This is a genomic window from Citrobacter sp. Cpa228 (assembly GCF_030333085.1).
Lineage (GTDB): Bacteria > Pseudomonadota > Gammaproteobacteria > Enterobacterales > Enterobacteriaceae > Citrobacter > Citrobacter pasteurii.
Window position 1 is genome coordinate 1 of sequence record NZ_JAOWGQ010000056.1, and the last position, 57,671, is coordinate 57,671.

Genomic DNA, 57,671 nt, shown 5'->3' on the forward strand with positions numbered 1-57,671 from the left:
TGAATCGCCACGGATAATCTAGACACTTCCGAGCCGTTGATAATACTGGTTTTCATATTCTGTCGGTGACATATCATCGCTGGAACCATGCCGACGCTTACTGTTATAAAACATTTCGATGTAATCAAAAATATCACTGCGGGCTTCTTCCCGCGTTCCGTAGATCTTTTTCTTTATCCGTTCGCGTTTCAACAACTGGAAAAAGCTTTCTGCAACCGCATTATCATGGCAGTTACCGCGACGGCTCATGCTGCCTTCCAGGCCGTGTGATTTCAGGAACGACTGCCACTCATGGCTTGTGTACTGACTGCCCTGATCCGAATGAACCAGCACCTGTTTTTGGGGATTACGCCGCCATACAGCCATCAGCAGTGCGTTCAGGACAATGTCCTTTGTCATCCGGGATTGCATGGACCAGCCGATAATTTTGCGTGAGAACAGATCAACAACCACGGCAAGATACAGCCAGCCTTCGTGGGTCCTGATGTAGGTTATGTCCGTTACCCAACGCTCATCCGGAGCATCCGGATTGAACTGTCTCTGGAGCCTGTTGGGTGACACGATACTGGCCTCGCCTTTACGTGCCCGCGGGCTCCGGTATCCGACCTGAGCCTTTATCCCGACACGTTTCATCAGTCGCCAGACCCTGTTCACTCCGCACGGTTGCCCGCTGTCACGCAGATCCAGATGGATTTTGCGATAACCATAGACGCATCCCGATTCCAGCCAGAACTGTTTAATCTGTCCTGTCAGTCTCAGGTCTGCCTGATGGCGTTGTGAATGCGGCTGCTGAAGCCAGGCGTAAAAACCACTGGGATGAACATCCAGCACCCGACAGAGCAGGCGAACAGGCCAGCAACAGGTGTTGTCACGGATAAAGGCGTACCTCAGTCGGACAGCTTTGCGAAGTACGCCGCGGCTTTTTTTAATATGTCCCGTTCGTCGGTAACCCGCTTCAGCTCTTTCTGGAGACGGCGGATCTCGGCCTGAGCATCTGACTGTTCTTTATTTGTGGAAGAATCCGGACCGTACTTCTTTATCCAGGCGTAAAGGCTGTGGGTGGTGATATCGAGACGTGTTGCAACGCTGGCAACAGAATAACCGCGATCAACAACCTGTTTGACTGCTTCAGTTTTAAACTCTTCGGGATAACGCTTACCGCTCATGGGCACCTCTCTTTAAGCCATCTTAAATGACTCTGAGGTGTCTGTTAAACCCGTGGCGATTCAGACAAAGAGAAGACACCATTTACTAAGAGTAACGCCTTACCGACGTTTAGGCTAGGTGGTAAAGTTTTTACTTTTATCTCAACTCTTTCGGACAAAACCAAAGTTGAAGATGTTGATGCACTGTGTATCAACAAGGAACAAGAAGGCTCTATTTCGGTTCATCATACGGAGCTTGCCAGACTCAAAACCAGCACCCCTGAGCAAATCCGCAAATCCTACAGTGACCGTTGCAAAGGTTTGCAACCACTACTAGACCACCTGACAAAGCTCAAGGCCAATCTTGAGCAGGAAAGAGTCAACGCAATTAAGAACGCTTTTGACGATTACAAGACCAAACAAGCTGCGGCAGAGCTTGCTCGATCCCAAGCATTAGATGGGCATAAACTTTTGGGAATTTGCTCACCAGAATGGATAGCAATGTGGAATCACGTTAAGTCCTTTATCCAGGCTCATAATGCTGGTTTAGCTTTTCCACCGACTGAAGGTGATCCATGTCCTACCTGTCTTCAATCAATTTCAGTTGAAGCAGCTCAAAAACTAAAATCGTTCAATGACTATCTTCAAAACCAAACTCAGATTGAAGCTAATAAAGCGAAGGGAATTTTCGATCTGGCTATTAGTAACCTTAAGTTACTAAGGTTTGATCTAACGCTATATGAATATGCCTTAGATTTAATCAAGGAACATAATCCAGAGTATGCGAATAGGATTACTGACCTAAACTCAAAGCTTAAAATCTTACATGGAAACTTATTAAAAACTGAGCCAGACTTTACCCCGATCAGTCTTGAATTTAATGCAGTTAGTTGGATAAGTGGTCAAATTGCTTCTTGGAAGAAAAAAGAGGCCGAAGTAGCCACTAACGAAGGACTGGTAAAACAGATTGCTGATCTAACACTTCTAATTCAAGATCTAGAGGATAAAAGACTATTTACGTCAGCCAAACAGAATATTCTTGCTGAAATAAAACGTCGTAAAATGCTTGCCCTATACAGCAATCTATCTAGCTCTTGCCAGTCCACATCAATTACTGCGTTAACCAGTACAATAGCTAAGAGTGGTGCAATAGGCAATTTGCAAGAAGCATTCAGGAACGAATTGAAAAAGTTCGGCTTTCAAAACCTAGATGTTAGCACTGAAACTCGTGGTTCACGCGGAAAACAAATGCTAAAGCTCCACCTAACAGGTAAGTCAAATAGCATCATGGAAGTAGCTAGCGAAGGTGAACAAAAATGTGTTGCGCTGGCCAGTTTCCTTGCAGAACTAACCGTAGATGATAGGAAATCAGCGATTATTTTTGATGACCCTATCAACTCACTTGACCATAAATGGCGCCGTAAGTTTGCAGATCGCATCGTAGAGGAATCATTAACTCGACAGGTCATTGTGTTTACTCATGACATGCCATTCCTGAAAATGTTGGAAGAAGCCAGTGAGGAGGCTAAGTCAAAACTGAATCTCATCTCTATTGCAAAGTATGGTGATACTGCCGGATTCCCGTTCCCAGAGCCTCCTTGGGATGCTAAGAACACTCAATCGAGAATTGGTTTCCTGAAAAACTCATTGCCGGATCTCAAAAAGATGGAGATATCTGGTGATCTCAAATATGAGTTTCAGGTCAAACATACTTATAACCTGATGCGTGAGACGTGGGAGCGTCTTGTTGAAGAATGGTTACTAAGGAAGGTGGTAGAGCGTTTCGCTCGAGGAGTCAAGACTCAGAGCCTTAAAGAAATCATGAACGACATCACTTCTGAGGACAATGATACCATCAGTGCAGCAATGTCCAAGTGCAGCACATTCATGTATGGTCATGATAATGCAACAGGGGTAGCCGTCGATTGCCCTCGTTACAATGAGGTTGAACAAGATGTAGCTAACCTAGATACATACTTTAAGGCACTTAAGAAACGCCGTAGCTAGTAACCCGAGTGTTTCAATATCGGTGAACAGGTACCTTAATAGCAAACTAAAGGCTATACCTGTAAATAGACCCGTTTTAGTTCCATGCATTTTTTGAGATCCCGGCCAAATGATTGTGTTGCCGATATTCCTCCGGCGTCATATTGTTCAGTGATTCATGAGGGCGTTCACAGTTATATTCTGACACCCATCTTTCCGTGATTTCCCGCACTTCATTCAGCGTTCTGAACAGATAAAAATCGAGTATTTCTGTACGGTATGTTCGGTTAAAGCGCTCAATAAAAGCGTTCTGCGTCGGCTTACCCGGCTGGATAAACTCCAGTTTTACTGCATGTTTCTCTGCCCATTCAGCCAGTGCCAGTGAGATAAATTCCGGACCGTTATCCATACGTAGCATGACCGGATAGCCGCGATTTGCCGCAATCCTGTCGAGTACACGGACCACGCGCAGAGCTGGCAGATTCAGATCGATTTCAATCGACAACGCCTCACGGTTAAAGTCATCAACGACATTGAACGTGCGAAAACGACGGCCACAGACCAGGGCATCATGCATAAAATCAACAGACCAGCTCTGGTTCAGTGCTTCCGGCGTGGCCAGTGGCGAAGGATTACGCACCGGCAACCGCTGTTTGCCCTTTCGGCGAAAATTCAGCTTCAGCAGACAATAAATACGATGGATCCTTTTGTGATTCCACGGGTGTCCCTGCCGCCGCAACACCTGGAAAAGTTTTGGAAAACCGTATCGTGGGTATCGCTCTGCCACTGCCTGTAACGCGACAATAACGGGTTCGTCACGCGTGGGATCCGGGCGGTAATGGTAAACCGTTCTGCTCAGGTTCAGACTCCGGCAGGCCTGACGGATACTGAGTCCGAATGTCGTTACCAGATGAGTGACCAGCTCACGCTTAAAGGCTGGTTTTAAAGCTTTTTTTCGATAACGTCTTTCAGCGCCCGGTTCTCAAGGCTCAGGTCGGCAAACATCTGTTTGAGACGTCGGTTCTCGTCCTCAAGATCTTTGATCTTTTTAATATCAGAAGCCTCCATGCCGCCGTATCTGGACTTCCAGTTGTAGTAGGTGGCTTCAGAAATACCGGCCTCCCGGCAGACATCTTTAACAGTTCGTCCGGTTTCAACCGACTTAATCACAGCGATAATCTGATGCTCAGTAAAACGGGCTTTACGCATAGCGATCTCCTTCGTTGGCAGATTGATTATGCCGGATGATCTCTAAATGTGAATGGCACGATTATGCGGGCTACTTACACAGCCACTTCTGAGAAAATCCGTTCTTTCCACTGGCAATCAACGTACTCCATGAAACCCCATTCGATTAACTTAGGGTGGATGACTACCTGCCTTGTAGCGTTCTCAGTTTTCCCCTGCCCGCCTTCAGCAATTAGGAAATAGAAAACGTAAAGCTCCCCTTTTTGCAACGATGGAGTAGATGTTCACATATTGCTGTGCTGAGTATCCTTATAATGAGCATGTATTTAGGATTCACCATATCCATTCGATGAACCAAGAACCAACAGTACCTCTAAGCTTTCGATTTTTTCTTGCAACTTTTGCTGTCATATAGCGTCACAGAAATAGGTTCCCCCTCTTTATTCTCAACGGATACTAAAACAACGGCATTTTTACTCATAATCAGAGGTCTAATCGCCAAGTTATTACAAACGAGTAGACCTTTTATACCGTAGTCATCCTTAGCCACTTCATTGATAAATTTTTCATCATTGGAATCCACTCGAACAGCGTAGGTCAAAGAATCAATGCTCTGTGGTGGAAGCTTCACAACCCCCTTACTGGTTTCCATAGATGGAATATACCCATTCAGGGTTGAAATTTTCACACTAGTAACAGTAAACACCCCCTTTAATAAATCAGGGGGGAGATCCAAGGACGGTTTATGGTTATCAGCATGATCACCAGCAAAAGCTACAGCCCCCACGAAGCAAGATAACAGTATTATTCGTTTCATTGTTTTGTCATTTTATTCGTCGATTGATGTAACACATTGAGTTATACACACTGAGGATATTCGGTGTCATACAAGAAGTACAACACCGACAACACCAAAAATCCAACTTATTGATTTAAAAAGAAAAAATAAAAGACTTGTGCGCCTTCACAGGCGTCGAACAGGAGAATCAACGGCGCCAGTCAGCGCCATTTTAAGGCCGCGTAGTATAGCGGTTCGCGCCCTTATAAGAAAGGTTTAACGTCACCAACACCTTCGCGCAATACCACCGGGGAATCGTCGGTTAAATCGATGACCGTGGTCGGCTGTTGGCCAAGATATCCACCATGGATAATCAAATCCACCTGTTTCTCCAGACGGTCTTTAATTTCTTCCGGATCTGACTCAGTAAATTCACTGCCCGGCAACATCAGTGATGTGGAGAGCATCGGCTCGCCCAGCGCTTCAAGCAGCGCCAGTGCAATCGGGTTCGAGGGTACACGCAGGCCGATGGTCTTACGTTTTTCCTGCAACAAGCGGCGCGGAACCTCTTTTGTCCCCTTCAGGATGAAGGTGTAGTTGCCCGGCGTGTTGTTTTTGATCAAACGGAAGGCCACGTTGTCGACAAACGAATAGGTCGACAATTCGGACAGGTCACGGCACATCAGCGTAAAGTTGTGCCCGTCCGGCAGGTGACGGATGCGGCAAATGCGCTCCATTGCACCTTTATCTTCAATTTTACAACCCAACGCATAGCCGGAATCGGTTGGATAGACGATCACCCCACCTTTCCGCACGATATCAACGGCCTGGTTGATCAGTCGCTGCTGCGGGTTTTCGGGATGAATATAAAAAAACTGGCTCATACTTTCCTCTCTGTGGTCTCGGGCTGTTCCCAAAGCTGCCAGACGCCTTCTACGCCTGCGGGCAGCCATAGTTTACGACCCAGTTCAATCCACGGGCAGGGTAGATGAAAATCCGACCCTTGCGATGCCCACAGTTGATGCTGACGCGCAAGCGTCGCCAGATGGGTTCGTTCATTGGGAGACTGCTGGCACTGTGCCACCTCCATCGCGTCACCGCGATGTTCAGCAAAATGCGCAACCAGTCTTTTCAGCCACTTAGCGCTAAGATCGTACCGCCCTGGATGAGCCAGAACTGCCTTACCGCCAGAATGATGAATGACATCAATAGCTTGTTCTATTGTACACCACTGTGGCGGAACGTAACCGGTTTTCCCACGGGCAAGATATTTTTTAAAGACATCCGCCATGGTTGTGGCTTTGCCACATTCCACCAGGAAACGCGCAAAATGCCCCCGTGTAACCACCCCGCCATCGGCCAGTCGCAGCGCCCCTTCCCATGCGCCGGGAATGTGCGCTTTGTCGAGTCGTTCAGCAATCAGACGCGCGCGCTGCTGGCGACGTTCCGTCTGTTGCGCCAGAAAGTCGCGCATCACTGGATGCGCGATATCAATGTTCAGACCCACTATATGGATCTCATGATTTTCCCAGACCGTTGATATCTCAACGCCAGAGATCAAATTTAACGCTAAACCTGAACGTGAAATTTCTTCTCTTGCCGCCGCAATACCCGCCGTGGTGTCATGATCGGTGATCGCCAGTGTACCGACTCGCATCTCTACCGCACGGTGTACTAAGGCTTCTGGCGTTAATCGCCCATCAGAAGCTGTCGTATGGCTGTGCAGGTCATAAATCACTGCGTAATTCGTGTCGCTCAAGGCGTCTCCCGTTTCAATAAATGTCGTAACACGCCCATCATAGCGGTTTCGACAAATATACTGAAATCAGGTGTTGACTTTACTCCATCGAACTAGTTAACTAGTACGCAAGTTCACATGAAGAAGGTATCTGAGATGAAAACAACATTTTTCCTGCACGGTTGGTGGCGCACTTCCTGATTTCGGGCAGTGTCTTACGTCTGCAATATGCAACCAGATACCCGGCCCGCCACATGAGCGGGCTTTTTTTTGAACAAAATTAATGAGAATAACGATGCAAACTCAAAAACCGACACTCGAACTGCTTGCCTGCGATGCCGCCTACCGTGAGAACCCGACGGCGTTGTTTCATCAGGTGTGTGGCGCACGTCCGGCAACGCTGCTGTTGGAATCTGCAGATATCGACAGCAAAGACGATCTGAAGAGCCTGCTGCTGGTCGACAGCGCGTTGCGCATTACCGCCATCAGTGACACTGTCACCATCCAGGCATTATCCGCAAACGGCGCATCGCTGCTGCCCCTGCTGGATGCGGCCCTGCCAGCTGGCGTTGAGAACGAACAACAGCCCAATGGCCGTCATCTGCGGTTCCCTGCCGTCAGCCCGCTGCTGGATGAAGACGCCCGTTTATGTTCCCTTTCCGTATTTGATGCGTTCCGTTTATTGCAGGAACTGGTTAATGTTCCGGCGCACGAACGTGAAGCAATGTTCTTCGGCGGTCTGTTTTCCTACGACCTGGTGGCCGGATTTGAAGATTTACCCCAGCTTGAGGCGGGTAACCGTTGCCCGGACTACTGCTTCTATCTGGCAGAAACGCTGATGGTTATCGACCACCAGAAAAAAAGCACCCGCATTCAGGCCAGCGTTTTTACCCCAAGCGTTGCAGAAAAACAGCGTCTAAACGCCCGTCTGACGCAACTGAGCCAACAGCTTACCGAACCTGCACCGCCGCTGCCCGTTACTGAAGTCCCGCAGATGCGCTGCGAATGCAATCAGAGCGATGAAGAGTTCGGTGCCGTGGTGCGCGGCCTGCAAAAAGCGATTCGCGCAGGTGAAATTTTCCAGGTGGTTCCATCTCGTCGTTTCTCGCTGCCCTGCCCGTCGCCGCTGGCTGCCTACTATGTACTGAAGAAAAGTAACCCCAGCCCGTACATGTTTTTCATGCAGGACAACGCGTTCACGCTGTTTGGCGCTTCACCGGAAAGCTCGTTGAAATACGATGCCACCAGCCGCCAGATTGAAATCTATCCCATTGCCGGGACTCGCCCACGCGGTCGTCGGGCGGATGGTTCGCTTGACCGCGATCTCGACAGTCGTATCGAGCTGGAGATGCGTACCGATCATAAAGAACTTTCCGAACACTTGATGCTGGTTGACCTGGCGCGTAACGATCTCGCACGCATCTGTACGCCGGGCAGCCGCTACGTTGCTGATCTCACCAAAGTGGATCGCTATTCCTTCGTGATGCACCTGGTTTCCCGCGTCGTCGGCGAGCTACGTAGCGATCTGGATGTACTGCATGCTTACCGCGCCTGTATGAACATGGGCACGCTGAGCGGCGCGCCGAAAGTTCGCGCTATGCAGCTTATCGCCGAGGCCGAAGGTCGCCGTCGTGGCAGCTATGGCGGCGCCGTAGGTTACTTCACCGCCCATGGCGACCTTGATACCTGCATTGTGATCCGTTCCGCCCTGGTAGAAGACGGTATCGCCACCGTGCAGGCCGGTGCCGGGATTGTTCTGGATTCTGTTCCGCAGTCTGAAGCCGATGAAACCCGTAATAAAGCGCGTGCCGTTTTGCGTGCGATCGCCACCGCGCACCATGCACAGGAGACTTTCTAATGGCTGACATTCTGCTGCTCGATAACATCGACTCATTTACCTACAACCTGGCAGATCAGCTGCGCACTAACGGTCACAACGTGGTGATTTACCGCAACCATATTCCGGCCCAGACGTTGATTGACCGTTTAGCGACGATGAAAAATCCGGTGCTGATGCTTTCTCCTGGTCCTGGCGCACCAAGTGAAGCAGGCTGCATGCCAGAGCTGTTAACCCGCCTGCGCGGCAAACTGCCCATTATCGGTATTTGTCTGGGGCATCAGGCGATTGTTGAGGCCTATGGTGGATATGTGGGTCAGGCAGGGGAAATCCTGCACGGCAAAGCCTCCAGCATTGAACACGATGGCCAGGCGATGTTCGCCGGTCTGGCAAATCCGCTGCCGGTAGCGCGCTATCACTCGCTGGTCGGCAGCAACGTACCGGCCGGACTGACCATTAACGCGCATTTTAACGGTATGGTCATGGCCGTTCGTCACGATACCGATCGCGTATGCGGCTTCCAGTTCCATCCGGAATCGATTCTGACCACTCAGGGCGCGCGTCTGCTGGAGCAAACGCTGGCCTGGGCGCAACAGAAGCTTGAACAGACCAATACGCTGCAACCTATTCTGGAGAAACTGTATCAGGCGCAGACGCTGTCTCAGCAGGAAAGCCACCAGTTGTTCTCTGCCGTGGTCCGCGGTGAACTGAAGCCGGAACAGCTGGCAGCAGCGCTGGTGAGCATGAAAATTCGTGGCGAGCATCCGAATGAAATTGCCGGTGCGGCAACCGCGCTGCTGGAAAATGCAGCCCCATTCCCGCGCCCGGATTATCTGTTTGCCGACATTGTCGGAACCGGCGGTGACGGCAGTAACAGTATCAATATTTCCACCGCCAGTGCGTTTGTCGCGGCGGCTTGCGGACTGAAAGTCGCCAAACATGGTAACCGCAGCGTTTCCAGCAAATCGGGATCTTCGGATCTGCTGGCAGCATTTGGTATCAATCTGGATATGAACGCCGATAAATCCCGCCAGGCGCTTGACGATCTCGGCGTGTGCTTCCTGTTTGCGCCGAAATACCACACCGGTTTTCGCCATGCCATGCCGGTACGCCAACAGTTAAAAACCCGCACGCTGTTTAACGTGCTCGGCCCGTTGATTAACCCGGCACATCCGCCGCTGGCGCTGATCGGCGTTTACAGCCCGGAACTGGTGCTGCCAATTGCCGAAACGCTGCGCGTGCTCGGATATCAGCGAGCAGCCGTGGTGCACAGCGGCGGAATGGATGAAGTTTCACTGCATGCGCCAACCATAGTGGCAGAACTGCATGATGGCGAAATCAAGAGCTATCAACTGACGGCAGAAGACTTTGGCCTGACGCCATATCATCAGGAACAGTTGGCTGGCGGCACGCCGGAAGAAAACCGTGACATTCTGAGTCGCTTGTTACAAGGTAAAGGTGAGGCCGCACATGAAGCTGCTGTTGCCGCAAATGTCGCCATGTTAATGCGCCTGCACGGTGAAGAAGACTTAAAAGCCAACGCGCAAACCGTGATTAATGTGCTGCGCAGCGGTGCGGCTTACGACCGTGTTACTGCACTGGCAGCGAGAGGGTAAATGATGCAAACCGTTTTAGCGAAAATTGTCGCTGACAAGGCGATTTGGGTAGAAGCCCGCAAACAGCAACAACCGCTGGCCAGCTTTCAAAATGATGTTCAACCCAGCACGCGTGATTTCTACGATGCGCTGCAAGGAACACGTACCGCTTTTATTCTGGAGTGCAAAAAAGCCTCTCCGTCAAAAGGCGTGATCCGTGATGACTTCGATCCGGCACAGATTGCGGGCGTATATAAACATTATGCTTCCGCGATTTCCGTGCTGACGGACGAGAAATATTTTCAGGGTAGCTTTGATTTTCTGCCCATCGTCAGTCGCATCGCACCACAGCCGATCCTGTGTAAAGACTTTATTATCGATCCTTACCAGATTTACCTGGCGCGTTTCTACCAGGCGGACGCCTGCCTGCTGATGTTGTCGGTTTTGGATGATGAACAGTATCGTCAGCTCGCTGCCGTCGCCCACAGTCTGAAAATGGGCGTGCTGACCGAGGTCAGCAATGAAGAAGAGCTGGAGCGCGCCATTGCGCTGGGGGCAAAAGTCGTCGGTATTAACAACCGTGATTTGCGTGACCTGTCGATTGACCTCAACCGTACTCGCCAGCTTGCACCACGTTTGGGTCATGGCGTCACCGTCATCAGTGAATCCGGGATCAACACCTATGGTCAGGTTCGCGAACTCAGCCATTTCGCCAACGGATTTCTGATAGGCTCTGCGCTGATGTCCCATGATGACCTGCATACCGCCGTGCGTCGTGTTTTGCTTGGCGAAAATAAAGTCTGCGGACTGACTCGTGCACAGGATGCAAAAGCAGCGTACGAATCTGGGGCCATTTATGGCGGCGTAATTTTTGTCCCGACCTCACCACGCGCTGTCAGCGTTGAACAGGCGCGAGACGTTATGACGGGTGCGCCGTTACAGTACGTCGGCGTGTTCCGTAACACTGACATCGCAGACGTCCACGAAAAAGTCACCGCACTGTCGCTGGCCGCTGTACAACTACATGGAAGCGAAGATCAGGCCTATGTCGATGCTCTGCGCAATATACTGCCCGCGCAGGTGCAAATCTGGAAGGCACTGAGCGTTGGCGAATCACTGCCTGCTCGTCGCTATCAACATATTGATAAATACATTTTTGATAACGGCCAGGGCGGCAGCGGTAAACGCTTTGACTGGTCGCTGCTGAGCGGACAATCGCTGGATAACGTTTTACTGGCTGGCGGACTGGGCGCAGATAACTGCGTCGACGCGGCTAAAACCGGCTGTGCCGGGCTCGATTTCAATTCTGGCGTAGAGTCACAGCCGGGCATCAAAGATGCGCGTCTTCTGGCTTCAGTCTTTCAGACGCTGCGCGCATATTAAGGAAAAGGACATGACAACATTACTCAATCCGTATTTTGGTGAATTTGGCGGTATGTATGTGCCACAGATTCTGATGCCTGCGCTGCGCCAACTGGAAGAAGCGTTCGTCAGTGCACAAAAAGACCCTGAGTTTCAGGCACAGTTTACAGACCTGCTGAAAAACTATGCTGGTCGCCCAACTGCGCTGACCAAATGCCAGAACATTACTCAAGGCACCAGCACCACGTTGTACCTTAAACGTGAAGATTTGCTGCACGGCGGCGCGCACAAAACCAACCAGGTGCTGGGCCAGGCGTTGCTGGCGAAGCGTATGGGTAAAACCGAGATCATCGCCGAAACCGGCGCGGGTCAGCATGGTGTGGCGTCTGCCCTTGCCAGCGCCTTGCTGGGTTTAAAGTGCCGTATTTATATGGGTGCGAAAGACGTCGAGCGTCAGTCTCCGAACGTTTTCCGTATGCGTCTGATGGGGGCTGAGGTTATTCCGGTACACAGCGGCTCTGCCACATTGAAAGATGCCTGTAACGAAGCGTTGCGCGACTGGTCTGGCAGTTACGATACCGCGCACTATATGCTGGGTACGGCGGCAGGCCCGCATCCTTTCCCGACTATCGTACGCGAATTCCAGCGCATGATTGGTGAAGAAACAAAAGCACAAATTCTGGAAAAAGAAGGCCGTCTGCCGGATGCCGTGATCGCCTGTGTCGGCGGCGGCTCGAACGCGATCGGCATGTTCGCCGATTTTATTAATGAAACCAGCGTTGGTCTGATTGGCGTTGAGCCCGGTGGTCACGGGATCGAATCCGGCGAGCACGGGGCACCGCTGAAACATGGTCGTGTTGGGATTTACTTCGGCATGAAGTCGCCAATGATGCAGACCTCTGAAGGGCAAATTGAAGAGTCCTATTCCATTTCTGCGGGACTGGACTTCCCGTCAGTCGGGCCACAGCACGCTTATCTGAACAGTATCGGACGCGCTGACTATGTTTCGATTACTGATGATGAAGCACTGGAAGCCTTCAAAACGCTGTGTCTGCACGAGGGGATTATCCCGGCGCTGGAGTCCTCCCATGCCCTGGCACATGCGTTGAAAATGATGCGTGAAAACCCGGAGAAAGAACAATTACTGGTGGTCAACCTCTCTGGTCGCGGCGACAAAGACATTTTCACCGTACACGATATTCTGAAAGCGCGAGGGGAAATCTGATGGAACGTTATGAAAACCTGTTTGCACAACTGAAGGACCGCAAAGAAGGCGCTTTTGTCCCCTTCGTGACCCTGGGCGATCCGTCTGTTGAACAGTCACTGAAAATCATTGATACGCTGATCGAAGCGGGTGCCGATGCGCTTGAGCTGGGTATTCCGTTCTCCGACCCGCTGGCCGACGGCCCAACCATTCAGGAAGCGACGTTACGTGCGTTCGCGGCAGGCGTCACGCCGTCGCAATGCTTTGAAATGTTGGCGCTGATTCGGCAAAAACACCCAACCATTCCAATTGGTTTACTGATGTATGCCAACCTGGTGTTCAGCAAGGGTATTGACGAATTTTACGCACAGTGTGAGAAGGTCGGCGTAGATTCGGTGTTAGTCGCCGATGTGCCGGTTGAAGAATCTGCGCCATTCAGAATGGCGGCATTACGTCATAATGTCGCGCCAATTTTCATTTGCCCACCTAACGCTGACGAAGAGTTGCTGCGCCAGATTGCCGCTCATGGTCGCGGTTATACCTATTTATTGTCACGCGCAGGCGTTACGGGTGCCGAAAATCGTGCAGCGTTGCCGTTGCATCATCTGGTCGAAAAGCTGAAAGAATTCAATGCCCCACCTTCTCTACAGGGCTTTGGTATCTCTGCACCGGAGCAGGTGACAGGCGCCATTGAAGCAGGTGCTGCGGGGGCTATTTCCGGATCGGCGATTGTCAAAATCATTGAGAAAAATGTTGCAGCACCAGAGCAAATGCTGGCTGAGTTGAAAGCCTTTGTCAGTGCAATGAAAGCTGCGACCCATCAGTAAGCTGAAATAACCGCCAGAGACTTCTGGCGGTTTTACTCCCTGGCCTGCTTCATTTTGTACATGGCAGTATCCGCATTCTGGATTGCCGCATCCAGCTCACCCTTCACCTCTGCAATCCCCCACGACACTGACAAGGGAATAGTGTTGCCGTCCACCACAAATACATGGCTGGTCACCTGTCCGCTTATACGCTGCGCGATCGCGATAGCATCACTGGCCTGAGAGCGAAACAGCAGGATCATAAATTCATCTCCACCGGTGCGGATCACAAGATCGTGGCTGGTACGGGTGTTAGACAACATTCTGTTGGCGATAATTTGCAGCGCGCGGTCCCCGGCCGCGTGGCCCCAGGTATCATTGACAGCCTTAAACTTATTGCAATCCAGTAGCACTACCGAGCAATGTGACAAATCCCGGCGCTTGATGATGTCGAGAATTCGGCGATTAAAGCAGCCAGTGAGCGTATCAATATAAACTTTCAGGTCGCTTTCATTCAGCCACGACTTCAGCGAGAAACTGATCATAATAAAGAAGAATGGTGCCAGCAGTATCACAATTCCGGCGTGCGTATCGCGCGCCATAAAACGCCCTAATGCTATCGAATAGTGCAGCGCATATTTTTCTGAAAAATTGCGCACCAAATAGCTGGATTGTCCCGCACATATGCCGGATAAGCAGAGGCTCTCTTGGTTGGTTAAATTCACTAACTCCACGTTCAATCCAGGAAGGATTTGATTATCAAACGCCTCGGCCAACGCTTCCTGCAGCTCGGGTTTCGAATGATCATAGACCAGATAGGCCACGATTTGGTCTGATATCTCTTTACCCGACAGATCGTAGATATAGCTCACCACGCTGTAGGCTTTTTCACCAGTAATTTTATCGGTATAGAAGTTTGTTGAACTGAGGGCTTTATTTTTGACGTTTTTTTGCAACAACCGGGTATAGAAATCGGCGGGCGGATAGAAAAAATGCGTGATATCCATCGCCATTTCGGAGTCAGAAAAACTGAAATTGCGCGAGTCGGAAGCCATAAACCAGTAAAAATAATCTGAATTGCTGGCGATGATGTAACGGTGCGCATCAAAGCTGCCTGGGTTTAGCTCATTAACCATTCCACGAATAAACTCCGCTGCAGTATACATACACAGCGCGTTATGGCTGGGTTGCTGAGCAATAATCGTCCCTGTTGCGGAATGAACCCGCTTTGGGTCGGCGTTAATTCCCCATTCATCTTTATTTCGCGGAACAAACTGCGCCATAACACCACACTGTTCGCCGGTTTTGATGTGGTAGTAACGCTCGCCAATCGCATCGGCAATCAGTTCATTATCGTTAAAAATGTCCAACATGTGAGCTTGCAGGCGGCTCACACCTTCACTGGCGGCCGCCATACGCTGTTCATAAATGATAAACAGAAACAACGAGGTAAAAACCAACGTAATGAGCCCGGATACCAGCAGAGCCTGCCTGTTTCGGAGCTTATCCTGCACAATCTTCACGAGTCCACCCCGATAGTTAACAGTATTACCAAACCGGTTACCCGTTTATGTTGTTGCATAACAGCGTTGTATATGGATAAAAATGTTAACCATCCAGAGACTAATGAGTTGAATAGTCAGCGCACGCGTGCACGAAAGTTACAGACTTATACAATAAAAGCGCACTTTTGTTAACATAAATGCAAACTAATCATCACCTTCAATCGGATACCCTGCCCGACGAATGGCCTCGCGGCAGTCGCTCACACCTGCGGCATAGCCCGCTTCAATCTCGCAAACCGGGCTGGCGCTGCAATAAGGTAGTGTGATTTGTGTGGCGATGACCTTTTCCAGGGCTTCCACCCTGCTCATGTAATTCAATAATTCGCGCGCAGCATACACGGCAAACTCTGTCGTATCATCGTCTATCGATGCTTCCATAAGGGAAATTTTTTGTTGTAGCACCTGACGCGTCAATATCATCGTCAATACCCTCAAAGCCAGTTTGCTTAAAGAGTAGCATTACATCAAAGGGGAGAAAGTCGGGAAGGGAAAAAGAGAGGAGAAAAAGCTGGCCGCGAAACGACCAGCCTTTGAGACTGGAATCACTGACTTAAAAACGATAACCCGCAGAGAACATAAACACCCACGGATCAAGGCGTACGCTGTCGCGCTGCTGGACGCCACCCATTTTATAGCTCGCGGTGGTGTCGATATCCATGTACCAGACTGACATGTTAAGCAGCCAGTCGCGGTTGATCAGATAGTCCATACCGACCTGTCCTGCTGCACCCCAGGAGTCTTTCAGGCTCAGATCGGATAAACCTGCTTCTTTCCCGTTGTTGTTAAAACCTTCATCAAAGAAAGTCGTGTAGTTCACACCCACGCCAACGTAAGGACGCAGTTTGCTGCTGGAATCGCCAAAGTACCACTGCGCCATTAACGTCGGCGGTAAATGATGAACGGTGGCAATATCACCGGTTGCCCCGGTGCCGATCTTATGACGGAACGGTGTGGCTGCCAGTAATTCAACGCCAATATTGTCGGTTGCCATATAGGTGAATGTCAGGCCCAGCTGCGTATTGTTGCTGACATCAAAGCCACCCAGGCTTCCCAGCGTACCACCCGCGCCTTCCGTCGGTCTGACGGTAGCCGATCCTGCTCGAATAAAGAACTCTCCGGCCTCATGCGCAAATGCGTTCCCAGAGAGAAGAGTTGTTAAAGCCAATGCTGCAACTGTTAATTTTTTCATGTCCGCTCCATCGTTATGGTTATAAAAGCGGAACGAATATACCCACAATGGAGTAATAAGTGATCTAACCTGGATCACATTGAGTTTGATAATTTAACATTTATTGATCCAGATTAAGTTAGAACTTGCATTCAAAATCCTGGTTAAATTAATTCAGATCAATTTTGATATATTTTCACTATGCAAGTACCTTTAGCTCCAACGCGAAGCGTTGGTTATTTGAACGTGATGTACAGAGAACAAACAACGATGTTGCAAGATGCTGAAGTCCTGGCCAAAAATTACCGGAGCTTTACAAAGATATGCCTTTCCATACATCGTACGATGCTGCCACTGTAGAGTTATCCAGGGTACAATTGCGCGCAAATGAACACCTGCAAAACTCAAGGAGAGTGCATGTCTATCACGGCGAAATCCGTTTACCGTGACACGGGAAACTTTTTCCGTAATCAATTCATTACCATCTTGCTGGTATCATTATTGTGCGCGTTTATCACAGTGGTGCTAGGGCATGCCTTTTCTCCCAGCGACGCGCAAATCGCGCAACTGAGCGAAGGGGATCAGCTAACCAGCAGTGTGGGCCTGTTCGATCTGGTACAGAATATGACGCCGGAGCAGCAGCAAATTTTGCTACGCGCTTCTGCTGCATCGACGTTTTCAGGGCTAATTGGTAATGCCATCCTTGCAGGAGGCATCATCCTGATGATTCAACTGATTTCGGCAGGTCATCGGGTTAGCGCATTACGCGCCATTGGCGCCAGCGCGCCGGTATTACCTAAATTGTTTATTCTGATTTTTCTGACTACCCTGCTGGTACAGGTCGGTATTATGCTGGTTGTCGTGCCCGGTATTCTGCTGGCTATCTTGCTGGCTCTCGCGCCGGTGATGGTCGTGCAGGATAAAATGGGCGTCTTTGCCGCTATGCGCAACAGTATGCGTCTGGCGTGGTCTAATATGCGACTGGTAGCGCCGGCAGTAATCGGTTGGTTACTGGCAAAAACGCTGCTGTTGCTTTTTGCGCCAAGTTTTGCAGTACTAACGCCAAACGTAGGCGCGGTATTGGCGAATACGCTGAGCAATATGATCTCTGCTGTGCTGCTGATCTATTTGTTCCGTCTGTATATGCTGATTCGTCAATAAACCCTGAACGCATGCCGGGTGTGTTACCCAATGCTTTTTGATTACGGACTCGAAGAATGAAGCAGTTTCTTGATTTTTTACCGCTGGTTGTCTTTTTTGCTTTTTATAAGCTCTATGACATCTACGCGGCAACCTCGGCGCTTATTGTCGCAACAGCTGTGGTGTTGATTTACAGTTGGGTTCGCTATCGCAAAGTCGAGAAGATGGCGTTAATCACCTTTGTTCTGGTTGCTGTCTTCGGTGGCCTGACCATTTTCTTCCACAACGATGAATTCATTAAGTGGAAGGTTACGGTGATTTACGGACTGTTTGCCGGTGCACTGCTGGTTAGCCAGTGGGTGATGAAAAAGCCGTTGATTCAGCGCATGTTAGGAAAAGAGCTGACGCTGCCGCAGCCGGTATGGTCGAAGCTAAATCTGGCCTGGGCCGTCTTCTTCATCCTGTGTGGATTGGCCAATATCTACATTGCGTTTTGGCTGCCGCAGAACATTTGGGTCAACTTCAAAGTGTTCGGATTAACCGCCCTGACCTTATTCTTCACGTTGCTGAGCGGAATCTATATCTACCGCCATCTGCCGCAGGAAGATAAATCGTAATAAGTGTTCGCCAGATCTGCGGATCTGGCGAATTTTTATCCACCTGCGTTCTTCGTGGCACACAAGCTGGTTTACATCCCCTCCGCGCACTGCATCCCCTCTGTTCTCCGCTCGTAAATTCTAGTAGCATCCCGCCTGTAATCTTTCTCTACAGTCGGTTCTACAATGACAACAACGAATAACACCCCCCAAGGTGAACTGGTTTTACGCACTCTGGCCATGCCTGCCGATACCAATGCTAACGGTGATATTTTTGGCGGCTGGCTGATGTCACAGATGGATATTGGTGGCGCTATTCAGGCCAAAGAGATCGCACACGGTCGCGTGGTGACGGTGCGAGTTGAAGGAATGAGCTTTTTGCGCCCGGTTGCCGTGGGTGATGTGGTCTGTTGCTACGCACGCTGCGTAAAACGCGGGACGACGTCAATCAGCATTAATATTGAAGTCTGGGTGAAGAAAGTCGCTTCGGAACCTATTGGCCAGCGTTACAAAGCCACTGAAGCCCTGTTTATCTACGTCGCTGTAGATAAAGACGGTAAACCCCGTCCGATACCTAAACAGGTCTGATAACTGCGTTGACACCGTTATCAGACCTGCTTGCCGGAGAAGGCCTGACGCCGCCTCCGGCACGCCAGTTACTCAATCTGCGCCGTACCGTTCAGACGGAAAACGATATTCACCACCAGGCCAGATCCCGGTTTGCCCGTCTCATAACGCCATCTGCGCATCGCATTTTTCACTTCACGCTCAAACATGTTGGCAGGCTGTGCGGAAAGCACTTCAACATTCTCCACACGGCCATCTGATGTCACATCAAACTTGACCTTCACCCGACCTTCAATGCGCAGAGCCTGCGCGCGCGCCGGATACTGTGGCTGATTACGACTTAAGGCGCGTGGCCCAGAGGGTGCACTAACCGCAGGTTTACTGGTTGCTGGCGCGGTGCTGGTCGTTGCCGGACGAGCAGGCGCTGTGTTCTCAAACGGCGATGCTGGACGCGACTCAACCGGTTTCACGTCACGTTTGGGCTGCTCTTCAACCTTTTTCACCGGTTTTGGCTTCGGTTTTGGCTTAGGCTTCGGTTTCTCAATCACCACCGGCGCCTCTTTTGGCGGTTCCGGTATAGGTTCCGGTTCCGGTTCAGGCTCAACGACAGGCTCCGGCGGTGGCTGAACTGCCTGAGGTGGTTCAAGATCGGCAGGTGCGACCATCGTGATGGAGATCGGCTGCGCGGGTGCAGGCAGTTCAATAACCTGATGTACCGAGGTATACAGCAGACCCGCCACTACAGCGCCGTGAATGCCGACGGAAAGTAACGTCGGCCAGGGAAAGCGACGAGGTAAATCAAGGGTCATTGCAGTCATAATCGTTTCAGTTATAAAACCAGGCCTCGATTTTAAATGCAAATAGCAATCATATTCAATAAGCCCATGACAGTAAGCCGCATTTAAAACGCAATTTCATGTGAAAAAACCATTATCTTAATATGGCCTTAACAAAGCTATTATCTTTACGTTGCAGTTACCAGGGCTTTCCAATAACGTAAACGCGACATTTACCGATCAAGGAGCTTTACCCGTGCTGTACGTTATTTATGCTCAAGATATCGCAGATTCTCTCGAAAAACGTCTTTCCGTGCGCCCTGCTCACCTGGCCCGTCTGCAACTCCTCCAGGATGAAGGTCGTCTACTGACAGCAGGCCCCATGCCAGCGGTCGACAGTAACGATCCTGGTGCGGCGGGATTTAGCGGATCGACGGTGATTGCAGAATTTGAATCTTTAGAGGCAGCGCAGGCGTGGGCAGATGCCGACCCGTATGTGGCTGCAGGAGTTTATGCGCAGGTTTCGGTCAAACCGTACAAAAAAGTATTTTAAGAAACAGAACTGACAGGAATACATTGGGCACCATCAGTGGTGCCCTTTTTGGATCAAATGCTGTAGATCGCAAACAGCAACGAATTTCGTTGATGATTGAGAATGCATTTTCTGATGGAGTGGATACGCATGTTACGGCGCGATTGCCCTTCAAGCCAACGTGCTTTACGGCGGCTAGCCTGACGCAGCATCCGCCAGCGTCCCACTTCCGTTCTACTACGCTTCATGTTAACTACTCTTCCAGTCACAGAGCGGGCATTATACCCCCAGACTGCATGCAGACCAGTGGTTTTCCCGTGTTTTTATTTGCCAGATGAATCTTGATGCGTAAACTCTTAACAATACGCTTTCAAAAGGATTTTTAAATTTATGACAACCTTCTACACCGTGGTGAGTTGGCTGGTCATTCTGGGTTACTGGGTACTCATTGCTGGCGTAACGTTGCGCATTCTGATGAAGCGACGCGCAGTACCTTCCGCAATGGCCTGGCTTTTGATCATCTATATACTGCCATTGGTAGGGATTATTGCTTATCTGTCCTTTGGTGAACTCCACCTGGGCAAACGCCGCGCCGAGCGCGCCAGAGCGATGTGGCCTTCAACAGCCAAATGGCTGAACGATCTCAAAGCCTGCAAACATATTTTCGCGCAAGAAAACAGCAGCGTTGCCTCCTCATTATTTAAGTTATGCGAGCGTCGCCAGGGCATTGCTGGTGTTAAGGGTAATCAGCTGCAGCTACTCACCAACTCTGATGACGTGATGCAGGCGTTAATCCGCGACATTCAGCTGGCGCGTCACAACATTGAGATGGTGTTCTACATCTGGCAACCTGGCGGTATGGCCGATCAGGTCGCGGAATCATTAATGGCCGCCGCCAGACGGGGGATTCACTGTCGTTTGATGCTGGACTCCGCCGGCAGCGTGGCATTCTTCCGTAGTCCGTGGGCGGCGATGATGCGCAATGCGGGTATCGAGGTGGTCGAAGCGCTGAAGGTTAACCTGATGCGTGTATTTTTACGCCGTATGGACCTGCGCCAGCATCGTAAAATGATCATGATCGACAACTACATCGCCTACACCGGTAGCATGAATATGGTCGATCCGCGTTTCTTTAAACAGGATGCTGGTGTCGGACAATGGGTTGACCTGATGGCGAGAATGGAAGGCCCGGTGGCCACTGCCATGGGGATCGTCTACTCCTGCGACTGGGAAATTGAAACCGGTAAACGTATTTTACCGCCGCCTCCCGATGTCAACATTATGCCGTTTGAGCAGGCCAGCGGGCACACCATTCACACTATTGCCTCCGGTCCAGGCTTCCCTGAAGACTTGATCCATCAGGCCTTATTGACCGCCGCATATTCTGCTCGTGAATATTTAATCATGACCACCCCCTACTTCGTTCCCAGTGACGATCTGCTGCACGCCATCTGTACGGCAGCGCAGCGTGGTGTAGATGTCAGCATCATTCTTCCACGCAAGAATGACTCGATGCTGGTTGGCTGGGCAAGCCGGGCTTTTTTCACCGAGTTGCTGGCGGCAGGCGTGAAAATCTACCAGTTCGAAGGTGGGTTGTTACATACCAAGAGCGTGCTGGTCGATGGCGAATTGAGTCTGGTCGGTACTGTTAACCTGGATATGCGCAGCCTGTGGCTGAATTTTGAGATCACACTGGTGATTGACGATGCCGGATTCGGCGGTGACCTCGCCGCGGTACAGGATGATTATATTTCGCGTTCTCGCCTGCTAGATGCACGTTTGTGGGTAAAACGACCACTCTGGCAGCGTATCGCTGAGCGACTGTTTTACTTCTTTAGCCCGTTGCTGTAAAACGTGCCCATCAGACAGTAAACAGGTAGTCATTATGGATATGGATTTGAACAACCGCCTGACCGAAGACGAAACGCTCGAGCAGGCTTATGACATTTTTCTCGAACTGGCGGCGGACAATCTCGATCCGGCCGACATTCTTCTGTTCAATTTGCAGTTTGAAGAGCGTGGCGGTGCAGAGTTATTCGACCCTGCACAAGACTGGCAGGAGCACGTTGATTTTGACCTGAATCCTGACTTCTTCGCCGAAGTGGTGATTGGTCTGGCAGACTCAGAAGACGGCGAGATTAACGATATTTTTGCGCGTGTTCTGTTATGCCGCGAAAAAGATCACAAACTCTGCCACATTCTCTGGCGCGAATAATGAAAACAAAAAGCTGCTCTCGCAGCTTTTTTTATTTCTAGTCAGGCAATTTGCTTCCGCAACGATTACAAAATTGCGCGCTGTGCTCATGCTGGCTTTGTTGGCACTGTGGACATTTGCGCTGATTTTGCCGGTGCTGAAACGCACTACTCATGTGTGTTGTTATCAATCCGGTCGGGATTGCAATAACCGAATAACCAATCAGGATCAGCACTGACGCAACCATGCGGCCAAGCGGTGTATGCGGGGTAATATCACCATAGCCAACAGTTGTAACCGTAACGATTGCCCAATATACCGACGCATTCAGCGTAGTAAAACCATATTTCGGGCCTTCAATCAGGTACATCAGGGCGCCAAAGACAATCATCAGAATGGCAATAAACGAGTAAAACAGCATCAACTGATGACGGGCACTTTTAATTGCGCTCCAGAACACACGCAGCGACGGCATAAATCGCAGCAGTTTGAGTATTCGCAGTACACGCAGCACGCGCATCGCTCGCCAGGCGAAAACATAACTCAGACTAATTTCCGGCCATAGCCACATCACATACAGTGGCAGAATCGTCGCGAGATCGATAATTCCCCAGAAGCTAAACACATATTTTGCAGGATTGGCCCAGCAGCACAATCTGAGCAGATATTCGAGGGTAAAGACCAGCGTAATAAAGACTTCCAGCCAGACAAAAATATGCCATTCATCATAGGTTAAATGGTATTGCGTCCCAACCCCAGACTCAATGAAGATAACAATCACGCTCAGCAATGCGAACAGTGCGCACATGCCTTCAAAACGGCGCCCCGAGCGTGTGTCTAAATCAAATAATGTACGATAGAGAGTACGGCGAACAGAAGAGACTAAGCCTGACACATTTACCTCACCAAAAAGAAGGGCTGACAGTGTGTCAGCCCTCTCGATTATAGCGGGTCTACTTTTAAGCAGGAAACCGCGTGTCGGAAACTCCCTTCAAGTACAGGACGCGTTTTCGCGCATTCTGGGCCGGCGATCGGACAACGCGTGCGGAACACACACCCCGAAGGAGGATTAATCGGGGAAGGTAACTCACCTTCCAGCAGTTGGATAACCTTGTTCCTCTCCATATCAGGATCGGGAATTGGCACCGCTGACATTAGCGCCTTGGTATAAGGATGCAGCGGATTATGGTACACCTCGTCATAGGTTCCTAGCTCCACCGCATGTCCGAGATACATCACCAGCACGCGATCGGAAATATGCTTAACCACCGCCAGGTCGTGGGCAATGAAGATGAGCGATAATCCCATTTCACGCTGTAGCTGTTGCAACAGGTTAACAACCTGCGCCTGAATTGATACGTCCAGCGCGGATACGGGCTCATCACAAATTATCAGCTTCGGCTCAAGGATCAGTGCACGGGCAATCCCAATACGCTGACACTGACCACCGGAAAACTCATGTGGGTAGCGGTTAAGCAGATTCGGTAGCAAGCCAACCTTCATCATCATCGCCTTCACACGGTCACGGACTTCCTGACCTGGCAGGTTCGGATGATAAGTCCGCAGCGGTTCGGCAATAATTTCACCAATGGTCATACGCGGGTTTAACGATGCCAGCGGATCCTGGAAAATCATCTGGATGTCACTGCGCACTGCCCGCCACTCATCGGGTTTCATACCCAGCAAATCTTTACCCAGCCAGGCCACCTTTCCATCGGTGGCTTTCACCAGGCCGATAATCGCACGGGCAAAGGTCGATTTCCCGCAGCCTGATTCGCCGACCACGCCCAGGGTTTCGCCTTCATACAGTCGTAGGGTCACGCCATCAACCGCTTTTAGGGTCTTAGCCGGCTGCCAGAACCACTGCTTACCGTCTTTAATGTCGAAATGGACTTTCAGATCAGCAATTTCAAGGAGCACTTTTCGTTGTTCGGTCACCGCATTCATACCAGTTCCTCCACCGGTTTAAAGCAGGCGCGCAGACGTCCCGGACTAAACTCTTCCAGTGGCGGAGCACTGTTACAGATTTCCATGGCATGCGGGCAACGGGGCTGGAACGGGCAACCTTTCGGTAAACGCAACAGGTTCGGCGGATTACCCGGGATAGTCAGCATTTCTTCCCCTTCGGCATCCAGACGCGGGACGGCATTAAGCAGGCCAATCGAATACGGATGAACCGGCTTATAAAAGACATCGCGCGCACTACCATATTCCATGGTTCGTCCGGCGTACATCACCAGAACTTTATCGCAAATACCGGCCACAACGCCAAGGTCGTGGGTGATCATGATAATCGCCGTGTTGAATTCGCTTTTCAGTTCATTCAGCAGCGTCATAATTTGCGCTTGTACCGTCACATCGAGCGCGGTAGTCGGCTCATCGGCTATCAGCAGTTTTGGCCTGCACAGAAGCGCCATGGCGATCATCACACGCTGACGCATACCGCCGGAGAATTCATGCGGATACATTTTCATACGCTTACGCGCTTCCGGCATCTTCACCGCATCCAGCATCCTGACCGACTCTTCAAAGGCTTCCGCTTTGCTCATACCTTTATGCAGCATCAGAACTTCCATCAACTGCTCGCCGACGCGCATGTACGGATTGAGAGATGTCATCGGGTCCTGGAAAATCATCGAGATTTGCTCGGCGCGCAGTTTGTTGAGCTCGCGCTCCGGTAAGTTCAGGATCTCGCGACCGTTGAATGTAGCGGAACCGCCAATACGGCCATTTGCGGCCAACAGGCCCATCAAGGCAAATGCAGTCTGCGACTTACCTGAACCAGACTCACCAACAATACCCAGCGTTTCCCCGGCGCGTAGTGAAAAGTTTAAATCGTTTACTGCAGTAACATCACCATCTGGGGTGGCAAACGTCACACGCAGATCGGTAACGTTCAGCAATGCGTTAGCCTGTTGTTGCGCGAGCGGCGCGGTTGAGGTCTCAATTACGCTCATGGCGGCACTCCTTAACGGTCTTTCGGGTCGAGGGCATCACGCAGGCCATCGCCAATAAAGTTAAAACAGAATAGCGTCACCACCAGGAACCCTGCCGGAAACAGCAGTAACCATGGCGATACCTCCATCGAGTTGGCACCATCGCTGAGCAGTGCGCCCCAGCTACTTAGCGGCTCTTGTGTGCCAAGTCCCAGGAAGCTCAGGAAAGATTCAAACAGGATCATGCTGGGAACCAGCAACGAGGCGTAGACCACCACCACACCCAGTACGTTTGGCACAATGTGGCGCACAACAATTCGCACGGTAGACACCCCACCGACCTGGGCTGCTTCAATAAACTCTTTGCGCTTCAGGCTCAGCGTCTGGCCACGAACGATACGCGCCATATCAAGCCAGGACACCATCCCAATCGCCACAAAGATTAGCAGGATGTTTTGCCCAAAGAAGGTAACCAATAGAATAACGAAGAACATGAACGGGAAGGAGTTAAGGATTTCCAGCAGACGCATCATCACGGAGTCGATTTTGCCGCCGAGATAACCCGACAAAGAACCGTACAGCGTACCGACGACTACCGCCACCAGCGCTGCGGCAATGCCGACCATCAACGAGATACGTCCACCAATCGCCACCCGCACCAGCAGATCACGACCAGATGAGTCAGTGCCAAAATAGTGCCCGGACTCCGTATCAGGCGCGCTGGACATCATGCCCCAGTCAGTATCGAAGTAGGTAAACTGCGATAACATGGGTGCCAACGTCACAAACAGCGCAATAATCACCAGTACCACGAGGCTGGCTACTGCCGCTCGGTTATGCATAAAGCGTCGACGAGCATCCTGCCACAGGCTGCGGCCTTCGACCTCCAGCTTTTCACTGAAATTTTCCAGCGCTTCGCTGTTTTTCTTACTTAACATCATAGCGAGCTCCAGTATCAGTAACGGATTTTCGGGTCGATTACGGCATACAGCACATCGACAATCGCGTTAAACACGATGGTCAGCGCGCCGACCAGAATAGTCAGGCTCAGTACCAGCGAGTAATCGCGGTTTAATGCGCCATTCACGAACAACTGCCCAATACCCGGTAAACCATAGATAGTTTCAATAACCATCGAACCGGTAATGATGCCGACAAATGCGGGCCCCATATAGGACAACACCGGCAACAACGCAGGTTTTAACGCATGGCGGAAAATAATCCGTCGCATCGGCAACCCTTTAGCACGCGCGGTTCGAATAAAGTTAGAGTGCAGCACTTCAATCATTGAGCCGCGGGTAATACGCGCAATACTGGCAATATAGGCCAGGGATAGCGCCACCATGGGCAGGATCATAAATTTCAGCGCCCCACCGTTCCAACCGCCACCGGGTAGCCATTTCAGTGTGATCGCAAATATCATGACTAATAAGGGAGCAACGACAAAACTGGGGATCACCACCCCGGTCATCGCCACCCCCATAACCGTATAATCCCAACGCGTGTTTTGCTTCAACGCGGCAATTACGCCCGCACTGACGCCGATCACCACCGCCAGAATAAAGGCCGCAGCCCCCAGCTTCGCGGAAACCGGAAAGCTTGACGCGACCAGGTCATTAACGGTGTAGTCTTTATATTTAAAGGATGGCCCAAAATCACCGTGTGCCAACTGTTTCAGATAGCTAAAGTACTGCGTTGAGATCGGATCATTAAGATGGTATTTCGCTTCAATATTCGCCAGAACTTCTGGCGGTAACGCGCGCTCTCCGGTGAAAGGACTTCCCGGCGCAAGACGCATCATAAAGAATGAAATCGTAATAAGAATAAATAGCGTCGGAATCGCTTCCAGACAGCGGCGTAATATAAATTTCAACATTGCCCGTACCTTCTGGCGTGTGCCTTTATACCCGTCATACTTCACGCTGCAGGTGCGTTGGCTTTACTCGCTCACGTCAGTCACTTACTTAAGTAAGCTCCTGGCGATTCGCTGCGTTGCCGCCTTCCTGCAACGTGAATTATTTAGGGTATACCTCTCTTTGTCTAAAGAGGTATTTATAGTTCAATGAAAAAGACACTGTGGGGCAAAAATGATTGCCCCACGTCTTGCCATTAATGCTTGATAATATACAAGTCTTTAACGTGGATATTATCCATCGGGTCTTTACCGGAATATCCGCCTACCCAAGGTTTCACCAGACGGGCATTGACGTAGTAGAACACCGGTACAATTGCTGAGTCTTTATCCAGCAGCTGTTCTGCTTGCGAATACAGTTCACTGCGCTGAGCATCATCAGTTGCTTTCAGGGTATCAGCAATCAACTTGTCAAATGCAGGGCTCTTATAGTGGACGGTGTTGTTGGAGCTATCGGACAGCACCATATTCAGGAAAGACGTCGGTTCGTTATAATCCGCACACCATCCTGCGCGTGAAACATCATAGTTGCCCTGATGACGCGTATCGAGGAACGTCTTCCACTCCTGATTTTCCAGCTTCACATTCGCACCCAGATTTTTCTTCCAGATGGATGCCGCAGCGATAGCCAGCTTTTTGTGCAGATCGGAGGTGTTATACAGCAGATCAAAGGTCAACGGTTTATCCGCGGTAAAACCAGCTTCGGCCAGCAGTTTTTTCGCCTCTTCGTTACGTTTTTCCTGTGACCACTTGAACCACTCTGGCTCAACCAGTTTAGCGCCATCAGTATATGGCGGGGTAAAGCTATAGGCAGGCAGATCGCCCTGGTTTTTCACTTTGTTGACGATAATGTCACGATCCAGCGCCAGCTTCAGGGCGGTACGAACACGAACATCGTTGAACGGTGCTTTTTGGTTGTTAATTTCGTAATAATAGGTGCACAGATAAGGATCAACGTGAACTTCGTTCGGGATCTCTTTTTTCAGTTTCTGGAATAACTCAATCGGCATGTTGTTATAGGTCATGTCGATTTCACCGCTGCGATAGCGGTTCACGTCAGTCACTTCAGAAGAAATTGGCAGGTATGTGACCTGGTTAATAATGGTTTTCGCGTTGTCCCAGTAGTGGGTATTACGCTCAAGTACAATACGCTCGTTGACAACCCAGTCTTTCAGTTTATAAGAGCCGTTAGAAACGATGTTAGCGGGCTGGGTCCATTTTTCCCCGAATTTTTCCACCACGGCTTTAGGCACAGGGGAAAGAGAGGAGTGCACAAGGAGTTTGTAGAAATAAGGAACAGGTTCACTCAGAGTCACTTCAAAGGTATGGTCGTCAATCGCTTTTACACCGAGATCGGTTACTGGCTTCTTACCGGCGATGATGTCATCAATATTGACAATATGTCCGTACTGTAAATAGCTGGCGTACGGTGAAGCAGTATTAGGGTTCGCCAGACGTTGCCAGCTATAGACGAAATCTTGTGCGGTAACAGGCGTTCCATCAGACCATTTCGCATCTTTACGCAGATGGAATGTCCAGACTTTAAAATCTTTATTTTCCCATTTATCAGCCACGCCCGGCGATGGTTTGCCATCAACGTCACTGATTAATAAACCTTCAAATAAATCACGGTTAATGTTGGATTCCGGTACACCTTCGATTTTATGCGGATCGAGTGACTGAACTTCCGAACCATTATTACGCACCAGAGTCTGCTTCTCAGCCAACTGTACGCCTGCTGGTACCACTGCTGCTGTAGCAACATTTCCAGCGATTAGCGCAGTTAGGATCCCCGCAGCTACTAAACTTTTTTTAGTGATGTTAGTCATTGTGTTTGTACTCCCTCATTATTATGGCTGGTTTTATAACCAGACTGTTAATCCTGTCAGGATCCCTGTACGGCACCGGAGATTTTCTACCGTCAGGTGTTTTTTTGTTTACTGCTCGCTATCACCGACTTTATTTATTCTGGCGATTCGTTTGATCGCCTTGCGTCGATTATCTACGTGCCTCCCCTGCCGGAAGCACGCTATTACCCTGTCGAGAGAAACTAAATGAAAATTATTCTCATCAACGTGCAATCTTCTGCTAAATACCTGGCCGGAAAGTATCAAATGCGTTTCTTCACCGCCAATACATTTTACAGATTTGTTAAGCAATTCTCTTTTATCGAAAAAAAACTGCACAACAGAAGCATCAAAAAAGCGAACATTTAACAACAATATCAATTAATTCAATGCATTGCGTGAGATACCCAGCTCATCTCCCTGTCCGGCATCGAAGAGACGTCAGAATGCACATAAATTTAACAATTGGTTATTAATTAGCACATTCATCTAAATTAGGTGCTGAAATAACTAATAACATTTCGATAATCCTTCAGCAAGCCCAAGAGTATGATGTTAATAAAATAACAGCGACACTTGACCCCCTCAGGCGGACTGTTAAGGGTTATATTCATAAATTCAATGAATAACAAAAGAGTTAAGCATAAACATTTATTATTTTTGTTATGCTGATTTTCAACTTTAGTGAGAAGTTTTACGGATAATGAAAGGTAACGGAGCCGATAGTGGCTCCGTTGATGCAGAAGAGGGATATCAGGCAAGTAAACCCGGGAAAATGGATTTGATTCCGGTCACAATGAACTCAATCCCCAGGGCCATTAACAGCAGCCCCATAATACGTGTGATGACGTTGATGCCGGTTTGTCCCAACAGGCGAACCAGCCACGGCGCCATACGAAACAATCCCCAACAGCACAGCGCAAACAGCGCAATCGCCACAAAAAAGCCAAACAGGTTAATCGCACTGTGATACCGCGTGCCCCAAACGATGGTTGAGCTTATTGCCCCCGGCCCCGCCATTAACGGCAGCGCTAACGGGACAACGCCAATGCTCTCGCGTATCGCCGTCTCCGACTTTTCCTGCTTGTTTTGCTTATCTTCCCCAAGTTTTCCGCTGATCATCGACATCGCGATAGTCACGACCAGGATACCACCGGCAATCCGGAACGAATCAATTGAGATACCAAACAGTTGCAGAATTCCATCCCCCAGAAACAGAGAGGTCCATAGAATGATAGCAACCGACAGGTTTGCCGTAAGGTTGGTTTTATTGCGTGCGGCAGCAGTCTGGTAGCTGGTCATGCTGATAAAGACAGGGATGATCCCTACCGGGTTGACCAGAGCAAATAACCCAATGAAAAATTTAAAATAGACAGGAAAATCGAATAGCGTATGGGTCACGGTTAGCTCCGAAGCGTTAGCCGGATAAAATGAGTCATAAAAATTGATGAAATCCGCGCTGAAGATACGCCTTTTGTCAGCATACTTCACCTGCTATCTGCGTATATCTACGTAAATACGCTACCATTACTCGGTGTTATTAATATGTATTAAGTATGCTAATGTTAACCACATTCATTACATCAATTTTTTAACACTTACCAAGAAACGCTAAAAGGGCCTGCTGAAAGGTGTCAGCTTTGAAGAAATTTGATCCAGATCACGCAATTACTACTCAGAAGTGAGTAATCTTGCTAACGCCACCTGGAGGTAACGCGTTAGAGTTAAATGACGCTAACGCATAAGCTCTTTTAGTAAATCAAAGTAAAGTGGACGTTAATTAACCGTTTGATTTTCAAAACGTTACACAAATTTTCGTCGATCTGTCTATACTCTCGTATCGAGCAGATGATTTACTAAAAAAGTTTAACATTATCAGGAGAGCATTATGGCTGTTACTAATGTCGCTGAACTTAACGCACTTGTAGAGCGCGTAAAAAAAGCCCAGCGTGAATATGCCAGTTTCACTCAAGAACAGGTTGACAAAATCTTCCGCGCCGCCGCTCTGGCAGCCGCAGACGCTCGAATCCCTCTCGCGAAAATGGCCGTTGCCGAATCCGGCATGGGCATCGTCGAAGATAAAGTGATTAAAAACCACTTTGCTTCTGAATACATTTACAACGCTTATAAAGATGAAAAGACCTGTGGTGTGCTGTCTGAAGACGACACTTTCGGTACTATCACCATCGCTGAACCGATTGGTATCATCTGCGGTATCGTTCCGACCACTAACCCGACATCTACTGCTATCTTCAAATCGCTGATCAGCCTGAAGACGCGTAACGCCATCATCTTCTCTCCGCATCCGCGTGCCAAAGATGCGACCAATAAAGCCGCTGATATCGTTCTGCAGGCTGCTATCGCTGCTGGTGCACCGAAAGATCTGATCGGCTGGATCGATCAACCTTCCGTTGAACTGTCTAATGCTCTGATGCATCACCCGGACATCAACCTGATCCTTGCGACCGGCGGTCCAGGCATGGTTAAAGCAGCATACAGCTCCGGTAAACCAGCAATCGGTGTAGGTGCAGGTAACACCCCGGTTGTTATTGACGAAACTGCGGATATTAAGCGCGCAGTTGCTTCTGTTCTGATGTCTAAAACCTTCGATAACGGCGTAATCTGTGCTTCTGAACAGTCCGTTGTTGTTGTTGACTCTGTATACGATGCAGTTCGTGAACGTTTCGCCAGCCACGGCGGCTACATGCTGCAGGGTAAAGAGCTGAAAGCTGTTCAGGACGTTATCCTGAAAAACGGTGCACTGAACGCCGCTATCGTTGGTCAGCCAGCATACAAAATTGCTGAACTGGCAGGCTTCTCCGTACCAGAAACCACTAAGATCCTGATCGGCGAAGTGAAGGTTGTTGACGAAAGCGAACCGTTTGCTCACGAAAAACTGTCCCCGACGCTGGCTATGTACCGTGCGAAAGACTTCGAAGACGCTGTTATTAAAGCTGAAAAACTGGTTGCGATGGGCGGTATCGGTCATACCTCTTGCCTGTACACCGACCAGGATAACCAGCCAGAACGCGTTGCTTACTTCGGTCAGATGATGAAGACCGCACGTATCCTGATTAACACCCCGGCATCTCAGGGTGGTATCGGTGACCTGTACAACTTCAAACTCGCGCCTTCCCTGACTCTGGGTTGTGGTTCCTGGGGTGGTAACTCCATCTCTGAAAACGTTGGTCCTAAGCACCTGATCAACAAGAAAACCGTTGCTAAGCGAGCTGAAAACATGTTGTGGCATAAACTTCCGAAATCTATCTACTTCCGTCGTGGCTCTCTGCCAATCGCACTGGATGAAGTGATTACTGATGGTCACAAACGTGCGCTGATCGTGACCGACCGCTTCCTGTTTAACAACGGCTATGCTGACCAGATCACTTCCGTGCTGAAAGCGGCTGGCGTTGAAACTGAAGTGTTCTTTGAAGTAGAAGCTGACCCGACTCTGACCGTTGTACGCAAAGGTGCTGAGCTGGCGAACTCCTTCAAACCAGACGTGATCATTGCGCTGGGCGGTGGTTCCCCGATGGACGCCGCGAAAATCATGTGGGTAATGTACGAACATCCGGAAACCCATTTCGAAGAGCTGGCGCTGCGCTTTATGGACATCCGTAAACGTATCTATAAGTTCCCGAAAATGGGCGTGAAAGCGAAAATGATCGCCGTCACCACCACTTCCGGTACCGGTTCTGAAGTGACCCCGTTTGCGGTTGTTACCGACGATGCAACGGGTCAGAAATATCCGCTGGCTGACTACGCGCTGACCCCAGACATGGCAATTGTCGATGCCAACCTGGTCATGGATATGCCGAAATCACTGTGTGCATTCGGTGGTCTGGATGCAGTGACTCACGCTCTGGAAGCTTACGTTTCCGTACTGGCTTCTGAATTCTCTGATGGTCAGGCTCTGCAAGCATTGAAACTGCTGAAAGAAAACCTGCCGGCGTCCTACCATGAAGGTTCTAAGAACCCGGTAGCGCGTGAGCGTGTTCACAGTGCAGCAACCATCGCCGGTATTGCGTTTGCTAACGCCTTCCTGGGTGTATGTCACTCAATGGCGCATAAGCTGGGTTCTCAGTTCCACATTCCTCACGGTCTGGCGAACGCCTTGCTGATCAGCAACGTCATTCGTTATAACGCGAACGACAACCCGACTAAACAGACTGCTTTCAGTCAGTATGATCGTCCGCAAGCTCGTCGTCGCTACGCCGAAATCGCAGACCATCTGGGTTTAAGCGCACCGGGCGACCGTACTGCGGCTAAAATCCAGAAACTGCTGGCATGGCTGGAAGAAATCAAAGCTGAACTGGGTATTCCAAAATCTATCCGTGAAGCTGGCGTTCAGGAAGCTGACTTCCTGGCACACGTCGACAAACTGTCCGAAGATGCGTTTGACGACCAGTGCACCGGTGCTAACCCGCGTTACCCGCTGATTTCTGAACTGAAACAGATCCTGCTCGATACTTACTACGGTCGTGAGTATAGCGAGGGTGAAACTGCGGCTAAAACTGAGCCAGCAGCAGCGCCTAAAACTGAGAAAAAAGCGAAAAAATCCGCTTAATGCACTCACATAAGTTTTAGTATCTTCATAAACGGCCCTTTGGGGCCGTTTTTTTTGCCATGCTCAGCGAAAATCAGACTATGCAGACGCCCGCCATCGGCGGTGAAAAAGCGTAAGGGAAATAAGTGTGAGAGTGACACCAGAAGGCAATACCGCAGGGTAGCGCTTCTGGCTAAAGCAGAGACCTACCCTGCGATTTTAACTCAGCAGGAGAACAGAGGGTTAATCGTGGCTGTGACGTTCCTGAATGGCCGTCAGAGAGCCTTCAGACTGTGCTTCCTTATAATGCTTACGACACACCGATACATAGCGTTCATTTCCGCCTATAACGACCTGCTCACCTTCGTTATAAGGTCTTCCGGCCTGATCAAGGCGTAATACCATGCTGGCCTTACGGCCACAGAAACAAATAGTTTTTAATTCAACCAGCTTATCTGACCATGCAAGCAGGTATTCACTACCGCCGAATAACTCACCACGAAAATCGGTGCGCAAGCCGTAACACAACACGGGAATATCCAGCTGATCAACAACCTCTGATAATTCATAAACCTGCTGTCGCGTCAGAAACTGAGACTCATCAACAAGCACGCAATGAATTCGTTGCTGCGCGTTCTCCGCACGAATCTCCTCGAACAATGATGAATTTTGGTTAAACAATTTTGCAGGTGACGACAGGCCTATACGTGAACTTACTTTTCCCGCACCAAAACGGTCATCAATTTCCGCTGTATATACAACGGCACGCATCCCACGTTCCTGATAATTGTATGAAGATTGCAGCAATGCCGTCGACTTGCCTGCATTCATTGCAGAATAGTAAAAATAAAGCTGTGCCATTGTGTATCGGCCCTCACCGGGGGAAAATAAATATGGGCAGGATTGTATCATATTTCACAAACATGTCGGTGCAGCGTGACATCCGGGATGTATAAAAGAACGTGCGGACATCGCCCTGTTTCGTCTAAATACCCCACAGCGCGGAAGTGCCCTTGAGTACTTTCTCAAGTGTACGATAGAGTGAAAGTCCGCAGCCAAAGCACAAACAACCTGAAGTATGATGAGTATATACACATTCTTTCACAAATAGTGCTCCTGAAATTCATCAACGTCACTTATCATCACCGCGCAATAAAGAAACCCTGCCCTTATTGTTATTGCATCTAACGATAGCCACCTTGTAATAGGGGGATTCACGTAAGCAAAACTAATACAAAAGGTTGAAATCACTGCAAAGAGATACTATTTGTACACCATGAAATGTGACCTGAATCTTGAATTTCTACTCGCTGCTGCCGTGAAGCCCGCATACCAATAAGCCTTTTTTATGCCCGACATCGTCGTAAAATTAAGACAGAACAATTAATACAGACACTAAATAAAGAGCAATTTTGAATTCCTTACATTCCTGGCTATTGCACAACTGAATTTATCGCTCTATTATTAGCTCAACAAACCACCCCCAATATAAGTTTGAGATTACTACAATGAGCGAAGCACTTAAAATTCTGAACAACATCCGTACTCTTCGTGCGCAGGCGAGAGAATGTACTCTGGAAACGCTTGAAGAAATGCTGGAAAAATTAGAAGTTGTAGTTAGCGAGCGTCGCGAAGAAGAAAGCGCTGCCGCTGCTGAAGTTGAAGAGCGTACTCGTAAACTGCAACAATATCGTGAAATGTTGATTGCTGACGGTATTGATCCGAACGAACTGCTGAATAGCATGGCAGCGGTTAAGTCCGGCACCAAAGCTAAACGCGCAGCGCGTCCGGCTAAATATAGCTACGTTGACGAAAACGGTGAAACTAAAACCTGGACTGGCCAGGGTCGTACACCGGCTGTGATCAAAAAAGCGATGGAAGAACAAGGTAAACAACTGGACGATTTCCTGATCAAGGAATAATTCAGAAATAGTTTGCTTAAAATCCCGCCACTGGCGGGATTTTTTTTACCCGTACTTCGCACATCGCCCTACCCAAATTAGGTATAAAAAAACGGCGCTGGATTAGCAGCGCCGTTCTGTCCTTATAATACCGCGAGGTTACTTCTTAATACCCATCTCATCTTCAAGCCATGCTTTAAATTCAGAGCCAAGCGTATTATGGCGAATACCATATTCAACAAACGCCTGCATATAGCCCAGCTTATTACCACAGTCATGGCTTTTACCCTTCATGTGATAGGCCTCTACCGTTTCTTTTTCGATCAGCATATCGATAGCGTCGGTCAGCTGAATTTCATCACCTGCTCCCGGAGGTGTTTTTGCCAACAGAGGCCAGATATCCGCACTAAGAACATAACGTCCCACAACGGCCAGATTCGATGGCGCAACGTCTGCTTTCGGTTTTTCTACCACGCCAACCATCGGTACGCTTTCACCAGGCGTTAATTCAACGCCCTTGCAATCAACAACACCATAAGCAGTTACGTCAGCTACAGGCTCCACCATAATCTGGCTGCTGCCTGTTTCATCAAAACGGTGGATCATTTCAGCAAGGTTGTCACGGGATAAATCAGATTCGTATTCGTCAAGAATAACGTCCGGCAGGATGACCGCAACGGGTTCATCGCCAACAACCGGATGGGCACACAATACCGCGTGCCCCAGACCTTTTGCCAGCCCCTGACGCACCTGCATAATAGTGACATGCGGAGGGCAAATAGATTGCACTTCTTCCAGAAGTTGACGTTTTACGCGCTTTTCCAGCATCGCTTCAAGTTCGAAGCTGGTATCAAAGTGGTTTTCAATTGAATTTTTAGACGAGTGAGTCACGAGTACAATTTCAGTGATGCCCGCAGCAATACATTCGTTTACGACGTACTGAATTAATGGTTTATCAACCAACGGTAGCATCTCTTTCGGGATTGCCTTCGTAGCCGGTAACATCCTGGTTCCTAATCCCGCAACCGGGATAACGGCCTTTTTGACTTTTGAATTAAGGGCAGCCATTTAAAACTCTCCTGGACTGTTCATGTATTGAACATGTTCATCAATCTGTTTCGCATCCGAGTATATCAGTACCGCAGTAAGCTTCAGGTCTGAAAAGGACGCGTGTCGGTATAATTAAGATAAATACGTAGAAATCTGGCGCTGATAGTAGCACTCGCGGCATGAAGGAGGTGAGCCAATTTGATTCCCCTACCTGTCAATTGTTCATTCCGCAGACAACATCAGGCGCAAACGACCACCTGCCCCCCAGATTTGGCATTGCCAGGACTCACTGCGCTGACTCAGTTGATTAAGATACGCATTACCTAAGGTGCCCAACGGAACACCATTACTGATTTGTACATGATGTGAACCCGTATTTAATGTCGCATTCAGCCCTGCTGATACCAAAATCAGGTTTTTTAATCCGCTGTGATAATAGCCCACCAGCAAAGGAAACTGTCCTGGTAAATTAGCCTGACGCAGTAAATGATTCACCTGCTTCAATAACGCACCGAGCTCCGGCAATCGTTGATTTTGATGTGCTAACTGTTCCTGTAGCAAACCGTTAAATAGCGCACGCAGTAGTAATGCCGCCAGAACGCCATTATCCCCTGCCCTTGTCACATCCAGACAATAAAACGCGAGGTCATGGTCTGAGAGCGGCGCAATATCCAGTACCAGCCCTGGCTGATCGGCGGCGACCAACTGGCGGTAGTTAACCCGACAATGCGAGATGACCTGCGACACTGGGGGCTGCAATTCTTGCAACAGTTTTGCAGCAGCTGCAGGATCGCCCACCATCGCATCCCAGTCACGAAACAGGCGTTCTTCTTCTTCCACACGAGAATTAAACATATTGGGATAAAGACACGCAAAAACGGTTTCTCGCAGGCGGTTAAGGTCCTTCACGGGCTTTAAAAGAACATCATCCACACCGAGTCGTAATGCTTTGGCAATATCGGCCATATTTTCCGTTGCGGAGATCACCAGAATAGGCGTCTGATCGCCACGATTACGCAGATACTCAACCAGTTTAAGGCCGTTCATTCTCGGCATTGCGAGATCGCAAATCATCAGGTCGGGGGTGAAGCGCCCCAGTAACTCCAGCGCATCAAGCCCGTCTCCCGCTACTGCTGTTGTCGCTCCCAAAGAGGAAAACCATGAATCCAGAAGCGAGCGAAATACCGGCTCATCTTCAACGATAAGAATCTGTTTTCCGACCAATGGCTGCGTCATATTCTCCCCCCTGACTGGCTTTAGTAAATAGTGGCATGCTATTGCAACTCACGCCTGTCAGAATTTGCTTAAGTGTTGATAAAAAATGCGTTAAACGTTGGTTTTTACCAGGGGCAGAAGCTCATCCATTTTCTTCTCGACCGCTAACTGCCCGGCAGCAATTGCAGCACCGGCGCGATGGAAATCCAGCGTGGATATTTGTGGACAAAACGGCTGAATCAGAATATCAGGTGGGTCTCCAGCCATACGGTTGCGTTTGAGACGGTTTTCCAGAACCTGAATCGAGGTCGTCATGATCTCCATCGCCGTCGGTGCCGTGACTGCTCGCCGGGCCGTAATGTTGCTCAAGCGCTCTTTCAGGCGGGCATGCCATGACAGCTCATCATCATCGTTCGATTCGGTTTCACTATTGACGTTGAAGGAGAGCAGATCCTGTTGCATCAGGTGCGCATCATGTTGCAGGTCGACCGCGATAACGATGTCAGCACCCAGGGCGCGCGTCAGAGAGACGGGTACAGGGTTCACCACCGCGCCATCAACCAGCCAATAACCATTATGCGCCACAGGTGACATCAGGCCAGGAATACTGCAGGAGGCACGGACGGCAAGGTGCAAATCACCTTCGGTAAACCACAGCTCACGGCCCGTACTTAGATTGGTTGCGACAGTAGCAAAACGACGTGAGCATTGTTCGATAGATTCTACCGGCATGACATTCCGATACTGATTGAATACCCGCTCGCCGCGCAATAACCCTCCCCTGCGCCACGAGAGATCCATCAGGCGTAAAACATCCCAGTAACTGAAGGAGCAAACCCACTGTTCAAGCGCGGGGAGTTTGTTACATGCGTAGGCGGCGCCGACCAGTGAGCCAATAGAACACCCTGCCACAATATCAATATCAATGCCCATGTGTTTCAGGGCTTTGATCACACCAATATGCGACCAGCCGCGTGCTGCGCCGGAACCTAGCGCCAGCCCAATTTTTATTTTTCTCATTATACCTACAGACTTCCCCTGGCTTACAGACGTAGCAACATCGCCACGGCTCAGTTAACATAGTGCCACCCTGGCGTTTTTACGCCGTTTTTTTATTCCAGGGAGTACTTTGTGTCTCAGCTTTGTCCCTGTGGTAGCGCTGTCGAGTATAGCCTATGTTGCTACCGTTATGTGTCCGGTGCACAAGTAGCACCTACGCCGTCACATCTCATGCGTTCTCGTTACTGTGCTTTTGTGATGAAAGACGCAGATTACCTCATCAAAACCTGGCATCCAGATTGCCATGCCGCCGATTTCCGGGATGACATTATTGCAGGATTTACCCATACCGAATGGCTGGGACTGACCGTTTTTGAACAGCAGACGGCAGAAACCGACAATATCGGCTATGTCAGTTTTGTCGCACGGTTTTCTGAACAGGGAAAAACAGGCGCAATTATCGAACGCTCTCGTTTTTTAAAAGAAAACGGTCAGTGGTACTATATTGACGGTACACGCCCGCCAATTGGACGAAACGATACCTGCCCTTGTGGCTCCGGTAAAAAATTTAAAAAGTGCTGCGGCTAATCAACGCCCGACAGTATCAATTATGCAAACATTCTCAACAGGATCTCCGCTGCAAATGCATTCATTACAACGAAAAGTGCTGCGTACAATTTGCCCGGACCAAAAAGGTCTGATCGCGCGCATTACTAACATCTGTTACAAGCACGAACTGAACATCGTGCAGAACAATGAGTTCGTGGACCATCGTACCGGGCGTTTTTTCATGCGTACCGAGCTGGAAGGCATTTTTAACGATGTCACACTGCTGACCGATCTGGACAGCGCGCTACCAGAAGGTTCCATTCGCGAGCTTACGCCAGCGGGACGCCGCCGCATCGTTATTTTAGTCACCAAAGAAGCCCACTGTTTGGGCGATCTGTTAATGAAGGCCAATTACGGCGGACTGGATGTTGAAATTGCCGCGGTTATCGGCAACCACGACACGCTACGTTCCCTGGTTGAGCGTTTTGATATTCCTTTTGAGCTGGTCAGCCATGAAGGTTTAACACGTGACGAGCATGACCAGAAAATGGCGGATGCCATCGACGCACATCAGCCAGACTATGTCGTGCTGGCAAAATATATGCGTGTCCTGACGCCGACATTTGTTTCTCGCTTCCCAAATAAGATCATCAATATTCACCACTCATTCCTGCCCGCCTTTATTGGCGCGCGCCCGTACCATCAGGCGTATGAGCGCGGCGTGAAGATCATCGGAGCGACAGCCCACTATGTAAATGACAATCTCGACGAAGGTCCGATCATCATGCAGGACGTGATTCATGTGGATCATACCTATACCGCAGAGGATATGATGCGTGCCGGTCGTGACGTTGAGAAAAATGTATTAAGCCGCGCGCTGTATCAGGTTCTCGCTCAGCGTGTCTTTGTTTACGGTAACCGAACGATTATTCTGTAATCGATTGATAATTTTATTGGTTACCTTTACATCTTTACGCGTAAAAATCAGGCAACCAGTTCTTTTTTATCAACGGAATGCTTTACAGGGGCGCATCATTTGATATGATGCGCCCCGCTTCCAAAGGAAGCAGGCCAGTAACATAGCATTACCCCGTGGTGGGGTTCCCGAGCGGCCAAAGGGAGCAGACTGTAAATCTGCCGTCATCGACTTCGAAGGTTCGAATCCTTCCCCCACCACCATCACTTCATATAGCACTAACACCAAGTCCATCTGCAATACCCCATATTCTGCCCTCAATACGTGCCAGCAATTTGCCTGATGCGCTACGCTTATCAGGCCTACAGAGAACTGACGTCTGCGTAGGCCTGATAAGGCGGTTACGCCCCCATCCGGCGTGCACAATACAAAAAACCCCGCCGTAGCGGGGTTTGGTGCGTTACAACGCGAAATTAGTGACGCGCACGAACAATCTGATATTTACGTGTCAGATACTCAACTGGCACGCTCCAGATATGCACCAGACGCGAGAACGGGAACAGCAGGAACAACGTCATACCGAGCACCAGGTGCATACGGAAAATAAACGCCACACCATCCAGATACTGAGACGCGCCGCCGTGGAAGGTCACCACGGACTGTGCCCAGTTCACCAGCTTCATCATCTCGCTACCGTCCATATGCTGGGCGGAGAATGGAATAGTCAGCAGACCCAGCGCACACTGGATAACCAGAATGGACAGCACCAGAATGTCGGCTCCCGTGGTCGTTGCACGTACGCGTGGACTGAACAGACGACGTTTCAGCAGCAGTACGCCCCCCACCAGGCACATCACGCCGGACGCCCCGCCCGCAAACATCGCCATCTTCTGCTTCACTTCGAGCGGCAGCCACGCTTCATACATCCAGTGCGGCGTCAGCATCCCCAGGAAATGACCCGCGAAGATGCCGAGGATCCCAATGTGAAACAGGTTTGACGCAAGGTTCATCCCTTTGCGATCCAGCATCTGGCTGGAAGCCGCACGCCAGGTGTACTGACCGTAGTCGTAACGTAACCAACTGCCAATCAGAAAGACAGAACCCGCAATATACGGATAGATGTCAAAGAAGAACGTATTCAGGAAGTGCATTATTGCTGTCCTCCGGTGGTGATGTTCAGGTACTGCGGCGCAACGGCTCCGGCAAAACGACGTTGGTGAGCAGAAATTTCAGATTCACCGCACCCCTGGTCGGCAAAGAATTTCACCTGCTCTTCTTCCCAAACAGCATCCAGTGCCTGCGGCGTGTCGTCACGCGCTTCATCCGCAATCTTTTCTGCCACTTTATCGCTGTCGATAACGGTATTCGCCAGTTTTAACAGCAGATCAAACAGCACCGCGTAACGGCTTTCGCGCTGTTGCAGACGCGCACTGAGCAGCGCCAGAATCGGGGCGATATCCTGCAAGCCACCTAACGCTTCGCTTTTTGGCAACTGTGCGAGGTACTCCAGATACAGCGGCAAGTGATCTGGCAATTCGCGGCTATCGAGTTGTAGTCCGTGCTGCTCATACTGGGCCATCAGGTCAACCATCGCCTGACCGCGATCGCGGGATTCACCGTGAACATGTTCAAACAGCAGTAGTGAAGTCGCACGACCGCGGTCGAACAGTTCGCTATAGCTTGCCTGCGCATCCAGCATGTCCTGTGCAGTTAAATCGCGCAGGAAAACGCCCAGCGTCTGGGCATCCTCTTTGTCCAGGTTTTCAGATGACGCGAGTGCATCGAAAAGTTCCTGCTGATGCTGCCACAAGGCAGAATCCGGGTACTCGAGCAGACGCGAAACAATGACGAGTTCAATCATTGGTGCGGCTCCGTTTTGCTGGTCACATCGACAGCATCGATGCGGCGACTGTTGAACAGATTGAATTTAGTATCAGAACCGTGGCAACCATCACCGAAGGTGAAACCACAACCACTCTTCTCCGGGAATGCTTCACGCGCCAGTTCACGATGGCTGCTCGGTACCACGAAACGATCTTCGTAGTTCGCGATCGCCAGATAACGATACATCTCTTGCGCCTGAGCTTCGGTCAGCCCGACCTCTTCCAGCGCGCGGGTATCAACTTTACCGTCTACGGTTTCTGCGCGTTTGTAGTGACGCATCGCCAGCATACGTTTCAACGCCCGCAGTACCGGCTGGGTATCACCCGCAGTCAGCAGGTTCGCCAGGTATTGAACCGGGATACGCAGGCTGTCCACGTCCGGCAGAATACCGTTGCTACCCAGTTCACCCGCGTCAGCGGCAGACTGAATCGGAGATAAAGGTGGCACATACCAAACCATCGGCAATGTGCGGTATTCCGGATGCAGCGGCAGCGCCAACTTCCAGTCCATCGCCATTTTATAAACCGGAGACTGCTGTGCGGCATCGATAACGCTCAGCGGAATACCATCTTTCAGCGCCTGTTCAATAACAGCCGGATCGTTCGGATCGAGGAACACGTCCAGTTGACGCTGGTACAGATCTTTCTCATGCTCGGTGCTTGCCGCGCTTTCAATCGCATCCGCGTCATACAGCAGTACGCCGAGGTAACGGATACGCCCCACGCAGGTTTCGGAGCACACGGTCGGCTGACCGGCTTCGATACGCGGATAGCAGAAAATGCACTTCTCAGATTTACCGCTCTTCCAGTTGAAGTAGATCTTCTTGTACGGACAACCGGTGATGCACATACGCCAGCCGCGGCACTTGTCCTGGTCAATCAGCACGATGCCATCTTCTTCACGTTTGTAGATGGCGCCGCTTGGGCAGGTCGCCACGCACGCCGGGTTCAGACAGTGCTCGCACAGACGGGGCAGATACATCATGAAGGTGTTTTCAAACTGACCGTACATCGCCTTCTGCACATTTTCGAAGTTCTGGTCTTTCGCCAGCTTCTCAAACTCGCCGCCCAGGTCATCTTCCCAGTTCGGACCTTTGGTGATTTTGTCCATACGCTGACCGGTAATCAGCGAGCGCGGACGGGCGATCGGCTGCGCCTTGCTATCAGCAGGCGCGTTGTGCAGCGTCTGGTAGTCGAAATCAAACGGCTCGTAGTAATCATCAATGCCCGGCAGATGCGGGTTAGCAAAGATTTTACCCAGCAGCAGCGCTTTGTTACCCATGCGCGGCACCAGCTTGCCGTTGATTTTACGGATCCAACCGCCCTTCCATTTTTCCTGGTTTTCCCAGTCAGTCGGGAACCCCGTACCAGGCTTCGTTTCAACGTTATTGAACCAGGCATATTCGGCACCTTCACGGCTGGTCCAGACGTTTTTGCAGGTTACTGAACAGGTGTGGCAACCGATGCACTTATCGAGATTCAGCACCATGCCGACTTGTGAACGAATTTTCATTTTACGCTCTCCTGTACCTGGTCATTGCCTTCACCATCCAACCAGTCAATGTTCTTCATCTTACGTACCACCACGAACTCATCACGGTTCGAGCCTACGGTACCGTAGTAGTTAAAGCCGTAGGCCAGATGTGCATAGCCGCCGATCATGTGGGTCGGTTTCGGCGTAATACGCGTTACCGAGTTATGGATCCCGCCACGCTGCTGGGTAATTTCTGAACCTGGCAGGTTCACAATACGTTCCTGCGCGTGGTACATCATGGTCATCCCGGCCGGCACACGTTGGCTGACAACGGCACGGGCAGTTAAGGCACCGTTACTGTTGAAAACTTCGATCCAGTCGTTATCTTCGATACCCAAATCTTTCGCATCGGCTTCACTCATCCACACAATCGGACCGCCGCGACCTAACGTCAGCATCAGCAGGTTGTCACTGTAGGTAGAGTGGATACCCCACTTCTGGTGCGGCGTCAGGAAGTTGAGTGCTTTTTCAGGGTTGCCATTGGACTTCTCGCCCATCACCTCTTTCACCGAACGAGTGTCGATTGGCGGACGATAGACCAGCAGGCTTTCGCCGAAGTCACGCATCCACTGGTGATCCTGATACAACTGCTGGCGACCAGACAGCGTGCGCCATGGGATTAGCTCATGAACGTTGGTGTAACCGGCGTTATAAGAAACGTGTTCATCTTCCAGGCCTGACCAGGTCGGGCTGGAGATGATTTTGCGCGGTTGCGCCTGAATATCACGGAAGCGAATCTTCTCGTCTTCTTTGTTCAGTGCCAGATGCGTATGGTCACGACCGGTAAATTCACTCAGCGCAGCCCAGGCTTTGACGGCAACCTGACCATTCGTTTCCGGTGCCAGGGTCAGGATCATCTCTGCGGCATCAATTGCTGTATTAAGACAAGGTTGGCCTTTCGCCGGACCTTCTGCCTTGGTGTAATTGAGCTTACGCAGCAGATCCATTTCGCTCTGGGTATTCCAGGCAATCCCTTTACCACCGTTACCGACTTTATCCATCAACGGACCGATAGAGGTGAAGCGCTCGTAAGTTGCCGGGTAATCACGCTCAACGGTCATGATGTGCGGTGCTGTTTTGCCCGGAATCAGGTCGCATTCGCCTTTTTTCCAGTCTTTCACATCCAGCGGTTGCGCCAGTTCAGCGGCGGAGTCGTGTTGGATAGGCAGTGTCACCACATCAGTTTCTTTGCCAAGGTGACCGACACAGACTTCAGAGAATTTCTTGGCGATGGCTTTGTAGATTTCCCAGTCGCTTTTCGATTCCCAGGCTGGGTCAACAGCAGCAGACAGCGGATGAATAAACGGATGCATATCCGAGGTATTCATGTCGTCTTTTTCATACCAGGTAGCCGTTGGCAGCACGATGTCGGAATACAGACAGGTGCTCGACAGACGGAAGTCCAGCGTTACCACCAGATCCAGCTTGCCGTCGAGACCATTATCCTGCCATTCCACTTCTTCCGGTTTCACGCCGCCCTGTTTCCCCAGATCCAGCCCCTGGATACCGTGCTCAGTACCCAGCAGATACTTCAGCATGTATTCATGACCTTTACCGGATGAGCCCAGCAGATTAGAGCGCCAGATAAACAGGTTACGTGGATGGTTTTTACCGTTTTCTGGTTGTTCTGCCGCAAAGCGAATAGAACCTTCTTTCAGAGATTTAACGGTGTAATCGACGGGTGTCATCCCTGCTTTTTCCGCCTCACGCGCAATGTACAGCGGGTTAGTACCCAACTGCGGTGCAGACGGCAACCAGCCCATACGCTCGGCGCGCACGTTGAAGTCAATCAAATGACCGCTGTAGCGGGATTTATCCGCCAGCGGAGACAGCAGTTCCTGCGCGGTGACCGTCTCATAGCGCCATTGGCTGGAGTGGTTATAGAAGTAGGAGGTGCTGTTCATGTGACGCGCCGGACGCTGCCAGTCGAGGGCAAACGCCAGGGGCTGCCAGCCGGTCTGAGGACGCAGTTTTTCCTGGCCCACATAGTGTGCCCAGCCGCCGCCGCTCTGACCAACACAGCCGCAGAAAATCAGCATGTTGATCAGGCCGCGATAGTTCATATCGAGGTGATACCAGTGGTTCAGACCCGCACCGACGATGATCATCGAACGTCCGTGGGTTTTATCGGCGTTATCGGCAAATTCACGGGCAATACGCACGATTTGAGAACGTGAAACACCGGTGATTTTTTCTGCCCACGCAGGGGTATACGCTTTTACGTCATCGTAGCTGGTCGCGCAGTTTTCATCGTTCAAACCACGTTCCAGGCCGTAGTTAGCCATGGTCAGGTCATAAACGGTGGTCACCATCGCGGTAGAACCGTCCGCCAACTGCAGGCGTTTCACCGGCAACTTATGCAGCAGAACGTTTTCCAGTTCGACTTTATTGAAGTGTTCAGTTCCTTCGCCACCGAAGTACGGGAAACCGACTTCCGCGATGTCATCCTGGCTACCCAGCAGGCTGAGCTGCAGTTCGGTTTCATTACCGGATGTGCCGTCGCGCTGCTCCAGGTTCCATTTACCTTTTTCACCCCAGCGGAAACCGATTGAACCGTTCGGCGCAACCATCTCACCGTTGCTGTTAATCGCGACAGTTTTCCATTCCGGGTTGTTTTCCTGACCCAGAGAATCGACCAAATCCGCCGCACGCAGCATACGACCGGCGGCATAGTAACCGTCACGCTCTTCAAGCACGACCAACATTGGCATGTCGGTGTAACGGCGCACGTAATCGGTAAAGTACTGGCTTGGGTTGTCGAGATGGAACTCACGCAGCATAACGTGGCCCATCGCCAGCGCCATTGCGGCATCAGTCCCCTGCTTCGGTGCCAGCCACAGGTCGCAAAGCTTGGCGATTTCTGCGTAATCCGGCGTAATCGCGACAGTTTTGGTGCCTTTGTAGCGAACTTCTGTGAAGAAGTGCGCATCCGGGGTACGGGTCTGCGGTACGTTAGAACCCCAGGCGATGATATAGCTGGAGTTGTACCAGTCAGCAGATTCCGGTACGTCAGTCTGCTCGCCCCAGGTCTGCGGAGAGGCAGGCGGCAGATCGCAGTACCAGTCGTAGAAGCTCAGGCAGGTACCGCCAATCAGTGACAAGTAACGAGCACCGGAAGCATAAGAAACCATCGACATTGCCGGGATCGGAGAGAAACCAGCAACGCGGTCAGGGCCATAGGTTTTCACGGTATAGACGTTAGATGCCGCAATCAGTTCGTTTACTTCCTGCCAGGACGAACGGACAAACCCGCCACGACCACGCGCTTGTTTGAAGCTTTTTGCTTTATCGGCGTCTTCGATGATGGAGGCCCAGGCGTCAACGGGATCGCTGTGCAGTCTTTTCGCTTCACGCCACATCTTCATCAGACGTTTACGCATCAGCGGATATTTGAGGCGGTTTGCGCTGTAGAGATACCAGGAATAGCTCGCGCCACGCGGGCAGCCGCGAGGTTCGTGGTTTGGCAGATCAGGACGAGTACGCGGGTAGTCAGTTTGCTGGGTTTCCCAGGTTACCAGACCATTTTTCACGTAGATTTTCCAGCTGCATGAGCCGGTGCAGTTTACGCCGTGGGTTGAACGCACGACTTTGTCATGCTGCCAACGCTGGCGGTATCCATCCTCCCAGTCCCTGTTGGTATTGAGAAGCTGGCCGTGCCCATCGGCAAAGGTTTCGCCCTTCTGTTTGAAGTAGCGAAACCGGTCCAGGAATTTACTCATCGGTTCTCTCCTGTAGGAGCCTGACGGCTCTCTGATAAATCGACATTGCTTGATTGGGAGTGAAGGTAACGCTCTGAAAGGGCGTGATAATTGATAACGATCAAGGCAGACAGGGATGAAAATAGGTGGTTAATTTTCGCATACCCCTTAAGTAGGATATTGATATTTAATATAATTAATTGATTTATAAATGGATTTTAAAAACAACTTCTCGTGCAAATGTTAAATTCTTTACAAGTGGGTATTAAGGGGTATCCCCCCTGCCTGGCACAGTGAGAGCACTGTTCTCACAGGCAGTTGTTGTGTCATAACACAGAAGTATGTTGTAACTAATTACAAGCAAAAAAAAGCGCGGTATAACGCCGCGCAATGGATAATCAACCTACACTTCATCCTTCAAACTGCTTCTGCGTTGGCTGCGCTCGTTCTCCCCAGTCACTTACTTCAGTAAGCTCCTGGGGATTTCTCACTTGCCGCCTTGATGCAGTTAGAATGATTTTGTGTATACCTCTTTTTTACTTTTTAGAATGACGTCCGTATACCACCCAGGTGATGACCACACAAGCGACATAGAAGATCAGAAATACTTTCATCGCACCGACCGGAGAACCGGTTAATGCCAGAGATGTACCAAACGCTTTCGGAATAAAGAAGCCGCCAATCGCGCCAATCGCAGAGATAAAGCCCAGCGCCGCTGCCGTGTCAGTCGCTGCTTCACGCATCGCTTTCTCTTCAGAGCCGCCTTCCGCTTTCACCCTGTCCATTGTCAGTTTACGGAAGATGACAGAGATCATCTGGAAGGTTGAACCACTACCCAGACCGGCCGTCAGGAACAGCGCCAGGAATACCGCGAAGAAGGCAATAAAGTTACCACCTACCCCATCGGTTGGCAGGGTCAGGAACAGCAAGGCACTGAAGACTGCCATCAACACGAAGTTAACCAATGTCACACGCGTCCCGCCCAGACGGTCGGAGATTGCTCCCCCGGCAGAACGCGCCAGTGCACCAATCAGCGGGCCAAAGAAGGCGTAATGCAGGATCTGCACTTCCGGGAACTGCGTTTTTGACAGCATCGCGAAACCTGCGGAGAAGCCGATGAAAGAGCCGAAGGTTGCCAGATACAGCAGGCTCATTATCCACAGATGCCCGCGTTTCAGCACCGGCAATTGCTCTTTTAACGACGCTTTCGACGTTGCCAGTTCGTTCATACCGAACCATGCGGCCAGCGTGAAAATTGCGAGGAACGGTACCCAAATCCAGGCGGCATTGGCCAGATACAGCTGCGTGCCGTCCGGTTGTTCAACGCCGTGGCTGCCAAAAGCGGCGAAGATGGACAGTGAGACCACCAGCGGCGCAACCAACTGCATCACGCTGACGCCCATATTGCCCAGACCACCGTTCAGCCCCAACGCACCACCCTGCTTCTGCTTAGGAAAGAAGAAGCTGATGTTTGCCATGCTGGAAGCAAAGTTTGCACCGGCAAAGCCGCACAGCAGGGAGATAATAATGAAGGTACTGAACGGCGTGGTGGTATCCTGCACAGCAAAGCCTAACCACACGCAGGGGATTATCAGGATACCTGTGCTGAATGCCGTCCAGCGGCGACCACCGAACAGAGGAACCATAAAGGAGTACGGTACGCGCAGCAGTGCGCCGGAAACTGAAGGCAATGCCGTCAGCATAAACAGCTGCTCAGTGGTAAAATTGAATCCCACTTTCGGTAAGTTCACCGCCACCGCGCTAAATAACATCCATACGCAAAACGCCAGCAGCAGGCAAGGGACTGAAATCCACAGGTTACGGCTGGCAACTCGTTGACCACGCTGTTCCCAGAAGGCGGGATCTTCCGGCCGCCATTCTGTGATTACAGCTCCAGATGCCCTTTCCGGGGCAGATGAGTGACTCATAGACACCTCTGATACTTGTTTCGATGCCTGCAACATTAGGGTTTACAGCGGGGGGTAAGTTGATATAAATCAAAGGAAAAGGTGTCATTATTAACGCCTAAAATTTATCATTACCCTAAATGAGTACATAACTTCGGTAAAAAAGATGTGGTTTTTCACGCTTCTGTCGCACCCTACTCCCCGACGTCCGGGATCTCTCCCCCTGTCGGCAATTAAGGGGTAGCCCGTTTGAGGTATGGGTATACTCCAGTGTATCGCTGAGAATAGCGGCACTGCCTGCAGCAGAATCGTCATTCAATAAGGTTTTCTGCTCTCTGAAAACCCGAAGGAAGAAGTCACATGTTTAAACGTTGTCTTTCCCCGCTTACGCTGGTCAACCAGGTGGCGCTGATTGTTTTACTGTCTACCGCGCTTGGCGTGGCGGGTATGGCTGTCTCCGGCTGGCTGGTACAAGGCATTCAGGGTAGCGCTCACGCGATCAATAAAGCCGGCTCGCTACGTATGCAGAGCTACCGTTTGCTGGCTGCCGTACCGCTGGACGCCAGCGATCAACCGCTGCTGGATGAAATGGAACAAACAGCGTTTAGCCCTGAACTGACTCGTGCTGCACAGCGCGACGGCCAGCAGACCCAGTTAAAGGCATTGCAGGATTACTGGCACACCGAACTGGCACCTGGGCTTAAACATGCCCAAACGGGTGATGCGGTCGCCGACGACGTTTCACGCTTTGTGACCGGACTGGATAAACTGGTTACCGCCTTTGATCATACTACCGAATTACGTATCGAACGCGTCGTCCTGCTGCATCGCCTGATGGCCATATTTATGGCACTGCTGCTGGTATTCACAATCATCTGGCTGCGCGTACGCCTGCTGCAGCCGTGGAAACAACTGCTGGCGATGGCGCGCGCCGTCAGCCAGCGTGATTTTACGCAACGTGCGCATATCAGCGGACGTAATGAGATGGCGGCACTGGGTTCGGCGCTGAACAATATGTCCGAAGAATTGGCCGAAAGTTATGCCGTACTGGAACAGCGGGTGCAGGAAAAAACCGCGGGTCTGGAACATAAAAACCAGATCCTCTCTTTCCTGTGGCAAGCCAACCGCCGTCTGCACTCACAGATACCGTTGTGTGAGCGGCTTTCACCGGTACTCAACGGGTTGCAAAACTTAACGCTGCTGCACGATATTGAGTTGCGGGTTTATGACCTGGAAGATGAAGATAATCATCAGGAATTTACCTGCCAGTCGAATACCAGTTGCGATGAAAAAGGTTGTCATCTGTGCCCACGAGGCACACTGCCCGCCATTGAAGGTGGCACTACGCTGAAATGGCGGCTGACCGATGCGCATACCCAGTACGGTATTCTGCTCGCCACCTTGCCGTACGGGCGTCATCTCAGTCACGATCAGCAGCAACTGGTCGATACTCTGGTTGAACAACTCACCGCAACACTGGCGCTGGACAGACACCAGGAACGTCAGCAGCAGTTGATCGTGATGGAAGAGCGTGCCACCATTGCTCGCGAACTCCATGATTCTATTGCACAATCGCTCTCCTGTATGAAGATGCAGGTCAGTTGTTTGCAGATGCAGGGCGACGCGCTCCCGGAAAACAGCCGTGAGTTGCTAAGTCAGATTCGTAACGAGCTGAACGCCTCCTGGGCACAGCTACGTGAATTGTTGACGACCTTCCGTTTGCAGTTGACTGAGCCTGGGTTGCGGCCTGCGCTGGAAGCCAGTTGCCAGGAATACAGCGCTCGCTTTGGTTTTACGGTGAAGCTGGATTATCAGTTGCCGCCGCGGCTGGTCCCTTCACATCAGGCGATCCACCTGCTGCAGATTGCCCGTGAGGCCCTGAGTAATGCGCTTAAACACTCTCAGGCCAATGAAGTCATCGTGACGGTGGTGCAAAATGGCAAACAGGTCAAACTGACAGTTCAAGATAACGGCTGCGGCGTACCGGAAAACGCCGAACGCAGTAACCACTACGGCATGATTATAATGCGCGACCGTGCGCAGAGCTTGCGCGGCGATTGCCGTGTACGCCGTCGCGAGACGGGCGGTACTGAAGTTGCTGTCACTTTTATTCCCGAAACAAACTTCACAGAAGTCCAAGGAGATACCCATGAGTAATCTGGAACCGGCAACCATCCTGTTGATCGACGATCATCCGATGCTGCGCACCGGTGTAAAACAGCTTGTCAGCATGGCGTCCGATATCACCGTGGTCGGCGAAGCCAGTAATGGCGAGCAGGGTATCGAGCTGGCTGAATCCCTTGATCCCGATCTGATCCTGTTAGATCTCAACATGCCGGGTATGAACGGTCTGGAAACGCTTGATAAGCTACGAGAGAAATCTCTGTCCGGACGCATTGTCGTTTTCAGTGTTTCCAATCATGAAGAAGACGTAGTGACCGCCCTGAAACGCGGTGCTGACGGCTATCTGTTGAAAGACATGGAGCCAGAAGATCTACTGAAGGCGTTGCAACAGGCTGCCGCCGGTGAAATGGTGCTGAGCGAAACCTTAACCCCGGTTCTGGCCGCCAGCCTGCGCGCTAACCGTGCGACCTCCGATCGTGATGTAACTCAGTTGACGCCACGTGAACGCGATATTCTTAAGCTCATCGCCCAGGGTCTGCCTAACAAGATGATTGCTCGCCGCCTCGACATCACCGAAAGCACGGTAAAAGTGCATGTGAAGCATATGCTGAAGAAAATGAAGCTTAAATCACGCGTTGAAGCCGCGGTATGGGTGCACCAGGAACGCATCTTCTGATAACGCGAGTATTAACGAGGATCATTTCCTGAAACGGCATTAAACGGTTCGGCCAGTGATAGCGTGATCTCATTGGAAGAGACACGCTGGCCCTGCTCGTCTTCCACGACGACGGACAGCCGCCAACGGTTGGTTGCTCCTTCACTGCTATCCCACTTCGGCATAATAATCGTCCAGCCCTGCGCACTGCGAGGATGGCTCCCGGCCGTTAAACTCAATGCTTTCGTGTCTCCCTGCCATGTCAGATGACGGATGCCATACTGACTACGCACCTGTAATTTCAACGCTACCGTCTCGCCGGGTTTCAGATCCCACGGCGGTGTTGTCAAAAATACAGATAAGGTTTTACGCTGGCGATACTCAAGCGTTGGCACGCTGTTACGCTGAGGATCGTCATAACGACTCCCGCCCAGCGATCGGCTGTTTGCGACTTCACTCACCATTAACTGTTTTTTTAGCGCAACGCCAAAACGATAATTGAGGGTCAATCCCAGATTATTTTGGCTTATCCCGCTTTCGCCCTGTTTATGCTGCGCGGTCACCGTAATCAGCGGCACTGGCGTATAGCTCAGTCCCAGGTTTACCGCCACCGGGTTGCGGTAGCCCGTTCCCGAGTGGAAAAGGTCTACCCGATCGCCAAAATATTGCTCGACGCTGACGCTGGTATTGAGATGCTCGTAAAAAGGTAACCGCATCAACGCAGTAAGATCGTAGCCCCGCGCCATCCTTTGTTCCTGTGTTGAAGAACGATTCTGCCACGAGGAAAACGGCTGGTAGTAGTTGGCGGATAGCCGCAGATACTCTCCCCACGCCTCGGCGCCAAACCCGCCGCGCGGCAGATTTTCATCCAGCAGGTTATCGTAAAAGGTGTTGTAGCCCAGCAACCAACCATCGCGTATGAAGCGTTGTCCAATCCCCGCATTACTCACCAGCCCTTCGTCACGTTGCGTAAGCCCCAACTGACTCCAGGTCAGAAAGCGTTGATTATCCTGCCACGGAATAAACCAGCTTCCCCGACTGCCGGTAAAGCTGCCTTCTTTATCCACCTGCAGCCCAACGCTGGCATTCCCCCACGGAGAAAGCCAGGATTCAAGCTGTTGATTCACCTGCCCACTGACCGTGTCACGAACCTGACCAAATGCAAACTGTTTTGCTTGCTCGCCAGTATCAAGTCCGTTATCGACCATGCTGGCTTCCCCAAACGCTTTAACCATTTCGGCAAAGTGCTTTTCGCCTGCCCGCGACTCCGGCGCCATACCGAGATCGGGCAAGCCATCACTATTGTTATCGAAAGGGTTTTCCGCCTGGTGAATAAAAGACGATTGCGCGCTGGCAGTACCGCCTGCAAACGGCAAGAGTGAGAATACTGCGAGAGATAAATAAATATTACGGCTCAAATCGTTAGTGGTTTCTTACATCAATTAGCCACAGCGGCATACTTATCTTAAACCATAACGTCTTCAGCATTGATTTTCAGCCCTTCCTTCCTTTTTCGGCATTATCCTGGCATCGGGAAATAGGTGTAACATACGTGTCAGTTATTAACGTTCACATGCAGCAACAGGAGTAAAAATGCAAAAGATAGTGATCATCGCGAACGGTGCAGCCTATGGAAGCGAGTCGTTATTCAACAGTCTGCGTCTGGCCATCGCTCTGCGCGAGCAGGAGGGCAGCCTCGACCTGCGTCTGTTTTTAATGTCTGATGCCGTCACTGCAGGGCTGCGCGGGCAGAAACCGGCGGAAGGTTATAATATTCAGCAAATGCTGGAAATCCTGACAGCACAAAACGTTCCGGTAAAACTCTGCAAAACCTGTACCGATGGCCGCGGGATCACCGCACTGCCGTTAATTGATGGCGTTGAAGTCGGTACGCTGGTGGAACTGGCTCAGTGGACGCTGGCAGCAGATAAGGTTTTGACCTTCTGATGCCAACACTTTCAGGCAAGCGTACTGAAAGTGCCGGTAATTTCCCGATTTAATCTCAGATGGGCGCGGTTTCGTTAAACGTAAGCTCGCCCTTTCAACCCTTTTAAGGGATTTTGTCATTTTTGTTTAATCGTTATGCCATTTTTTGATCAAAATCAGCATCCTGCCCCCTCCCCTTTGGTGTTATGCAATGAGTGAAATGTGAACAACATCACGCAGCACTTTCAACAGAAAGTACGTTGTTTTCAAGAACGGGGTGAAAAATGGCATTAGTGAAGGCAAGTTTGAAATTATTCGGTGGAGATACGGTGGTGGTACGCTGTTCTGAGCGCTGTCATATCCATCTGATGAGCGAGAAAAATCACGTCAAAGACACGCAGTCTGACATCTTAAGCGTGCAGGATCGTGATAACGCATGGCTTACCGTGCCCTATACCGGCATCTGGAATGTGCTGATCGACAGCCACAGCCAGTCTCTGGAGCATTCAATCAGTTATATTGCAGCCTGATGATGTACTGCCCGAAAGCATCTACGCTTATCGGGCACACAACAGATAACCCGGCAACGCTTAGGCAAATCCGGGTCGCATGACGCCTTCCGGCAGGTTCTCTCCCAACAACCTTCTGACCGTAATCACCAGATCGTTAAGACAGTCATCCTGCATCCCCAACTTCACCAATTCCTGTTCCAGCGAGAACAGATATTGCGCGTTGGTTCCCAATGGCCCACTGGCAGAAGCAATAAGCGGTGCGATAACCTGAGCACGGGTATCGGACTCAAACAATGGATGTCGCGGATCCATAATAAAGACCAGCGCACTCACCGTTCGGCCATCATCAAGCGCCAACTGGCACCAGGTGGGCAGATAGCATCCGGTGATCATTTCACGCTTCCACAGCAAAGAAAGCTCTTGTTCCAGCGACGCGTTCGGCAGACGGTAGGCTACACCAGTAGTGCGTCCGCCCTCTTTTAAGGCCAGCATACGTCCTGGCTGACCGGCCGTTCCTCGCCCTGCCGTCAGGCGCAAACAAAATGCGCGATGCCAGCCGACTAACGTCCCGGTACAGGACTCTTCAAACTCTAACGCCGGATTCCACATCAACGATCCATAACCAAAGATCCACACCGGTCCATCATCTGGACGGCAGGCAAGCGTGGCGGCCAGTGAGGCTGCCCGTTGTTCCGCCGACCAGAGTAGTGATTCTTCAATATCACCAAATGCCGTCTTACAGTCAGCATTCAATAAAAAATCACGCGTTAACACCTTACACCTCCGCCACTGCGACTTCCCTGCAACAACTTTTTTGACGCCTTCCAGGCTTTTTTACTGCTCATTTTGAAACCAATACCAGGACAATAGGCAATTCACCGCCTGCATGCAAGGCAACAAAGGCTCAACGGCACTTTATATTCTCTTTTTATGTCCCGGCCTGGCACGACCGTCAGCATATCATCGTGTGCTATTTTGATTGATTTAGAAACCTAACATCTTGTTATTCAAATGCTCTCTAAACAAGACACACCATTTTGCTCGCTTTGATGCAAAAAATGGTCCATGCCGTAAAATTACGTAAAATCAGATCGGAAATACCGAAAGATCTGTTATTTTTTACATTCTTTAATACATTTATAATTATAAGCACCTGCAGAGATGGAGAATTAATTACATGACACATGCACATGAGGCGGTAAAAACCCGCCACAAGGAGACCTCACTCGCCTTTCCGGTTTTGGCGCTGGTAGTACTGTTCTTTTGGGGGAGCAGTCAGTCACTACCAGTGGTCATCGGCATTAACGCACTAGCCCTTATTGGTATATTAAGTAGCGCATTCAGCGTTGTCCGTCATGCAGACGTATTAGCTCACCGACTTGGTGAACCCTATGGCTCGCTGATCCTCAGCCTTTCGGTGGTTATTCTCGAAGTCAGTTTAATTTCCGCATTAATGGCAACCGGTGACGCCGCGCCCACGCTAATGCGCGATACGCTCTATTCAATCATTATGATCGTAACCGGTGGGCTGGTCGGGTTTTCATTACTGTTGGGTGGTCGCAAATTTGCTACCCAGTATATGAACCTGTTCGGTATTAAGCAGTATTTAATTGCTCTATTCCCGCTGGCCATTATCGTGCTGGTATTCCCGATGGCATTACCGGGAGCGAATTTCACCACCGCGCAGGCACTGCTGGTAGCCTTAATTTCAGCAGCAATGTACGGCGTATTTTTGCTGATCCAGACCAAAACACACCAGAGCCTGTTCATTTACGAACATGAAGATGAGGGGGACGGCGATGACCCACATCACGGTAAACCTTCAGCGCACAGCAATCTGTGGCACGCCGCCTGGCTTGTCATCCATTTGATTGCCGTTATTGCCGTCACCAAAATGAATGCCAATCCGCTGGAAACATTACTTACTGAGCTGAATGCACCAGTGGCATTTACCGGTTTCCTGGTGGCGTTGCTTATTCTCTCCCCTGAGGGTTTAGGTGCGTTGAAAGCAGTACTGAACAATCAGGTGCAGCGAGCGATGAATTTATTCTTCGGCTCAGTACTTGCCACCATTTCACTGACCGTACCCGTCGTCACACTGATTGCCTGGGCAACAGGGAATGACCTGGTGTTCGCGCTGGGCGCACCAGAGATGATTGTCATGGTTTCTTCGCTGGTGCTGTGCCATATCTCCTTCTCCACCGGACGCACCAATGTGCTCAACGGTGCAGCACATCTGGCACTGTTTATCGCCTACCTGATGACAATATTCGCCTGATAAAAAAAGCCGGACACCGACACAACTTGTCGGGTCCGGCTTCTTATTTCCTTTCGTAGACCTGATAAGCGCAAGCTCTGTCAGGCACACAAAATGAATTAGTTCTCAGTATCCAGCTCGTCGAAGCTTTTCACCAGGTCATCTATGGCTTTAATCTGCGTCAGGAACTGTTCCAGTTTCGCCAGCGGCAGCGCGGATGGGCCATCGCATTTCGCATTGGCTGGATCCGGATGCGCTTCAATAAACAGACCTGCCAGGCCTACCGCCATACCGGCACGCGCCAGTTCAGTAACCTGCGCGCGACGACCGCCGCTTGCTGCGCCAAACGGATCGCGGCACTGCAGCGCATGGGTCACGTCAAAAATCACCGGTGAGTTGCCGGAGACTTTCTTCATCACGCTGAAGCCCAGCATGTCCACAACCAGGTTGTCATAACCAAAGTTCGCGCCACGGTCGCAGAGAATAACCTTATCGTTACCGCCTTCATGGAATTTATCCACGATATTACCCATCTGACCAGGGCTTACGAACTGCGGTTTCTTCACGTTGATAACGGCACCGGTTTTCGCCATCGCTTCTACCAGATCGGTCTGACGAGCAAGGAATGCCGGCAGCTGAATCACATCCACCACATCGGCAACAGGCTGTGCCTGGCTGGCTTCATGAACGTCGGTGATCACTTTTACGCCAAACGTCTGCTTCAGTTCCTGGAAGATTTTCATCCCTTCTTCAAGGCCCGGTCCACGGTAAGAGTGGATGGAAGAACGGTTGGCTTTATCAAAGGAGGCTTTGAACACGTAAGGGATACCCAGCTTTTGAGTAACGGTTACGTAGTGCTCACAAATGCGCATCGCCAGATCGCGGGATTCCAGCACGTTCATTCCGCCAAACAGCACGAACGGCAGGTCATTTGCCACGTTGATGTCGCCAATGCTAACCACTTTTTGTTTCATAGGATCGCCTTAAACGGTAGGTAAAGTGTCATTAATCAATGCAATACAATTTGTTTGTGCGAAATAGTATTAATCTGCGCACGGATCATTTCGCTGATCGGGTCTTCCGGACACTGTTCAACGAAATAGCTTAAATCTGTCAGCGCAACATGT

The 57,671-nt window shown here is 50.5% G+C and carries 52 protein-coding genes, 1 tRNA gene, 2 pseudogenes and 1 other annotated feature (1 of these 56 running past the window's edge); of the genes and pseudogenes, 24 read left to right on the plus strand and 31 right to left on the minus strand.

From position 1 onward, the window contains the following. Positions 1-18: 18 nt before the first annotated feature. Positions 19-1,166 (minus strand): IS3 family transposase gene (locus OGX91_RS21820; protein WP_123652889.1). Its coding sequence is split into 2 segments (ribosomal slippage): positions 19-929 and positions 929-1,166, totalling 1,149 coding nucleotides; the frame shifts between segments, so codons are not numbered across the junction. A gap of 300 nt (positions 1,167-1,466) precedes the next feature. On the opposite strand from OGX91_RS21820, the gene OGX91_RS21825 reads away from it, so the two are divergent. Next, a complete protein-coding gene (locus tag OGX91_RS21825; protein ID WP_286627307.1) occupies positions 1,467-3,152 on the plus strand; it encodes an AAA family ATPase in 1,686 nt (561 codons plus the stop codon). A gap of 76 nt (positions 3,153-3,228) precedes the next feature. Here OGX91_RS21825 and OGX91_RS21830 read toward each other — a convergent pair. From OGX91_RS21830 to rnm, 5 genes and pseudogenes are all read right to left on the minus strand, one after another. Continuing rightward, a protein-coding gene (locus OGX91_RS21830; protein WP_085951609.1) for an IS3 family transposase occupies positions 3,229-4,340 on the minus strand; the annotation gives its coding sequence in 2 pieces (ribosomal slippage) (positions 3,229-4,079 and positions 4,079-4,340; 1,113 coding nt in all). Positions 4,341-4,420: 80 nt separating this feature from the next. Next, positions 4,421-4,564: pseudogene (locus OGX91_RS21835) on the minus strand (integrase); the annotation flags it as partial. 128 nt (positions 4,565-4,692) lie between these two features. Next, positions 4,693-5,136: a hypothetical protein gene (locus OGX91_RS21840; protein WP_286627308.1), complete on the minus strand. Its 444-nt coding sequence runs from the start codon at positions 5,134-5,136 to the stop codon at positions 4,693-4,695. Between the two features lie 224 nt (positions 5,137-5,360). Next, positions 5,361-5,981, minus strand: coding sequence for an L-threonylcarbamoyladenylate synthase (locus OGX91_RS21845; protein ID WP_005126434.1), 621 nt, complete (start codon positions 5,979-5,981; stop codon positions 5,361-5,363). Then, positions 5,978-6,856 carry an RNase RNM gene (gene rnm / locus OGX91_RS21850; protein ID WP_182290413.1) on the minus strand — a complete coding sequence of 293 codons (879 nt, stop codon included), beginning with the start codon at positions 6,854-6,856 and terminating at the stop codon, positions 5,978-5,980. Before rnm ends, OGX91_RS21845 begins: the two co-directional genes overlap by 4 nt. Before the next feature lie 135 nt (positions 6,857-6,991). On the opposite strand from rnm, the gene trpL reads away from it, so the two are divergent. The 6 genes from trpL (at position 6,992) to trpA (ending at position 13,660) form a co-directional block, all read left to right on the plus strand. Beyond that, positions 6,992-7,036, plus strand: coding sequence for a trp operon leader peptide (gene trpL, locus OGX91_RS24115; protein ID WP_223236815.1), 45 nt, complete (start codon positions 6,992-6,994; stop codon positions 7,034-7,036). Continuing rightward, positions 7,013-7,107, plus strand: a sequence feature (Trp leader region). (Overlaps the previous gene by 24 nt.) Positions 7,108-7,130: 23 nt before the next feature. Next, a complete protein-coding gene (locus tag OGX91_RS21855) occupies positions 7,131-8,693 on the plus strand; it encodes an anthranilate synthase component 1 (protein ID WP_188231658.1) in 1,563 nt (520 codons plus the stop codon). Then, positions 8,693-10,288: a bifunctional anthranilate synthase glutamate amidotransferase component TrpG/anthranilate phosphoribosyltransferase TrpD gene (trpD, locus tag OGX91_RS21860; protein WP_003020639.1), complete on the plus strand. Its 1,596-nt coding sequence runs from the start codon at positions 8,693-8,695 to the stop codon at positions 10,286-10,288. The genes OGX91_RS21855 and trpD overlap by 1 nt, the downstream gene beginning before the upstream one ends. A 3-nt stretch (positions 10,289-10,291) precedes the next feature. Then, positions 10,292-11,650, plus strand: coding sequence for a bifunctional indole-3-glycerol-phosphate synthase TrpC/phosphoribosylanthranilate isomerase TrpF (gene trpCF, locus OGX91_RS21865; protein WP_005126431.1), 1,359 nt, complete (start codon positions 10,292-10,294; stop codon positions 11,648-11,650). 10 nt (positions 11,651-11,660) lie between these two features. Then, positions 11,661-12,854 (plus strand): tryptophan synthase subunit beta, encoded by a 1,194-nt coding sequence (gene trpB / locus OGX91_RS21870; protein ID WP_286627309.1) that lies wholly within the window; start codon positions 11,661-11,663, stop codon positions 12,852-12,854. Further along, complete coding sequence (gene trpA / locus OGX91_RS21875; RefSeq protein ID WP_005126426.1) at positions 12,854-13,660, plus strand: tryptophan synthase subunit alpha; 807 nt, start codon at positions 12,854-12,856, stop codon at positions 13,658-13,660. Before trpB ends, trpA begins: the two co-directional genes overlap by 1 nt. A 32-nt stretch (positions 13,661-13,692) precedes the next feature. Here trpA and OGX91_RS21880 read toward each other — a convergent pair whose 3' ends face one another. The 3 genes from OGX91_RS21880 to ompW form a co-directional block, all read right to left on the minus strand. Further along, positions 13,693-15,162 (minus strand): GGDEF domain-containing protein, encoded by a 1,470-nt coding sequence (locus OGX91_RS21880; RefSeq protein WP_286627310.1) that lies wholly within the window; start codon positions 15,160-15,162, stop codon positions 13,693-13,695. Positions 15,163-15,348: 186 nt separating this feature from the next. Then, complete coding sequence (locus tag OGX91_RS21885) at positions 15,349-15,624, minus strand: hypothetical protein (RefSeq protein ID WP_286627311.1); 276 nt, start codon at positions 15,622-15,624, stop codon at positions 15,349-15,351. Positions 15,625-15,754: 130 nt separating this feature from the next. Then, positions 15,755-16,393: an outer membrane protein OmpW gene (ompW, locus tag OGX91_RS21890; RefSeq protein WP_286627312.1), complete on the minus strand. Its 639-nt coding sequence runs from the start codon at positions 16,391-16,393 to the stop codon at positions 15,755-15,757. Between the two features lie 281 nt (positions 16,394-16,674). Between ompW and OGX91_RS21895 the strand changes: the two are divergent. The 4 genes and pseudogenes from OGX91_RS21895 to yciA all read left to right on the plus strand — a co-directional run. Further along, a pseudogene (locus OGX91_RS21895) lies at positions 16,675-16,761 on the plus strand (YkgJ family cysteine cluster protein); the annotation flags it as partial. A gap of 28 nt (positions 16,762-16,789) precedes the next feature. Then, positions 16,790-17,533 (plus strand): YciC family protein, encoded by a 744-nt coding sequence (locus OGX91_RS21900; protein WP_040233207.1) that lies wholly within the window; start codon positions 16,790-16,792, stop codon positions 17,531-17,533. 56 nt (positions 17,534-17,589) lie between these two features. Beyond that, the gene (locus tag OGX91_RS21905; RefSeq protein WP_005126421.1) at positions 17,590-18,129 is read left to right on the plus strand and encodes a septation protein A; all 540 of its coding nucleotides are present in this window, start codon (positions 17,590-17,592) and stop codon (positions 18,127-18,129) included. A 165-nt stretch (positions 18,130-18,294) separates the two neighbouring features. Then, positions 18,295-18,696, plus strand: coding sequence for an acyl-CoA thioester hydrolase YciA (gene yciA / locus OGX91_RS21910; protein WP_005126419.1), 402 nt, complete (start codon positions 18,295-18,297; stop codon positions 18,694-18,696). Between the two features lie 68 nt (positions 18,697-18,764). On the opposite strand, the gene tonB is transcribed toward yciA, so the two are convergent. Next, complete coding sequence (gene tonB / locus OGX91_RS21915; RefSeq protein WP_199946988.1) at positions 18,765-19,493, minus strand: TonB system transport protein TonB; 729 nt, start codon at positions 19,491-19,493, stop codon at positions 18,765-18,767. A 214-nt stretch (positions 19,494-19,707) separates the two neighbouring features. Between tonB and OGX91_RS21920 the strand changes: the two genes are divergently transcribed. After that, on the plus strand, positions 19,708-20,004 hold the full coding sequence (locus OGX91_RS21920) for a YciI family protein (RefSeq protein ID WP_005126415.1): 297 nt from the start codon (positions 19,708-19,710) through the stop codon (positions 20,002-20,004). 53 nt (positions 20,005-20,057) lie between these two features. On the opposite strand, the gene OGX91_RS21925 is transcribed toward OGX91_RS21920, so the two are convergent. Next, on the minus strand, positions 20,058-20,231 hold the full coding sequence (locus OGX91_RS21925; RefSeq protein ID WP_005126414.1) for a YciY family protein: 174 nt from the start codon (positions 20,229-20,231) through the stop codon (positions 20,058-20,060). 142 nt (positions 20,232-20,373) lie between these two features. Between OGX91_RS21925 and cls the strand changes: the two genes are divergently transcribed. Continuing rightward, a complete protein-coding gene (cls, locus tag OGX91_RS21930; protein WP_040233209.1) occupies positions 20,374-21,834 on the plus strand; it encodes a cardiolipin synthase in 1,461 nt (486 codons plus the stop codon). Positions 21,835-21,868: 34 nt separating this feature from the next. After that, positions 21,869-22,198, plus strand: coding sequence for an HI1450 family dsDNA-mimic protein (locus OGX91_RS21935; protein ID WP_040233211.1), 330 nt, complete (start codon positions 21,869-21,871; stop codon positions 22,196-22,198). 37 nt (positions 22,199-22,235) lie between these two features. Here OGX91_RS21935 and OGX91_RS21940 read toward each other — a convergent pair whose 3' ends face one another. The 7 genes from OGX91_RS21940 to ychE form a co-directional block, all read right to left on the minus strand. Continuing rightward, positions 22,236-23,072: an ion transporter gene (locus tag OGX91_RS21940; RefSeq protein WP_137381706.1), complete on the minus strand. Its 837-nt coding sequence runs from the start codon at positions 23,070-23,072 to the stop codon at positions 22,236-22,238. Between the two features lie 47 nt (positions 23,073-23,119). Next, positions 23,120-24,124, minus strand: coding sequence for a murein tripeptide/oligopeptide ABC transporter ATP-binding protein OppF (gene oppF, locus OGX91_RS21945; RefSeq protein WP_286627313.1), 1,005 nt, complete (start codon positions 24,122-24,124; stop codon positions 23,120-23,122). After that, positions 24,121-25,134, minus strand: a complete 1,014-nt coding sequence (oppD, locus tag OGX91_RS21950) for a murein tripeptide/oligopeptide ABC transporter ATP-binding protein OppD (RefSeq protein WP_005126407.1) — start codon at positions 25,132-25,134, stop codon at positions 24,121-24,123. Before oppD ends, oppF begins: the two co-directional genes overlap by 4 nt. Before the next feature lie 11 nt (positions 25,135-25,145). Further along, complete coding sequence (gene oppC, locus OGX91_RS21955; RefSeq protein WP_005126406.1) at positions 25,146-26,054, minus strand: oligopeptide ABC transporter permease OppC; 909 nt, start codon at positions 26,052-26,054, stop codon at positions 25,146-25,148. Between the two features lie 14 nt (positions 26,055-26,068). Continuing rightward, positions 26,069-26,989, minus strand: coding sequence for an oligopeptide ABC transporter permease OppB (gene oppB / locus OGX91_RS21960; protein ID WP_005126405.1), 921 nt, complete (start codon positions 26,987-26,989; stop codon positions 26,069-26,071). Positions 26,990-27,222: 233 nt separating this feature from the next. After that, the gene (gene oppA / locus OGX91_RS21965; protein WP_040233217.1) at positions 27,223-28,854 is read right to left on the minus strand and encodes an oligopeptide ABC transporter substrate-binding protein OppA; all 1,632 of its coding nucleotides are present in this window, start codon (positions 28,852-28,854) and stop codon (positions 27,223-27,225) included. 771 nt (positions 28,855-29,625) lie between these two features. Beyond that, positions 29,626-30,273: an NAAT family transporter YchE gene (gene ychE / locus OGX91_RS21970; RefSeq protein WP_005126400.1), complete on the minus strand. Its 648-nt coding sequence runs from the start codon at positions 30,271-30,273 to the stop codon at positions 29,626-29,628. Between the two features lie 487 nt (positions 30,274-30,760). On the opposite strand from ychE, the gene adhE reads away from it, so the two are divergent. Further along, complete coding sequence (gene adhE / locus OGX91_RS21975; RefSeq protein ID WP_005126398.1) at positions 30,761-33,439, plus strand: bifunctional acetaldehyde-CoA/alcohol dehydrogenase; 2,679 nt, start codon at positions 30,761-30,763, stop codon at positions 33,437-33,439. A 222-nt stretch (positions 33,440-33,661) separates the two neighbouring features. Here the strand turns inward: adhE and tdk are convergent, their stop codons facing one another. Beyond that, positions 33,662-34,279, minus strand: coding sequence for a thymidine kinase (tdk, locus tag OGX91_RS21980; RefSeq protein ID WP_005126397.1), 618 nt, complete (start codon positions 34,277-34,279; stop codon positions 33,662-33,664). Between the two features lie 647 nt (positions 34,280-34,926). Between tdk and hns the strand changes: the two genes are divergently transcribed. Continuing rightward, a complete protein-coding gene (hns, locus tag OGX91_RS21985; protein ID WP_003020723.1) occupies positions 34,927-35,340 on the plus strand; it encodes a histone-like nucleoid-structuring protein H-NS in 414 nt (137 codons plus the stop codon). Positions 35,341-35,478: 138 nt separating this feature from the next. Here hns and galU read toward each other — a convergent pair whose 3' ends face one another. The 3 genes from galU to rssA all read right to left on the minus strand — a co-directional run bounded on the left by galU (position 35,479) and on the right by rssA (position 38,604). Beyond that, positions 35,479-36,387 carry a UTP--glucose-1-phosphate uridylyltransferase GalU gene (gene galU, locus OGX91_RS21990; RefSeq protein WP_005126395.1) on the minus strand — a complete coding sequence of 303 codons (909 nt, stop codon included), beginning with the start codon at positions 36,385-36,387 and terminating at the stop codon, positions 35,479-35,481. A gap of 204 nt (positions 36,388-36,591) precedes the next feature. Continuing rightward, a complete protein-coding gene (rssB, locus tag OGX91_RS21995) occupies positions 36,592-37,605 on the minus strand; it encodes a two-component system response regulator RssB (RefSeq protein ID WP_005126394.1) in 1,014 nt (337 codons plus the stop codon). Positions 37,606-37,695: 90 nt separating this feature from the next. Further along, positions 37,696-38,604 (minus strand): patatin-like phospholipase RssA, encoded by a 909-nt coding sequence (rssA, locus tag OGX91_RS22000; protein WP_005126393.1) that lies wholly within the window; start codon positions 38,602-38,604, stop codon positions 37,696-37,698. A gap of 111 nt (positions 38,605-38,715) precedes the next feature. On the opposite strand from rssA, the gene OGX91_RS22005 reads away from it, so the two are divergent. From OGX91_RS22005 to OGX91_RS22015, 3 genes are all read left to right on the plus strand, one after another. Further along, the gene (locus tag OGX91_RS22005; protein ID WP_040233219.1) at positions 38,716-39,171 is read left to right on the plus strand and encodes a YchJ family protein; all 456 of its coding nucleotides are present in this window, start codon (positions 38,716-38,718) and stop codon (positions 39,169-39,171) included. Between the two features lie 55 nt (positions 39,172-39,226). Beyond that, on the plus strand, positions 39,227-40,069 hold the full coding sequence (purU, locus tag OGX91_RS22010) for a formyltetrahydrofolate deformylase (RefSeq protein WP_005126391.1): 843 nt from the start codon (positions 39,227-39,229) through the stop codon (positions 40,067-40,069). A 157-nt stretch (positions 40,070-40,226) separates the two neighbouring features. After that, positions 40,227-40,311 (plus strand) — tRNA-Tyr (locus OGX91_RS22015). A gap of 210 nt (positions 40,312-40,521) precedes the next feature. On the opposite strand, the gene narI is transcribed toward OGX91_RS22015, so the two are convergent. The 5 genes from narI to OGX91_RS22040 all read right to left on the minus strand — a co-directional run bounded on the left by narI (position 40,522) and on the right by OGX91_RS22040 (position 49,091). Continuing rightward, complete coding sequence (gene narI / locus OGX91_RS22020; RefSeq protein WP_040233221.1) at positions 40,522-41,199, minus strand: respiratory nitrate reductase subunit gamma; 678 nt, start codon at positions 41,197-41,199, stop codon at positions 40,522-40,524. Then, positions 41,199-41,909 (minus strand): nitrate reductase molybdenum cofactor assembly chaperone, encoded by a 711-nt coding sequence (gene narJ / locus OGX91_RS22025; protein WP_005126387.1) that lies wholly within the window; start codon positions 41,907-41,909, stop codon positions 41,199-41,201. The genes narI and narJ overlap by 1 nt, the downstream gene beginning before the upstream one ends. Next, a complete protein-coding gene (narH, locus tag OGX91_RS22030; protein WP_286627314.1) occupies positions 41,906-43,444 on the minus strand; it encodes a nitrate reductase subunit beta in 1,539 nt (512 codons plus the stop codon). The genes narJ and narH overlap by 4 nt, the downstream gene beginning before the upstream one ends. Further along, complete coding sequence (locus OGX91_RS22035; protein ID WP_286627315.1) at positions 43,441-47,184, minus strand: nitrate reductase subunit alpha; 3,744 nt, start codon at positions 47,182-47,184, stop codon at positions 43,441-43,443. The genes narH and OGX91_RS22035 overlap by 4 nt, the downstream gene beginning before the upstream one ends. Before the next feature lie 515 nt (positions 47,185-47,699). Continuing rightward, complete coding sequence (locus tag OGX91_RS22040; RefSeq protein WP_182290405.1) at positions 47,700-49,091, minus strand: NarK family nitrate/nitrite MFS transporter; 1,392 nt, start codon at positions 49,089-49,091, stop codon at positions 47,700-47,702. Between the two features lie 339 nt (positions 49,092-49,430). Here OGX91_RS22040 and narX point away from each other — a divergent pair, with 339 nt between their 5' ends. Together narX and narL are read left to right on the plus strand one after the other, a co-directional pair. Continuing rightward, on the plus strand, positions 49,431-51,227 hold the full coding sequence (gene narX / locus OGX91_RS22045; RefSeq protein WP_040233228.1) for a nitrate/nitrite two-component system sensor histidine kinase NarX: 1,797 nt from the start codon (positions 49,431-49,433) through the stop codon (positions 51,225-51,227). Continuing rightward, complete coding sequence (gene narL / locus OGX91_RS22050; protein WP_005126375.1) at positions 51,220-51,870, plus strand: two-component system response regulator NarL; 651 nt, start codon at positions 51,220-51,222, stop codon at positions 51,868-51,870. Before narX ends, narL begins: the two co-directional genes overlap by 8 nt. Before the next feature lie 11 nt (positions 51,871-51,881). On the opposite strand, the gene OGX91_RS22055 is transcribed toward narL, so the two are convergent. Then, positions 51,882-53,267, minus strand: a complete 1,386-nt coding sequence (locus tag OGX91_RS22055; RefSeq protein ID WP_286627316.1) for a YchO/YchP family invasin — start codon at positions 53,265-53,267, stop codon at positions 51,882-51,884. Between the two features lie 175 nt (positions 53,268-53,442). Here OGX91_RS22055 and OGX91_RS22060 point away from each other — a divergent pair, with 175 nt between their 5' ends. Continuing rightward, positions 53,443-53,796, plus strand: a complete 354-nt coding sequence (locus OGX91_RS22060) for a DsrE/DsrF/TusD sulfur relay family protein (RefSeq protein ID WP_137381691.1) — start codon at positions 53,443-53,445, stop codon at positions 53,794-53,796. Positions 53,797-54,059: 263 nt separating this feature from the next. Further along, positions 54,060-54,305 carry a DUF1883 domain-containing protein gene (locus tag OGX91_RS22065; RefSeq protein WP_003020763.1) on the plus strand — a complete coding sequence of 82 codons (246 nt, stop codon included), beginning with the start codon at positions 54,060-54,062 and terminating at the stop codon, positions 54,303-54,305. Between the two features lie 60 nt (positions 54,306-54,365). Here the strand turns inward: OGX91_RS22065 and OGX91_RS22070 are convergent, their stop codons facing one another. Next, a complete protein-coding gene (locus OGX91_RS22070) occupies positions 54,366-55,061 on the minus strand; it encodes a gamma-glutamylcyclotransferase (RefSeq protein ID WP_005126370.1) in 696 nt (231 codons plus the stop codon). 403 nt (positions 55,062-55,464) lie between these two features. On the opposite strand from OGX91_RS22070, the gene chaA reads away from it, so the two are divergent. Continuing rightward, positions 55,465-56,565: a sodium-potassium/proton antiporter ChaA gene (chaA, locus tag OGX91_RS22075; RefSeq protein WP_005126368.1), complete on the plus strand. Its 1,101-nt coding sequence runs from the start codon at positions 55,465-55,467 to the stop codon at positions 56,563-56,565. Between the two features lie 98 nt (positions 56,566-56,663). Here the strand turns inward: chaA and kdsA are convergent, their stop codons facing one another. Together kdsA and sirB1 are read right to left on the minus strand one after the other, a co-directional pair. Then, complete coding sequence (gene kdsA, locus OGX91_RS22080) at positions 56,664-57,518, minus strand: 3-deoxy-8-phosphooctulonate synthase (RefSeq protein ID WP_003020772.1); 855 nt, start codon at positions 57,516-57,518, stop codon at positions 56,664-56,666. 35 nt (positions 57,519-57,553) lie between these two features. Beyond that, positions 57,554-57,671, minus strand: the final stretch of a protein-coding gene (sirB1, locus tag OGX91_RS22085; RefSeq protein ID WP_005126366.1) for an invasion regulator SirB1. 692 nt of this gene lie beyond the right edge of the window; only the last 118 of its 810 coding nucleotides appear in the window; its start codon lies beyond the right edge, outside the window; the stop codon is at positions 57,554-57,556.

Excerpts from the sequence above, each read along its gene's own strand:
- oppF (WP_286627313.1), bottom strand. The coding sequence starts at position 24,124 with ATGAATGCGGTGACCGAACAACGAAAAGTGCTCCTTGAAATTGCTGAT.
- OGX91_RS21840 (WP_286627308.1), bottom strand. The coding sequence starts at position 5,136 with ATGAAACGAATAATACTGTTATCTTGCTTCGTGGGGGCTGTAGCTTTT.
- trpA (WP_005126426.1), top strand. The coding sequence starts at position 12,854 with ATGGAACGTTATGAAAACCTGTTTGCACAACTGAAGGACCGCAAAGAA.
- narJ (WP_005126387.1), bottom strand. The coding sequence starts at position 41,909 with ATGATTGAACTCGTCATTGTTTCGCGTCTGCTCGAGTACCCGGATTCT.
- OGX91_RS21935 (WP_040233211.1), top strand. The coding sequence starts at position 21,869 with ATGGATATGGATTTGAACAACCGCCTGACCGAAGACGAAACGCTCGAG.
- OGX91_RS22065 (WP_003020763.1), top strand. The coding sequence starts at position 54,060 with ATGGCATTAGTGAAGGCAAGTTTGAAATTATTCGGTGGAGATACGGTG.
- trpCF (WP_005126431.1), top strand. The coding sequence starts at position 10,292 with ATGCAAACCGTTTTAGCGAAAATTGTCGCTGACAAGGCGATTTGGGTA.
- tdk (WP_005126397.1), bottom strand. The coding sequence starts at position 34,279 with ATGGCACAGCTTTATTTTTACTATTCTGCAATGAATGCAGGCAAGTCG.
- tonB (WP_199946988.1), bottom strand. The coding sequence starts at position 19,493 with ATGACTGCAATGACCCTTGATTTACCTCGTCGCTTTCCCTGGCCGACG.
- adhE (WP_005126398.1), top strand. The coding sequence starts at position 30,761 with ATGGCTGTTACTAATGTCGCTGAACTTAACGCACTTGTAGAGCGCGTA.
- OGX91_RS21855 (WP_188231658.1), top strand. The coding sequence starts at position 7,131 with ATGCAAACTCAAAAACCGACACTCGAACTGCTTGCCTGCGATGCCGCC.
- kdsA (WP_003020772.1), bottom strand. The coding sequence starts at position 57,518 with ATGAAACAAAAAGTGGTTAGCATTGGCGACATCAACGTGGCAAATGAC.
- rssA (WP_005126393.1), bottom strand. The coding sequence starts at position 38,604 with ATGAGAAAAATAAAAATTGGGCTGGCGCTAGGTTCCGGCGCAGCACGC.
- purU (WP_005126391.1), top strand. The coding sequence starts at position 39,227 with ATGCATTCATTACAACGAAAAGTGCTGCGTACAATTTGCCCGGACCAA.
- OGX91_RS21885 (WP_286627311.1), bottom strand. The coding sequence starts at position 15,624 with ATGATATTGACGCGTCAGGTGCTACAACAAAAAATTTCCCTTATGGAA.
- narI (WP_040233221.1), bottom strand. The coding sequence starts at position 41,199 with ATGCACTTCCTGAATACGTTCTTCTTTGACATCTATCCGTATATTGCG.
- OGX91_RS22035 (WP_286627315.1), bottom strand. The coding sequence starts at position 47,184 with ATGAGTAAATTCCTGGACCGGTTTCGCTACTTCAAACAGAAGGGCGAA.
- OGX91_RS21925 (WP_005126414.1), bottom strand. The coding sequence starts at position 20,231 with ATGAAGCGTAGTAGAACGGAAGTGGGACGCTGGCGGATGCTGCGTCAG.
- ompW (WP_286627312.1), bottom strand. The coding sequence starts at position 16,393 with ATGAAAAAATTAACAGTTGCAGCATTGGCTTTAACAACTCTTCTCTCT.
- trpB (WP_286627309.1), top strand. The coding sequence starts at position 11,661 with ATGACAACATTACTCAATCCGTATTTTGGTGAATTTGGCGGTATGTAT.
- oppD (WP_005126407.1), bottom strand. The coding sequence starts at position 25,134 with ATGAGCGTAATTGAGACCTCAACCGCGCCGCTCGCGCAACAACAGGCT.
- OGX91_RS21845 (WP_005126434.1), bottom strand. The coding sequence starts at position 5,981 with ATGAGCCAGTTTTTTTATATTCATCCCGAAAACCCGCAGCAGCGACTG.
- narL (WP_005126375.1), top strand. The coding sequence starts at position 51,220 with ATGAGTAATCTGGAACCGGCAACCATCCTGTTGATCGACGATCATCCG.
- OGX91_RS22040 (WP_182290405.1), bottom strand. The coding sequence starts at position 49,091 with ATGAGTCACTCATCTGCCCCGGAAAGGGCATCTGGAGCTGTAATCACA.
- narX (WP_040233228.1), top strand. The coding sequence starts at position 49,431 with ATGTTTAAACGTTGTCTTTCCCCGCTTACGCTGGTCAACCAGGTGGCG.
- oppC (WP_005126406.1), bottom strand. The coding sequence starts at position 26,054 with ATGATGTTAAGTAAGAAAAACAGCGAAGCGCTGGAAAATTTCAGTGAA.
- cls (WP_040233209.1), top strand. The coding sequence starts at position 20,374 with ATGACAACCTTCTACACCGTGGTGAGTTGGCTGGTCATTCTGGGTTAC.
- rssB (WP_005126394.1), bottom strand. The coding sequence starts at position 37,605 with ATGACGCAGCCATTGGTCGGAAAACAGATTCTTATCGTTGAAGATGAG.
- narH (WP_286627314.1), bottom strand. The coding sequence starts at position 43,444 with ATGAAAATTCGTTCACAAGTCGGCATGGTGCTGAATCTCGATAAGTGC.
- chaA (WP_005126368.1), top strand. The coding sequence starts at position 55,465 with ATGACACATGCACATGAGGCGGTAAAAACCCGCCACAAGGAGACCTCA.
- hns (WP_003020723.1), top strand. The coding sequence starts at position 34,927 with ATGAGCGAAGCACTTAAAATTCTGAACAACATCCGTACTCTTCGTGCG.
- OGX91_RS21905 (WP_005126421.1), top strand. The coding sequence starts at position 17,590 with ATGAAGCAGTTTCTTGATTTTTTACCGCTGGTTGTCTTTTTTGCTTTT.
- trpD (WP_003020639.1), top strand. The coding sequence starts at position 8,693 with ATGGCTGACATTCTGCTGCTCGATAACATCGACTCATTTACCTACAAC.
- oppA (WP_040233217.1), bottom strand. The coding sequence starts at position 28,854 with ATGACTAACATCACTAAAAAAAGTTTAGTAGCTGCGGGGATCCTAACT.
- yciA (WP_005126419.1), top strand. The coding sequence starts at position 18,295 with ATGACAACAACGAATAACACCCCCCAAGGTGAACTGGTTTTACGCACT.
- oppB (WP_005126405.1), bottom strand. The coding sequence starts at position 26,989 with ATGTTGAAATTTATATTACGCCGCTGTCTGGAAGCGATTCCGACGCTA.
- OGX91_RS22060 (WP_137381691.1), top strand. The coding sequence starts at position 53,443 with ATGCAAAAGATAGTGATCATCGCGAACGGTGCAGCCTATGGAAGCGAG.
- galU (WP_005126395.1), bottom strand. The coding sequence starts at position 36,387 with ATGGCTGCCCTTAATTCAAAAGTCAAAAAGGCCGTTATCCCGGTTGCG.
- OGX91_RS21900 (WP_040233207.1), top strand. The coding sequence starts at position 16,790 with ATGTCTATCACGGCGAAATCCGTTTACCGTGACACGGGAAACTTTTTC.